This is a genomic window from Micromonospora sp. NBC_01412 (assembly GCF_045040215.1).
GTDB classification, from domain to species: domain Bacteria; phylum Actinomycetota; class Actinomycetes; order Mycobacteriales; family Micromonosporaceae; genus Micromonospora; species Micromonospora rubida.
Genome location: NZ_CP109528.1, coordinates 3,257,235 through 3,312,542, shown reverse-complemented (window position 1 = coordinate 3,312,542; position 55,308 = coordinate 3,257,235). Strand labels below are relative to the sequence as shown.

At 74.0% G+C, this 55,308-nt stretch carries 60 protein-coding genes, 3 tRNA genes and 1 riboswitch (2 of these 64 running past the window's edge); of the genes, 38 read left to right on the top strand and 25 right to left on the bottom strand.

Annotated elements, in window-relative coordinates; all coding sequences use genetic code 11:
• Positions 1-114 carry the final stretch of a TetR/AcrR family transcriptional regulator gene (locus OG617_RS15235; protein WP_405102342.1) on the top strand. It extends 519 nt beyond the left edge of the window, so only the last 114 of its 633 coding nucleotides appear in the window; its start codon lies beyond the left edge, outside the window; its stop codon occupies positions 112-114.
• 110 nt (positions 115-224) lie between these two features.
• On the opposite strand, the gene OG617_RS15230 is transcribed toward OG617_RS15235, so the two are convergent.
• A complete protein-coding gene (locus tag OG617_RS15230) occupies positions 225-761 on the bottom strand; it encodes a hypothetical protein (protein WP_405102340.1) in 537 nt (178 codons plus the stop codon).
• A gap of 200 nt (positions 762-961) precedes the next feature.
• Here OG617_RS15230 and OG617_RS15225 point away from each other — a divergent pair, with 200 nt between their 5' ends.
• From OG617_RS15225 to OG617_RS15215, 3 genes are all read left to right on the top strand, one after another.
• Positions 962-1,222 carry a hypothetical protein gene (locus OG617_RS15225; protein ID WP_405102338.1) on the top strand — a complete coding sequence of 87 codons (261 nt, stop codon included), beginning with the start codon at positions 962-964 and terminating at the stop codon, positions 1,220-1,222.
• A 135-nt stretch (positions 1,223-1,357) separates the two neighbouring features.
• Positions 1,358-3,310, top strand: a complete 1,953-nt coding sequence (locus tag OG617_RS15220; RefSeq protein ID WP_405102336.1) for a protein kinase domain-containing protein — start codon at positions 1,358-1,360, stop codon at positions 3,308-3,310.
• Between the two features lie 16 nt (positions 3,311-3,326).
• Positions 3,327-3,929 carry an FHA domain-containing protein gene (locus tag OG617_RS15215; protein ID WP_405102334.1) on the top strand — a complete coding sequence of 201 codons (603 nt, stop codon included), beginning with the start codon at positions 3,327-3,329 and terminating at the stop codon, positions 3,927-3,929.
• A 68-nt stretch (positions 3,930-3,997) separates the two neighbouring features.
• On the opposite strand, the gene OG617_RS15210 is transcribed toward OG617_RS15215, so the two are convergent.
• Positions 3,998-4,849 (bottom strand): SAM-dependent methyltransferase, encoded by an 852-nt coding sequence (locus tag OG617_RS15210; protein ID WP_405102332.1) that lies wholly within the window; start codon positions 4,847-4,849, stop codon positions 3,998-4,000.
• Positions 4,850-5,013: 164 nt separating this feature from the next.
• On the opposite strand from OG617_RS15210, the gene OG617_RS15205 reads away from it, so the two are divergent.
• Entirely contained in the window at positions 5,014-5,493 is a 480-nt protein-coding gene (locus OG617_RS15205; RefSeq protein WP_405102330.1) for a hypothetical protein, read from the top strand.
• 126 nt (positions 5,494-5,619) lie between these two features.
• A complete protein-coding gene (locus OG617_RS15200) occupies positions 5,620-6,246 on the top strand; it encodes a phosphatase PAP2 family protein (protein WP_405102328.1) in 627 nt (208 codons plus the stop codon).
• A 14-nt stretch (positions 6,247-6,260) separates the two neighbouring features.
• Here OG617_RS15200 and OG617_RS15195 read toward each other — a convergent pair whose 3' ends face one another.
• On the bottom strand, positions 6,261-6,971 hold the full coding sequence (locus OG617_RS15195) for a prepilin peptidase (RefSeq protein ID WP_405103730.1): 711 nt from the start codon (positions 6,969-6,971) through the stop codon (positions 6,261-6,263).
• Between the two features lie 821 nt (positions 6,972-7,792).
• Between OG617_RS15195 and OG617_RS15190 the strand changes: the two genes are divergently transcribed.
• The 12 genes from OG617_RS15190 to OG617_RS15135 all read left to right on the top strand — a co-directional run bounded on the left by OG617_RS15190 (position 7,793) and on the right by OG617_RS15135 (position 17,384).
• Positions 7,793-8,332 carry a hypothetical protein gene (locus tag OG617_RS15190; RefSeq protein ID WP_405103728.1) on the top strand — a complete coding sequence of 180 codons (540 nt, stop codon included), beginning with the start codon at positions 7,793-7,795 and terminating at the stop codon, positions 8,330-8,332.
• On the top strand, positions 8,326-9,324 hold the full coding sequence (locus OG617_RS15185) for a hypothetical protein (RefSeq protein WP_405102326.1): 999 nt from the start codon (positions 8,326-8,328) through the stop codon (positions 9,322-9,324). Before OG617_RS15190 ends, OG617_RS15185 begins: the two co-directional genes overlap by 7 nt.
• Entirely contained in the window at positions 9,321-9,977 is a 657-nt protein-coding gene (locus OG617_RS15180; RefSeq protein ID WP_405102324.1) for an SAF domain-containing protein, read from the top strand. Before OG617_RS15185 ends, OG617_RS15180 begins: the two co-directional genes overlap by 4 nt.
• A 2-nt stretch (positions 9,978-9,979) precedes the next feature.
• Positions 9,980-10,780: a ParA family protein gene (locus OG617_RS15175; protein WP_405102322.1), complete on the top strand. Its 801-nt coding sequence runs from the start codon at positions 9,980-9,982 to the stop codon at positions 10,778-10,780.
• Complete coding sequence (locus tag OG617_RS15170) at positions 10,770-12,350, top strand: CpaF family protein (protein WP_405102320.1); 1,581 nt, start codon at positions 10,770-10,772, stop codon at positions 12,348-12,350. Before OG617_RS15175 ends, OG617_RS15170 begins: the two co-directional genes overlap by 11 nt.
• Complete coding sequence (locus OG617_RS15165; RefSeq protein WP_405102318.1) at positions 12,299-13,255, top strand: type II secretion system F family protein; 957 nt, start codon at positions 12,299-12,301, stop codon at positions 13,253-13,255. The genes OG617_RS15170 and OG617_RS15165 overlap by 52 nt, the downstream gene beginning before the upstream one ends.
• Positions 13,256-13,295: 40 nt before the next feature.
• The gene (locus OG617_RS15160; protein WP_405103726.1) at positions 13,296-14,165 is read left to right on the top strand and encodes a type II secretion system F family protein; all 870 of its coding nucleotides are present in this window, start codon (positions 13,296-13,298) and stop codon (positions 14,163-14,165) included.
• Between the two features lie 29 nt (positions 14,166-14,194).
• On the top strand, positions 14,195-14,410 hold the full coding sequence (locus tag OG617_RS15155) for a hypothetical protein (RefSeq protein WP_405102316.1): 216 nt from the start codon (positions 14,195-14,197) through the stop codon (positions 14,408-14,410).
• A 158-nt stretch (positions 14,411-14,568) separates the two neighbouring features.
• Positions 14,569-14,979: a TadE/TadG family type IV pilus assembly protein gene (locus tag OG617_RS15150; RefSeq protein WP_405103724.1), complete on the top strand. Its 411-nt coding sequence runs from the start codon at positions 14,569-14,571 to the stop codon at positions 14,977-14,979.
• A 62-nt stretch (positions 14,980-15,041) separates the two neighbouring features.
• The gene (locus OG617_RS15145; protein WP_405103722.1) at positions 15,042-15,650 is read left to right on the top strand and encodes a TadE family protein; all 609 of its coding nucleotides are present in this window, start codon (positions 15,042-15,044) and stop codon (positions 15,648-15,650) included.
• 161 nt (positions 15,651-15,811) lie between these two features.
• Entirely contained in the window at positions 15,812-16,183 is a 372-nt protein-coding gene (locus OG617_RS15140; protein ID WP_405103720.1) for a hypothetical protein, read from the top strand.
• A 16-nt stretch (positions 16,184-16,199) separates the two neighbouring features.
• Positions 16,200-17,384, top strand: a complete 1,185-nt coding sequence (locus tag OG617_RS15135) for a LysM peptidoglycan-binding domain-containing protein (RefSeq protein WP_405102314.1) — start codon at positions 16,200-16,202, stop codon at positions 17,382-17,384.
• A gap of 88 nt (positions 17,385-17,472) precedes the next feature.
• Here OG617_RS15135 and OG617_RS15130 read toward each other — a convergent pair whose 3' ends face one another.
• The 3 genes from OG617_RS15130 to bluB all read right to left on the bottom strand — a co-directional run bounded on the left by OG617_RS15130 (position 17,473) and on the right by bluB (position 19,563).
• Positions 17,473-18,324: a Rieske 2Fe-2S domain-containing protein gene (locus OG617_RS15130; protein WP_405103718.1), complete on the bottom strand. Its 852-nt coding sequence runs from the start codon at positions 18,322-18,324 to the stop codon at positions 17,473-17,475.
• Between the two features lie 181 nt (positions 18,325-18,505).
• Positions 18,506-18,850, bottom strand: a complete 345-nt coding sequence (locus OG617_RS15125; protein WP_405102312.1) for a hypothetical protein — start codon at positions 18,848-18,850, stop codon at positions 18,506-18,508.
• Positions 18,851-18,918: 68 nt separating this feature from the next.
• Complete coding sequence (gene bluB / locus OG617_RS15120) at positions 18,919-19,563, bottom strand: 5,6-dimethylbenzimidazole synthase (protein ID WP_405102310.1); 645 nt, start codon at positions 19,561-19,563, stop codon at positions 18,919-18,921.
• Between the two features lie 36 nt (positions 19,564-19,599).
• A riboswitch (cobalamin riboswitch) is annotated at positions 19,600-19,799 on the bottom strand.
• A 125-nt stretch (positions 19,800-19,924) separates the two neighbouring features.
• Between bluB and OG617_RS15115 the strand changes: the two genes are divergently transcribed.
• Positions 19,925-20,692: a crotonase/enoyl-CoA hydratase family protein gene (locus OG617_RS15115; protein ID WP_405102308.1), complete on the top strand. Its 768-nt coding sequence runs from the start codon at positions 19,925-19,927 to the stop codon at positions 20,690-20,692.
• 46 nt (positions 20,693-20,738) lie between these two features.
• Here OG617_RS15115 and OG617_RS15110 read toward each other — a convergent pair whose 3' ends face one another.
• Positions 20,739-22,193 carry a dihydrolipoyl dehydrogenase family protein gene (locus tag OG617_RS15110; RefSeq protein ID WP_405102306.1) on the bottom strand — a complete coding sequence of 485 codons (1,455 nt, stop codon included), beginning with the start codon at positions 22,191-22,193 and terminating at the stop codon, positions 20,739-20,741.
• 91 nt (positions 22,194-22,284) lie between these two features.
• Between OG617_RS15110 and OG617_RS15105 the strand changes: the two genes are divergently transcribed.
• Positions 22,285-23,349 (top strand): serine hydrolase domain-containing protein, encoded by a 1,065-nt coding sequence (locus OG617_RS15105; RefSeq protein WP_405102304.1) that lies wholly within the window; start codon positions 22,285-22,287, stop codon positions 23,347-23,349.
• 13 nt (positions 23,350-23,362) lie between these two features.
• Here the strand turns inward: OG617_RS15105 and OG617_RS15100 are convergent, their stop codons facing one another.
• Positions 23,363-24,286: a phytoene/squalene synthase family protein gene (locus OG617_RS15100; RefSeq protein ID WP_405102302.1), complete on the bottom strand. Its 924-nt coding sequence runs from the start codon at positions 24,284-24,286 to the stop codon at positions 23,363-23,365.
• Between the two features lie 65 nt (positions 24,287-24,351).
• Between OG617_RS15100 and OG617_RS15095 the strand changes: the two genes are divergently transcribed.
• From OG617_RS15095 to OG617_RS15055, 9 genes are all read left to right on the top strand, one after another.
• Positions 24,352-25,506, top strand: a complete 1,155-nt coding sequence (locus tag OG617_RS15095; protein ID WP_405102300.1) for a polyprenyl synthetase family protein — start codon at positions 24,352-24,354, stop codon at positions 25,504-25,506.
• A 28-nt stretch (positions 25,507-25,534) separates the two neighbouring features.
• A complete protein-coding gene (crtI, locus tag OG617_RS15090) occupies positions 25,535-27,016 on the top strand; it encodes a phytoene desaturase family protein (protein WP_405102298.1) in 1,482 nt (493 codons plus the stop codon).
• A 28-nt stretch (positions 27,017-27,044) separates the two neighbouring features.
• Positions 27,045-27,665, top strand: coding sequence for an isopentenyl-diphosphate Delta-isomerase (idi, locus tag OG617_RS15085; RefSeq protein ID WP_405102296.1), 621 nt, complete (start codon positions 27,045-27,047; stop codon positions 27,663-27,665).
• Entirely contained in the window at positions 27,655-28,614 is a 960-nt protein-coding gene (locus OG617_RS15080) for a MerR family transcriptional regulator (RefSeq protein ID WP_405102294.1), read from the top strand. Before idi ends, OG617_RS15080 begins: the two co-directional genes overlap by 11 nt.
• Positions 28,615-28,684: 70 nt before the next feature.
• Complete coding sequence (locus OG617_RS15075; protein WP_405102292.1) at positions 28,685-29,482, top strand: polysaccharide deacetylase family protein; 798 nt, start codon at positions 28,685-28,687, stop codon at positions 29,480-29,482.
• Between the two features lie 154 nt (positions 29,483-29,636).
• Positions 29,637-29,709: transfer RNA gene (locus OG617_RS15070), tRNA-Glu, on the top strand.
• Between the two features lie 31 nt (positions 29,710-29,740).
• Positions 29,741-29,814: transfer RNA gene (locus OG617_RS15065), tRNA-Asp, on the top strand.
• Between the two features lie 104 nt (positions 29,815-29,918).
• Positions 29,919-29,992 (top strand) — tRNA-Phe (locus tag OG617_RS15060).
• A 366-nt stretch (positions 29,993-30,358) separates the two neighbouring features.
• Positions 30,359-30,871 (top strand): SRPBCC family protein, encoded by a 513-nt coding sequence (locus OG617_RS15055; RefSeq protein ID WP_405102290.1) that lies wholly within the window; start codon positions 30,359-30,361, stop codon positions 30,869-30,871.
• A gap of 106 nt (positions 30,872-30,977) precedes the next feature.
• Here the strand turns inward: OG617_RS15055 and OG617_RS15050 are convergent, their stop codons facing one another.
• Positions 30,978-31,679 (bottom strand): DUF2786 domain-containing protein, encoded by a 702-nt coding sequence (locus OG617_RS15050; protein WP_405102288.1) that lies wholly within the window; start codon positions 31,677-31,679, stop codon positions 30,978-30,980.
• 124 nt (positions 31,680-31,803) lie between these two features.
• Here OG617_RS15050 and OG617_RS15045 point away from each other — a divergent pair, with 124 nt between their 5' ends.
• Complete coding sequence (locus tag OG617_RS15045) at positions 31,804-32,250, top strand: hypothetical protein (protein ID WP_405102286.1); 447 nt, start codon at positions 31,804-31,806, stop codon at positions 32,248-32,250.
• A gap of 44 nt (positions 32,251-32,294) precedes the next feature.
• Here the strand turns inward: OG617_RS15045 and OG617_RS15040 are convergent, their stop codons facing one another.
• Positions 32,295-32,684, bottom strand: a complete 390-nt coding sequence (locus OG617_RS15040; RefSeq protein ID WP_396676478.1) for a hypothetical protein — start codon at positions 32,682-32,684, stop codon at positions 32,295-32,297.
• 169 nt (positions 32,685-32,853) lie between these two features.
• Here OG617_RS15040 and OG617_RS15035 point away from each other — a divergent pair, with 169 nt between their 5' ends.
• On the top strand, positions 32,854-34,197 hold the full coding sequence (locus tag OG617_RS15035) for an ABC transporter substrate-binding protein (protein WP_405102284.1): 1,344 nt from the start codon (positions 32,854-32,856) through the stop codon (positions 34,195-34,197).
• A gap of 83 nt (positions 34,198-34,280) precedes the next feature.
• On the opposite strand, the gene OG617_RS15030 is transcribed toward OG617_RS15035, so the two are convergent.
• On the bottom strand, positions 34,281-35,024 hold the full coding sequence (locus OG617_RS15030; protein ID WP_405102282.1) for an enoyl-CoA hydratase/isomerase family protein: 744 nt from the start codon (positions 35,022-35,024) through the stop codon (positions 34,281-34,283).
• On the bottom strand, positions 35,021-35,875 hold the full coding sequence (locus tag OG617_RS15025; RefSeq protein WP_405102280.1) for a 3-hydroxyacyl-CoA dehydrogenase family protein: 855 nt from the start codon (positions 35,873-35,875) through the stop codon (positions 35,021-35,023). The genes OG617_RS15030 and OG617_RS15025 overlap by 4 nt, the downstream gene beginning before the upstream one ends.
• Before the next feature lie 162 nt (positions 35,876-36,037).
• Here OG617_RS15025 and OG617_RS15020 point away from each other — a divergent pair, with 162 nt between their 5' ends.
• The gene (locus OG617_RS15020) at positions 36,038-36,325 is read left to right on the top strand and encodes a hypothetical protein (protein ID WP_161688904.1); all 288 of its coding nucleotides are present in this window, start codon (positions 36,038-36,040) and stop codon (positions 36,323-36,325) included.
• A 78-nt stretch (positions 36,326-36,403) separates the two neighbouring features.
• Here the strand turns inward: OG617_RS15020 and OG617_RS15015 are convergent, their stop codons facing one another.
• Positions 36,404-37,183 carry a class I SAM-dependent methyltransferase gene (locus OG617_RS15015; protein WP_405102278.1) on the bottom strand — a complete coding sequence of 260 codons (780 nt, stop codon included), beginning with the start codon at positions 37,181-37,183 and terminating at the stop codon, positions 36,404-36,406.
• Positions 37,184-37,236: 53 nt separating this feature from the next.
• Between OG617_RS15015 and OG617_RS15010 the strand changes: the two genes are divergently transcribed.
• Entirely contained in the window at positions 37,237-37,617 is a 381-nt protein-coding gene (locus OG617_RS15010; RefSeq protein WP_405102276.1) for a PPOX class F420-dependent oxidoreductase, read from the top strand.
• Between the two features lie 81 nt (positions 37,618-37,698).
• Here OG617_RS15010 and OG617_RS15005 read toward each other — a convergent pair whose 3' ends face one another.
• Entirely contained in the window at positions 37,699-37,908 is a 210-nt protein-coding gene (locus tag OG617_RS15005; protein WP_007073996.1) for a BldC family transcriptional regulator, read from the bottom strand.
• A 285-nt stretch (positions 37,909-38,193) separates the two neighbouring features.
• Positions 38,194-39,033 (bottom strand): hypothetical protein, encoded by an 840-nt coding sequence (locus OG617_RS15000; protein ID WP_405102274.1) that lies wholly within the window; start codon positions 39,031-39,033, stop codon positions 38,194-38,196.
• 219 nt (positions 39,034-39,252) lie between these two features.
• Here OG617_RS15000 and OG617_RS14995 point away from each other — a divergent pair, with 219 nt between their 5' ends.
• Positions 39,253-40,335, top strand: coding sequence for a Glu/Leu/Phe/Val dehydrogenase (locus OG617_RS14995; protein ID WP_405102272.1), 1,083 nt, complete (start codon positions 39,253-39,255; stop codon positions 40,333-40,335).
• Positions 40,336-40,648: 313 nt separating this feature from the next.
• On the top strand, positions 40,649-40,864 hold the full coding sequence (locus tag OG617_RS14990) for a DUF3073 domain-containing protein (RefSeq protein WP_405102270.1): 216 nt from the start codon (positions 40,649-40,651) through the stop codon (positions 40,862-40,864).
• A gap of 147 nt (positions 40,865-41,011) precedes the next feature.
• On the opposite strand, the gene amcA is transcribed toward OG617_RS14990, so the two are convergent.
• The 5 genes from amcA to OG617_RS14965 all read right to left on the bottom strand — a co-directional run bounded on the left by amcA (position 41,012) and on the right by OG617_RS14965 (position 45,706).
• The gene (gene amcA / locus OG617_RS14985) at positions 41,012-41,248 is read right to left on the bottom strand and encodes a multiple cyclophane-containing RiPP AmcA (protein ID WP_405102268.1); all 237 of its coding nucleotides are present in this window, start codon (positions 41,246-41,248) and stop codon (positions 41,012-41,014) included.
• Positions 41,217-42,323, bottom strand: coding sequence for a cyclophane-forming radical SAM peptide maturase AmcB (gene amcB, locus OG617_RS14980; RefSeq protein ID WP_405103716.1), 1,107 nt, complete (start codon positions 42,321-42,323; stop codon positions 41,217-41,219). Before amcB ends, amcA begins: the two co-directional genes overlap by 32 nt.
• Before the next feature lie 129 nt (positions 42,324-42,452).
• A complete protein-coding gene (purM, locus tag OG617_RS14975) occupies positions 42,453-43,607 on the bottom strand; it encodes a phosphoribosylformylglycinamidine cyclo-ligase (RefSeq protein ID WP_405102266.1) in 1,155 nt (384 codons plus the stop codon).
• Between the two features lie 64 nt (positions 43,608-43,671).
• Entirely contained in the window at positions 43,672-45,210 is a 1,539-nt protein-coding gene (purF, locus tag OG617_RS14970) for an amidophosphoribosyltransferase (protein ID WP_405102264.1), read from the bottom strand.
• A gap of 160 nt (positions 45,211-45,370) precedes the next feature.
• The gene (locus tag OG617_RS14965) at positions 45,371-45,706 is read right to left on the bottom strand and encodes a sterol carrier family protein (RefSeq protein ID WP_405103714.1); all 336 of its coding nucleotides are present in this window, start codon (positions 45,704-45,706) and stop codon (positions 45,371-45,373) included.
• A gap of 131 nt (positions 45,707-45,837) precedes the next feature.
• Here OG617_RS14965 and OG617_RS14960 point away from each other — a divergent pair, with 131 nt between their 5' ends.
• A complete protein-coding gene (locus tag OG617_RS14960) occupies positions 45,838-48,105 on the top strand; it encodes a carboxypeptidase-like regulatory domain-containing protein (protein WP_405102262.1) in 2,268 nt (755 codons plus the stop codon).
• A gap of 122 nt (positions 48,106-48,227) precedes the next feature.
• Here the strand turns inward: OG617_RS14960 and OG617_RS14955 are convergent, their stop codons facing one another.
• From OG617_RS14955 to purS, 4 genes are all read right to left on the bottom strand, one after another.
• Entirely contained in the window at positions 48,228-48,983 is a 756-nt protein-coding gene (locus OG617_RS14955; RefSeq protein ID WP_405102260.1) for a 2-phosphosulfolactate phosphatase, read from the bottom strand.
• 4 nt (positions 48,984-48,987) lie between these two features.
• On the bottom strand, positions 48,988-51,813 hold the full coding sequence (purL, locus tag OG617_RS14950; protein ID WP_405102258.1) for a phosphoribosylformylglycinamidine synthase subunit PurL: 2,826 nt from the start codon (positions 51,811-51,813) through the stop codon (positions 48,988-48,990).
• 64 nt (positions 51,814-51,877) lie between these two features.
• Positions 51,878-52,561: a phosphoribosylformylglycinamidine synthase subunit PurQ gene (gene purQ / locus OG617_RS14945; RefSeq protein ID WP_396676492.1), complete on the bottom strand. Its 684-nt coding sequence runs from the start codon at positions 52,559-52,561 to the stop codon at positions 51,878-51,880.
• Entirely contained in the window at positions 52,558-52,821 is a 264-nt protein-coding gene (purS, locus tag OG617_RS14940; RefSeq protein ID WP_387017176.1) for a phosphoribosylformylglycinamidine synthase subunit PurS, read from the bottom strand. Before purS ends, purQ begins: the two co-directional genes overlap by 4 nt.
• A gap of 367 nt (positions 52,822-53,188) precedes the next feature.
• Here purS and OG617_RS14935 point away from each other — a divergent pair, with 367 nt between their 5' ends.
• Together OG617_RS14935 and OG617_RS14930 are read left to right on the top strand one after the other, a co-directional pair.
• Positions 53,189-53,872 (top strand): S1 family peptidase, encoded by a 684-nt coding sequence (locus OG617_RS14935; protein ID WP_405102256.1) that lies wholly within the window; start codon positions 53,189-53,191, stop codon positions 53,870-53,872.
• 63 nt (positions 53,873-53,935) lie between these two features.
• A complete protein-coding gene (locus OG617_RS14930) occupies positions 53,936-54,502 on the top strand; it encodes a YbjQ family protein (protein WP_405102254.1) in 567 nt (188 codons plus the stop codon).
• A 122-nt stretch (positions 54,503-54,624) separates the two neighbouring features.
• Here the strand turns inward: OG617_RS14930 and purB are convergent, their stop codons facing one another.
• On the bottom strand, positions 54,625-55,308 hold the final stretch of the coding sequence (gene purB, locus OG617_RS14925; protein WP_405102252.1) for an adenylosuccinate lyase. It continues 741 nt past the right edge of the window; the window shows 684 of its 1,425 coding nt (coding positions 742-1,425); the start codon falls outside the window, past its right edge; it ends in the stop codon at positions 54,625-54,627.

The following is a 55,308-nucleotide window of genomic DNA, read 5'->3' as shown; positions in this document are numbered from 1 at the left end:
GGGCCACTCGACGAGGCATACGCCGACGCGCTCGTCGAGGCCACCCTGCGGGCCTTCGCCCCCGCCCACAATGTCGACCCAGGCCCGTCCCGCCCCCCGCAAGCCGATCGCTGACGGGTCGCCCCTGCCTACCGTTACCCGCCTGCCGGCTGAAGCCGCCGGGCAGCCCGTTCCGGCCGGGGTTCCTCCGCGACCGGCGGCCGCCGGGGCACCACGCAGCCGCGTCAGCTCCCGCCCGTCGAATCGAAGAGGGAGTCCGGCGGGCCGGCGGTGAGCGGCCCGGCGCGGTGCTCCGGCGGTGGGAGCTGCCGCGCCGGCTGGCGGGAGTGCAGCCGCGCGCCGGCCTCGCCGCGCCGCGCGGTGACCGGGACGGTGACCATCCGGACCGGTTCCGGTGGTTCGACGAAGCCACGGGCACCCCACCGGACCCAGATCGGCACCCGCCCGGCGTCGGCCTCGGCGAGGAGCTTCTCGACCGTACGGCGCCGGTCGGTGTGGTCGACCTCGATCACCACGGGCGGCGCGGCGGGCCGGGCACAGGCGACGTCGATGACGGATCGCTGCCCGGACATCGGCGGCGGAAGCGGCACCACGCTGGCCGCCCGCCGGTAGACGCGCCAGCCCTGCGCCGTGCCCCAGTCGGCGATCACGTCGATGAGCAGTTCGGTGACCTGCTCGGTGGTGAGGTCCACGAAGGTCAGGGCGGCGAGTCGGCCGGACATCGACGCGGCCACCCGTGCTCCGTCGTCTGGATCGGTCATGCCAGCCGGTTCACTCCTGCCCGTCCGTGGCCCGCAGCGGCAGGCCGATCATGTCGATCCGACCCGCGGTGGCCCATCCACCCAGTTTGCCGGGTCGCCGAGCCTCCCAGGAATTCGGGGCGAGGTTGGAACCCCTGGGCTGGAGATCGATGGACGACTATTATCCGAGCATCCATCCCGCTCGATCGAGAGGCCCTGAGTTGAAGAAGTTCGTGCGGAACGCCGTCCTCGCCACCCTGCTGACCGTCGCCGGCACCACGGCGGTCGTGGCCAGCCCGGCCATGGCCCTGCCGTACCCCAACGACAACGAGAGCATCACCTTCATCTACTACTCCGACGCCAGCAAGACCGTGGAGGTCGGAATGTACGTGTACGGCAACTGCCTGGAGGACTTCGAGTACGGCGTCCGTACCCGCTACTCCACCTGGCACCGGACGACCTGCCCGCCGAACCTGCCGTAGCGGTCGGATGGGGCTCGGCATCGACCGGGCCCCACCCGATTGGCCGTCTCCCGGCGCCCGGCACGGCCGGGCGACAGGTGACCGGCCGGTAGCGGACGACAATCCTGGCGCATCCCTCGGTCATAATGAGCCGCCATGGTCCACACAGAGCAGTCGGCGCCCCGCCGCCCCGGGGAGGCCGACGTAGTCCCGGGGCTCGACCTCGGCGTAGCCGGCTGCACGGACGCGGTGGAGATCGGTCGCGGCGGCTTCGGCGTGGTCTACCGCGCCTGGCAGCCCGACTTCTCCCGCTGGGTGGCGGTCAAGATCCTCGCCGCCGACTGGCACGGCCCGTCCCGGGCCCGCTTCGAGCGCGAGCTCAGGGTGCTGGGGCGGCTCTCCGACCATCCGCACATCGTCACCCTGCACCAGGCCGGTCGGACGGCGGCCGGCAACCCGTACCTGCTGATGGCGTACGAGGAGGGTGGCTCGCTGACCGACCGGCTGGCCGCCGGCCAGGCGGGCGACGCACCCGACGCGGCGTCGGCGGCGCAGCGATGGCCAGCGGCGGTGGCCGGCGGGATCACGGTGGCGGGGGCGCTGGAGACCGCGCACCGGGCCGGAGTGCTGCACCGCGACGTGAAGCCGGAGAACATCCTGATCTCCCGGTACGGCGAGCCGAAGCTGGCCGACTTCGGGCTGGCCCGGTCCCGGGCGGCGGAACCCGTCCCCGGGCGGCGCCGGGTGACCACGAGCGTGCTGCACGCCGCGCCGGAGATCCTGCGCGGCGAGCCGGCCTCGGTCGCCTCGGACGTGTACGCGCTGGCATCGTCGGTGCTGCACTGGATCCGGGGCACGCCCGCCTTCGCCGAGGCACCGTCGGACGAGGCGGAGCCGTTGGCGCGGCTGCTCCGGCGGGTCGCCGCCGACCCGGTGCCCGACCTGCGGCCGGCCGGCGTACCCGATGCGGTGTGCGTGGTGCTGGAGCGGGCGATGGCGAAGGACCCGGCGCTGCGCCATCCGACGGCGGTGGCGTTCGCCGAGGACCTCCAGCGGGCACAGCGCGCCGCCGGCCAGCCGGTCACCCCGCTCGTGCCCGGCGGCGGGGACGACGGGGTCGCCGGCCCGCGCCCGGACGACACCCCGGCCGCCGATGGCGACCAGGCGCCGCCCCGGCCCCGGTTCTCGCTCAGCGCGCGCCGCCGGGCGGCCCTCGACCTGGACCTCACCGCCACCATGCAGGGCCGACAGCCGCCCGGGGCGCCCCGGCGCGCGCTGGCCGGTGCCGCCGGGTTGCTGGTCGCGCTGGTGTCGGTGCTGGCCACCGGCGGGTCGGCGGCCCGACCCGACCCGGCTCCCGTCGAGGTGCCGGTGGAGCTGACCTTCGGTGACCAGGAAGTCAACGTGGATTCCGCCGAGCAGACGGTGACCGTGCGCAACCCGGGCGACCGGGCGGTGCGGGTGACGCGGGTGGCGCCGACCGGGGCGGACGGCGGGGACCTCCGGGTCACCGTCGAGGGATGCACGGCCCGGCCGCTGGCGCCCGGGCGGGCGTGCGAGGCGCGGCTGGTCTTCGTCCCCCGCGAGCCGGGGCCGCGCCGGCCGGTGCTGGCGCTGACCGTGGCCGGGTGGCCGGACCCGGTGACCGTCCGGGTGGTCGGGACCGGCCACCCGCGCCGGGCGAGCCGGGACGACGCGCCCCCGGGCCGCTGCTACGACGACGCCTACCAGGTGGGCACGTCGGCGTACGGGTACGCCGGCGGCCTACGCGCGATCTCGGTGAAGCAGTACTGGTCGCCTGCCTGCCGGGCGGCGATGGCATACGTCTGGGTGTGGAAGCAGTACCGGGACAACGCGGCGACCGACGGCGGCACCTGGGACGTCGACCTCGCGGTCCGCCCCGGGACCGGGGCGGCCGGACCGCCGGGGGCACCCGACGCGCTCGGGCCGGTCGGGGTGCGGCAGCGGGCGACGGGGCAGCCGTTCGAGCTGTGGACCGAGCCGCTCCCGGTGGACGGCGAGGGCTGCACCACGGCGACCGCCACCGTGACGAGCGTGCGGACCGGGGTGCCGACCAGCGCGACGACCGAGCCGTACTGCGGCGACTGACCGTTCGGAGGCGCGGGTGGCGGAGGGGTACTTCGAGGTGTACGGCCCGGGCGGCGTCCGGCTGGTGCCGCTGACCGCCGACGCGCTGACCATCGGGCGGGCGAAGACCAACGAGCTGCCCATCGACAGCAGGCTTGTATCCCGCCTGCACGCCCTGGTCGAGCGCTACCCGTCCGGCTGGTCGATCCGGGACCTGGGCAGCACCAACGGCACCACGGTCAACGGCAGCCCGGTGCGTCAGGCGCAGACCCTGCGGGACGGGGACCGGGTGGAGATCGGCCCGGCCCGGCTGCTCTTCCACGCCCCGTCGGAGCACCCCGGCACCCGGACCCTGCACGTCGAGCCGCCGCCCGCGCCGCCCGCCCTGACCCCACGCGAGCAGGAGGTGCTCGCGATGCTCTGCCGCCCGTACGTCTCCGGCGGCCAGCCGTTCCCCGAGCCGCCCTCGGTGCGCGCGATCGCGACCGCCCTGCACGTCACGGAGAGCGCGGTGAAGAAGCACCTCTCCCGGCTGTACGACAAGTTCGACCTGACCTCCAACGAGGACCGGCGTCGGTCGCGGCTGGCCAGCGAGGCGGTGCGCCGCGGCTCGACCGGCCAGCAGTCGGCCACGCCCTGACCCGCCGCACCTGACCCGCCGCCGCCGACGCGCCACCATCGACGTGCCGCGTCCCGGCTCGTGGGGCTTCAGCGGCGGACGCCCACCCCGCCGTAGCCGTGCGACACCCCGTCCTGCGGCTCGCCGTCGGGCCGCCAGTCGGCCAGCCAGGCCAGGCCCGGCTCGACCAGGTCGTACCCGTCGAAGAAGCGGAGGATGTCGGCGCGGCTGCGGGGCACCAGCGGTGCGGTGCTCCGCTGATAGACGGCCCGGCCCCGCTGCGCGGGCAGCGGCGGGGCGCCGTCGAACGTCAGGTGGGACAGCAGGAGCTGGCTGCCGGGGGCGGTGGCGTCGCGCAGCCGGGCAACCGCCGCGTACGGGTCCTCGGCGTCCGGCACGAAGTGCAGCACCGCCACCAGCAGCACGGCGACCGGGCGGCTGAAGTCGATCGACGCGGTCACGTCGGGGTGGGTCAGCAGCTCGTCCGGCCGGCGCAGGTCGCCCCGGACCACGACCGTGCGGGTCGCGTCGCCGAGCAGCCGCCGGGCGTACGCGACGGCGACCTCGTCGTAGTCGACGTAGACGACCCGCGAGTCGGGGGCCACCGACTGCACGACCTCGTGCACGTTGCCCTGGGTGGGCAGCCCAGCGCCGATGTCGAGGAACTGCCGCACGCCCCGCTCGGCGGCGTACCTGACGGCGCGACGCAGGAACGCGCGGTTGGTCTGGGCGGCGACGCCGGTGTCCGGGAAGATCTCCAGCACCTGCCGGGCGGCGGTCCGGTCGGCGGCGAAGTTGTGGCAGCCACCCAGGTAGTAGTCGTACATCCGGGCGACGTTCGGCCGGTTCTCGGCGCCCGCCCCGCCCGCCCCGGTCGCCCCGGCGTTGGTGGCGTCGTTCTCTCCCGCGCCGGGTGCGGTCGGTGCCGGCTCGCTGGTCACGGTGTCCCTCCACTGGGCGGCTCGGTTCGCGTCCTGAATGTCTAGCACCCCGTACGACCGCCATCGACCCCGCGTGTCGTTGATCCGGTTGTGTCCGTCGTCCGCCCGTGGCGACGGTGGGGCTGCGGCGCCGGGTCGGCGCCGCCAGGTCGAGGAGGTACGCGATGACCCGTCAGCGAGAGACCGTCGAGGTCGACCCCGTGCTGTTCCGCGCCGTGTACGACTCACCGGCCTCGCTGCCCGGCCGGCACCGCTGGGTGACGCCGGAACACGACGTCCGCCGGATCGAGAAGCTGCTCGGGATGCCGGCGCGCAGCATCGGGGCGCCGCTGTGGGTCAGCGGCGACAAGCCGGACTGCCCGAAGTGCGGTCGGCGGATGACCTGGCTCGACATCGTCTCGTCGGCGCTGCACGGCGTACACGACCCGGCGATGATCGCCCGGGTGATCCTCGGCGACCGCAGGTACGTCAACACGGAGGTGCCGGACGCGATCGCCGGCGTGCACTGCGCCGACTGCCGGACGCCCATCGACGGGCTGCGCAGCTTCAAGTGCCACAACTGGGCGTACGCGTTCGAGGCCCTGGAGGAGGTCGTCGAGCGGATGTCGGGCGGCGTGCCCCGGCCGGTGCCCGGCCAGTTGTGAGCTGCCCCGGGCCCGCGTCGACCTTGGTCGGGGCGGCCCCCTGACGTTCGTCCGCTGCGAGGGTCGGGCTCGGCCTCCTACCATGTGATCAGGTGAACGGAAGATGAACACTTGGTAGGTTGAGGCATGATTGAGGGCTTCTTGTCGGATGTTCCGCAGTTCAGCGTCGACTGGTACCGCGACATCGTCGACTTCGCGGACGGCACGCCCGCGCCGGTGCAGTGGTTCGCCGGGCACTTCACCGAATGGTCGATCATCCTGCTCGGGCTCCTGTTCGTGGCGGCGGCCCTGCCGAGGCTGGGTGCCGGGCCGCGCAGCCTCGCACTCGCCGTGGCCGCGCCGGTCGCGGTCGTCCTCGCGTACGGCGGCAGCGAGTTGCTCAAGACCGTGGTGGACGAGGAACGCCCCTGCCGCACCCCGGCCGACCTGGTGATCGTCGCCGGGCACTGCCCACCCGTGGGCGACTGGTCCTTCCCGAGCAACCACTCGACGATCGCCGGCGCGCTGGCCGCCGCGGTCCTGTTGCTCTCCCCCCGACTCGCCTGGTACGCGGTCCCGCTGGCCGCGCTGGCCACGTTCTCCCGCACCTTCGTCGGCGTGCACTACCCGCACGACGTGGTCGCCGGCCTGCTCCTCGGTGCGCTGGTGGTCACCGTCGGCACCCCGCTGCTGGCCCGGCCGGTCGCGGAGGTGCTGCGCCGCCGGGAACGCCGGGCCGAAAGGCCGGTGGCCGACGCCACCCGGGGCCACTGACGGAAGGACCCTGGTCAGCGGGCGAGGAGCAGGGTGACGACCGTGCCGAGCACCAGGAACGGACCGAAGGGCAGGTGGCTGGACCAGCGGACCCGGCGGGCCAGCAGCAGCGCCAGGCTGGTCAGCGCGGAAAACGCGAACGTGACCAGCACCCCGAGCACCAGGACCGGCCAGCCGTACCAGCCGAGCAGCGCGCCCGCCCCGAGCGCCAGCTTGGCGTCGCCGAGGCCGAAACCGCGTCGCCCGAACACCACGGTGGTGGCGGCGAAGCAGAGCGCCAGGCCGGCCCCGGCCGCCGCCGCCCGCAGCCAGGGGGCCGGCCCGGCGGCGGCCAGCGCGGCCACCCCGAGCAGCGCCTGGACCCCGATGGCTGCCGGCCAGGTGAGCCGGTCGGGCAGCCGGTGCACAGCCGCGTCGACGAAGACCAGCGGCACCGCCCAGCCGAGCCACCAGGCCAGGGCCGCCCGCTCGCCCGGCGACCCGCCCACCGACACGAGCACCGCCAGCGCCGCGAGCACGGCGACCTCGACCGTGCCGGGCGGCGCGCCGACCCGGGACCGGCAGGTCGGGCAGCGGGCCGCCGGCCCGAGCGCCGGCCAGGGCCGGTCGAGCGCGAGCGGCGTGCCGCAGGGCGGGCAGGCTGTCCGGTCCGGCTCCCCTGGCGGTACGGCGTACCGGGCGACCGCGAGACGGAGCACCGGGGCGACGGCCAGGACCGCCGCCAGTCGGGCCCACGGCCGCCCTCGCGGCCGGGCGGGAGTCCCCGGCTCGGCCGTGGCCGGCGGCACGAACGGAACCGGCCCGGGCTCGACCGACCCGGGCTCAACCAGCTCGGGCTCAACCAGCTCGGGCTCGACCGGCCCGGGCAGGATCGGCTCGACGGGTGCCGCGAGCGGCCGGGGCGGGGGGTCAGCGGGCATGGCCGGCTCCCGGGCCGGCCGGGTCGCCCAGTCGAGCAGGACACGGTGAGTCACCTTCAGGTCGCCCTCGTGTAGCGGATGACGCCGAATCCGACCCGGCCACACCCCGCCACGGCCCAGCCGATCTGCCCGGTCGGCGGGGCGGCCGGACGGGCGCGGGGGACGTCCCGACCGGCGGGCATTTCGGACCCACCCTCCCGGAGCGGGCCGGTTGACCGGCCGAAAGGACAACGCGCCCCGCACGCACAGCCGATGTGACGGCCGTCACGGTGCCACCGGAGGGCGACCCCGACCCGCGAGGTCCGGCCTCGCATGCGCCATCCACCACCATCACCCACCCGTCACCGAGAGTGTTCACATGAATTGCCTCTGTTGCATCGGCAGGCGTCAGCTTATGCTCGCCCCTTGAGTACGACGCAACCTCGCAAGCGGCGTCGGAGGCAACACGAGGACATCGATCAACGGCTTCTCAAAGATCAGCACAGGCGAATACTGCGGTGACGCAACAGGGCCCGGATGACATCATCCGACCGCGTTGCCGCACGCCCGGGGGCGGTCGGCACGCCGCCCGGCCGGGTCGCCAGCAAGGAGGCGCGGCGTTGCGAGCACAGCACCCCGGCCGATGGATGATCTTCCTGGTCGCGGCCCTGGCAGCCGGCCCGGTCGCCGCCTGCGGCACGGAACCCGAGGCCACGACGCAGCCCCTGTCGGCACCACCGAAGACGACCCCGGCCCATTCGGCGGCCGAGGAACGGGCGGCCCGAGAATCGGCGCTCACCGCCTATTCCGGATATCTCGCGGCGTCCCGGACGGCGAGCCGGCGCAGCGATCCGTTCCACCCGGAATTGACCAGGTTCCTGGCAGATCCATTGCTGACCCGGGTCCGACTGGCAATTCGCGACGCGAAGGAGCACGGTGCCATGCGTACCGGAACGCTCGTTTCCGATCCCACCGTCACCTCCGTGAGCCTGGACGGCGTCCCAGCCACGGTGGAGATCCAGGACTGTGTGGACGCCACCGGCTACCGGCTGGTCTACACGAAGACGAAGAAGGTGGTGCCCGGCTCGGGCGGCGGGCGGCACCTGGCCACCGCGACGGCCACCCGGTATGCGGACGGCCGCTGGCTGATCAGCTCCGGCACCGCCCACGAGGACCAGCCGTGCTGACCCGGGACGGACGGGGCGGCGCGGCCCCGGGCCGGCCCGGCGCGGTGGCGCTGCGTCCACAGCCCGCCCACCGCTGGCTCCGCGATCCGCGGCCCGGACGCCTGCTCGCCGGGATCGGCCTGGCCCTCGTGCTCGCGGTCGCGGCGGCCCCGCCCACCGCCACCGTGGCGGCGGCCCGGGGTGACGGGGTGGAATGCCCCATCGGCCAGAACGACTGCAACATCTGGGACGACGACCCGGGCACCCCGGGCGGCGGCGGGAACCCCGGTGGCGGGGGCGGCAACGACGGGCCGGCCGGCAAGTGCCAGTGGGGCGGCAAGGTCATCGCCTGCTACGACGCCATCCTCGGCTGGTTCAACAACGGCGACGGCTGCTACTACAAGCTGAGGGAGCCGCAGCCGCCGGACACCCCCGAGGGCAAGCAGTGGTACCAGCTCACCTGCAACGGCGGGGACATCGGCAGCTGGCGTATGGAGCTGTTGGACGCCCCGCCGCCCGGCTATGGCACCCCGCCCGACCCGGAGGAGCTGGCCCGCCGCGCGCTCGCCTCGATCTCGCTGCTCCCGCCCCGGGCGGCGGTCGCCCCGCGCAAGAGCAAGGGCCCCGGCCTGGTCGGCCTGCCGGTGTGGATGTGGGCCAGCCCGGGGGAAAACTACTTCGGCCCGCTGACCGCCTCGGCCTCCGACCGGGGGCTGACGGTGACCATCACCGCCACCGTAAAACGGACCGTCTGGGACATGGACAACGGCAAGCAGGTCGAGTGCGACGGCCCCGGCACCCCGTACGCGGCGGACGGCCCGCAGGCCGGCGGCCCCTCCCCCGACTGCGGCTACCACAGCGGCTACACCAGGGCCGACAAGTACCAGGTCAGCGCCACCACCTTCTGGAACGTGCACTGGGTCGGCGGTGGCCAGAGCGGCGACATCCCCCAGACCCGGACCAGCGGCACGGTCCAGATCGAGATCGACGAGCTTCAGGTGGTGACCAGGTGAGTCTGGCGACGCGCAGCGGCACGGGGCCGGTGGACGCCCCCATCGCCCCGCCCAAGGTGCTCCGGCAACGCCGGGTCCGCCCCGGCCTGCTCGGCCTCGCGGTGCTGCTGATCGCCCTCGGCGGCCTCGGCGCGGCGTTCGCGGTCACCTCCGTCCGGGCCACCGGCAGCTACCTCGCGGTGGCCCGTCCGGTGGAGGTGGGCCGGACGCTCAGCGCCGACGACCTGGTCACCGTGCAGGTGGCCGGCGGGCAGGGGCTGCGGCCGGTGCCGGCGGGGCGGCTCAACGAGGTGGTCGGCAAGCGGGCGGCCGTCGCGCTGGCCCCGGGCACCCTGCTCACCCCCGCCCAGCTCACCGACGACCCGCTGCTCGGCCCCGGCCAGCAGCAGATCTCCCTCGACCTCGCCCCGGGCCAGGTGCCGGCGAAGCGGCTGCACCCCGGCGACCGGGTGCTGCTGGTCAGCACTCCGAACCGCAACGCCAACGGGCAGAGCGCCGGCAGCACCCGGTTCGAGGCAACCGTGATCGACACGGCCACGCCGAGCAGCAGCAGCGTCGTGGTCTACGTGGCGCTCACCGCCCGGGACGTGCCGGCCATCGTGGCGCTGGCCGCCCAGGACCGGATCGCGGTCGTGCTGACCGGGGCGGCCTGACCATGGCGATCATCGCTCTGGTCTCGGCCAAGGGCTCGCCGGGCGTCACCACGACCGCGCTGGCCTGCGCCCTGACCTGGCACCGGCGGCTGGTGCTCGCCGAGTGCGACCCGTCCGGCGGGTCGGTCCTCGCCGGCTACCTCGGCGGGGCGCTGGACGGCCCCCGGGGCATCGGCGAGCTGGCCGTCGGGGAGTTACGCGACGGGAGCCTGGAGTCCGCGTTCTGGTCCCAGCTCGTCGACCTCGACGCGCCCCGCCGGGAGCGGCTGCTGCTGCCCGGCGTTGTTGACCCGGCACAGGCCGGCAGCGTCACCCCGCTCTGGCACCGGTTCGCCGACTTCTTCCTCGACCTGGAGCGCGGCCAACCCCCGTACGACGTGCTCGTCGACTGCGGGCGGCTCCAGGTGGCCGGCCCGCCGTGGCCGATCCTGCGCGCCGCCGCGGTGGTCCTGCTGGTCACCCGGGCGAAGCTGCCCGACCTCTCCGCCACCCGGTCCATGATCCGGGCAATCGAGCGGGACTTCACCGAGCACCGGGTGCCACCCGGCACGCTGCGGCTGCTGCCGATCGGCGACGGTCACGGGCGCGGCGAGATCAGCAAGGCGCTGCGGCTGCCGGTGATCGCGCGGCTGCCGGAGGACCCGCGTACCGCGGAGGTGCTCACCCTCGGCGGCACCGTGCGGGCCGGCCGGCCGCTGATGCGCGCGGCCGGCGCCCTGGAGGTGCCGATCCGGGCGCTGCTGGACCGCCGCCGGGCCCGGCTGGCCTGGCCGGCCGTCCAAGGGGTGCCGGATGCGGTTTGAGCCGGTGTCGCACGACCCTCGGGTCCCGCAGCAGCCGGGCGCGACCTCCATCGCCCCGCCGCTGCCGCCGGCCCCGAACGGGCGACACCAGCAGCCGGTCCCGCCGGTGGGCACCGCCCCGCCGCCGCCCGTCGCGCCGTCTGCGCCCCCGACCGTACCGCCGGCGGCGCCCCGGCCCCGGGTCGACTTCGCCGTGGTCCGGGAGCTGCGCCGGGAGCTGAGCGAACGGCTCACGCTGTGGCAGCGCGGCCGGGAGTTCGACGCCGACGCCGAGGACGTCGAGCGGGCCCGGCTCGCCGTCTCGGTCGTCGCCGAGTACGCCGACGCGGTCCGCCGGGCCGGCACCCCGATGCCCGCCGGGGAGGAGCGGCTGCTGCTCGACCAGGTGACCGCCGAGCTGGTCGGCCTCGGGCGGCTCCAGACGCTGCTGGTCGACGACACCATCGAGGAGGTGCACATCCTCGGCTGCGACCAGGTGCGCATCACCCGGCACGGCGGCGGCGTCGACTGGGCCGACCCGATCGCCGACAGCGACGACGAGCTGGTGGAGATCCTCCAGGCGGCGGCTCGCCGGGCCGGGGCGACCGAGCGGTCCCTGTCCACCTCTAAGCCCACCCTGGACCTGCAACTGCCCGACGGCAGCCGGCTGGCCGCCGTGTTCCTGGTCAGCCACCGTCCGTACGCGGTGATCCGCAAGCACAACACCCTCGAGGTGAGCCTCGACGACATCGCCGGCAGCCGGGGCGACCTGGACGAGATGATCGACCCGCTGCTGCGCGACTTCCTGCGGGCGTCCATGCGGGCCGGGCTGAACATCATGGTCGCCGGGCTGGCCGGGGCGGGGAAGACCACCGTCATCCGGGCGCTGATGGACGAGATCCCGGCCGACGAGCCGTACGTGCTGCTGGAGGAGAGCCGGGAGCTGCTGCCCGCCCGCCGGGGGCACAAGCACCGGGCGGTGATGAGCTTCGAGGCCCGGGAGGGTCACGGCGAGCGCGGGCTGGACGGCCGCCCCGCCGGTGAGGTGAGCATCGCCGACCTGATCCCGGTGTCGCTGCGAATGGGCGTGCTGCGGATCATCGTCGGCGAGGTGCGGTCCCGGGAGATCGTGCCGATGCTCCAGGCGATGACCACCAGCCGCGGATCGATGTGCACCATCCACGCCCGCAGCCCGGGCGGGGTGGGCGAGCGGATCGTCGAGCTGGCGCTGGCGCACGGCCGGGAGATGACCGTCGACCAGGCTCGCCGGATGGCCGGCAACGCCCTCGACCTGATCGTCTACGTCACCGTCGAGGACGAGACCGCGATCGGTGGCCGCAAGTACCGCTTCGTCTCCCACGTGGAGGAGGTGATCGGGGTCGGCGAGAGCAGCCGGATCACCACCACCAGCGTCTTCGGCCCAGGGCCGGACGGCCGGGCCATCCCCCGTCACCTGCCCGAACGCGTCCGCGACCAGCTCCTGCGGGTGGGCTACGACGCCCGGCTGCTGGGCCGGTGGATCGAGGCCGGGGCCGGGGCGTGGCAGCGTCCCCGGCACACCAGGCTCGGCGTCAGGCCGGTGACCCGGTGACCCCGAACATCGAGCTGATCGCCGTGGTGTCCGGCGCGGCGTGCGTGGCCGGCCTGGTGCTGGCGGTGGTGGCGCTGGTCGGCACCACCCGTCCCGCCGGCCCGGCTCCGGGCGCGGGCCCGAGTGGCGGGCTGCGCCGGCTCTGGCTCGGCTCCGGCACCACCGCCCGGGCGCGGCGCAACCATCAGATGCTGCTCGGCGGCGCGGTGCTCGCCGGCGCGCTGGCGTTCCTGCTCACCGGGCTGCCGATGGTCGGCCTGCTGGTCGCCGTGGCGGTGCCCGGCGCGCCGTGGCTGTTCGCGGTCGGCCGCGCCGAGCAGCGGGCCATCGCCCGGATCGAGGCGGTCGGCGAGTGGACCCGCCGGCTCAAGGACGTCTCGTCCACGGGGCAGGGCCTCCAGCAGGCCATCCTCGGCACCATCGCCACCGCGCCCGAGGAGATCGCGGAGGAGGTCCGGCTGCTCGCCGCCCGGCTCCAGGCCGGCTGGCAGGCCCGCATGGCCCTGCTCGCGTTCGCCGACGAGATCGGGGACCCGGTCTGTGACCAGGTGGTGGCGGCGCTGATCCTGCACCTGACCGACCGGGGCGAGCGGCTCGGCGACGTGCTGGGCTCCATCGCGAGCGCGGCCGGCGCCGAGGTGTCCACCCGCCGGGAGATCGAGGCCAAGCGCACCCAGCCGCGGTTCGCGGTCCGGTTCCTCACCGGGATGACCCTGCTGACCCTGGCGTACGGCCTGGTCAACACCGAATACGTCCGCCCGTACGGCACCCCGACGGGTCAGCTCGTGATGGCCGTGCTCGGCGGGGCGTTCATCGGGTTGCTGGCCTGGGTTCGGGCGATGAGCCAGCCGCCCCGGCCGGCGCGGTTCCTGCCCGCCCCCGACCCGACGGAGGCGATCGCGTGAGCGCGAGGAGCGAGTCTGCGAGCGAAAGGAGACGCCGGTGATCCTCAACTGGCAGCTCACCGTCGCCGTCTGCGGCGGCGCGGCGGTGGGGCTCGGGGTCTTCCTGGTGGTCCGGGAGGCGCTGCCGGCCGCCCCGGCGCTCGGCCCCGCGCTGCGCCGGCTGCACCAGCCGCCGGGCATCGGCCGGGCCGCCGCGAGCGGTGGGCAGCGCCTCGACTGGGTCGGCGGGCTGGCCCGCTGGCTGCGTCCGCCGCACCGGCAACTCGCCCTGATCGACCGCACCCCGGAGCAGTACGCCCTGTCCCTGCTGCTCTCCGCGCTGGTCGGCCTAGCCACCCCGACCCTGGCCGGTGCGGTGCTCTTCCTCGGCGGGGTGTCCGTGCCGGTGATCGTACCGCTGCTGGGGAGCCTGGGGATGGCGCTGGTCGCCGCCCTGTTGGCGCACCGCAGCGTGCTGACCCGTGCGGACGCCGCCCGGGACGAGTTCCGCCAGGCGGTCTGCACCTACCTGGACCTGGTGGCGTTGCAGCTCTCCGCCGCGCACGGCCCGGTGCAGGCCCTGGAGCGGGCCGCGGCAGTCTGCGACGGCTGGGTCTTCGACCGGATCCGGGAGTCGCTGCGGATCGCCCAGATGCAGATGCACTCGCCCTGGGACGAGCTGCGCGAGTTGGCCGACAAGATCGGCATCCCGGAGCTGGGCGACGTCGGGGCGATCATGCGCTCCTCGGGCAGCGAGGGGGCGCAGGTGCACGAGACGCTGCGCAGCCGGGCCGACTCGCTGCGCGACCAGATCCGCACCGACAACCTGGCCCGCGCCGAGGGGGTCACCAGCCGGCTGGACATCCCCGGCTCGCTGCTGGTCTTCGTGCTGCTCGGCTTCGCCGTCTACCCGTTCCTCGCCCGGTTGTGAAACCCCTCCCCAGTTAGAAGGAGCACGCCATGCACCTCATCGCCTACCTGCACATCGCGTTGACGACAAGGCTGACCGAGCTGCGCCGCGACGGCGAGCGCGGCGACAGCCCGGTACCGACCGCCGTGATCATCTTCGGCCTGGTCGCCGTCGCCATGGCGGTCACCGGCCTCGCCCTGGCCAAGGCCAACAACTGGATGAGCGCCATCCCGGACAACACCGCCCCGCAGGCGCCGAGGCCGTGACGAGCCGCCCCGCGCGCGCGGACCGGAGCCGGTCGACACCCGCCGACCGGCCCACCGGCCTGCGCGCACCGGGGCGGGCGCGCGACGGCGTACGGCGGCCACCCGGCGGACGGGCGCACGACGGCGCACGACGGCCGCCCGGGGAGGCGTCCCGGGGGCTGCTGGCCGGGGCCCGGCGGAGACTCGTCGACGGCGGGGCCGACCGGGGCGCCAACCCGGTGGAGCTGGCCGTCGTGATGCCGGCGATCCTGGTGCTGCTATTCGCCTCGATCCAGGCCGCCGCCTGGTTCGTCGCCCGGGCCACCGCGCTGAACGCCGCCCAGAGCGCGGTCAACGCCCAGCGCGTCCTCCAAGCCCCCGACGGGGCCGGGGAACGGCGGGCGGCCGACTTCCTCACCTCGGCCGGTGACTGGCTGGTCGGCTGGGACTCGCCGGGGCCCGACTGCGTGACGGCCGCCACCGAGGTGACCTGCACGGTGACCGGCACCGCCCTGTCGGTCGTCCCCTGGGTGAGCTTCCCGGTGCGACAGACCGCCCACGGCACGGTCGAACGGTGGACGACGGGATGAGCGACGTGCGGAGACATGCCGTGCCGGCCGACGACTGGCGCCGGTTTCGGGTCGCCCGGCTCCTGCGGCACGCGTGGGACGCGGCCCCCGGCCGACGCCGCCCCGGCGTCGATCCGGACGCTGCCCACCGCCCGAGGCGGGACGAGGGTGGTCCGCCGGCCACCCGCTCACGACGGGGCGGACGCGGTGCGGTCGCCGCCCGCCAACCGCGACGGGACGATCGCGGTTCGGTCGCCGTCGAGGTGGCCGTGCTCGCCCCGGCGTTCCTCGCGCTGCTCGTGCTGGCCGGCGTGGCCGGGCGTACGGCGATCGCACAGGAGGCGATCGAGTCGGCGGCGCACGATGCCGCCCGGGCCGCCTCCATCTCCCGGGACGCCGCCACCGCCCGGCAGCAGGCCCGGGCCGCTGCGAGCAACCAGCTCGACTGGCAGCGGGCGAACTGCGCCGGCCAGCCGACACTCACCTTCAGCGGCTCGGTGGGCGGCGATGCGGTCAGCTTCGACGAGGCCTTCGCCAGCGATCCCGGCAAGCCCGCCGCCGTCACTGTGCGGGTGGCCTGCACGGTGTCCTTCGCCGACATCGACCTGTCGCTGCTGCCGGCGATGCCGACCAACCGGACGGTCTCGGCCGCCTTCACCTCCCCGCTGGACCGCTACCGGAGCCGGTCGTGACCGCCCGCCCGCCCGCGCGGCACCCGCGTACCGGATCCGGGCGGCAGCGCCACGGTGGTGGCACCGGCACGGCGCACCGGGGGGCGGTCGGCGGCCGGGGCCACGTCGCCCGCCGGCTCCGCGGCGACGACGGCCGGGTCAGTCTGTTCCTCGCGGCGGGGATGATCGGCGTCCTCGCGATCATCGGGCTGGCCTTCGACGGGGCCGGTCAGCTGCGGTCCATGCAGCGGGCCGACAACCTGGCCGCGGAGGCGGCCCGGACCGGCGGCCAGTCCATCGACCGGGCCAAGGCCATCGAGGGTGGGCCCAAGGTGATCGACCAGGTGGCCGCCAGGGCCGCGGTGAGCAGCTACCTCGCCGCGACGGAGGTGACCGCCTCCTCCGTCGAGTTCCCGGTCGTCGGCGGGGAGACCCTCGTCCGGGTACGCGTCACGGTCACCTACGACCGGTACATGCTCGGCTTCTTCGGCTTCGGCAACACCGTCACCGTCTCCGGTGAGGCCACCGCGCGGGCCCTCACCGAGGACCCGTAGGAAGGGAAGGAACGCCATGGCCGCACCGGGTCGCTCCGCCGCACGGCGGACCGGACAGGTCCTCACCGGGTTCGGCGCGCTGGTCGTGCTGATCGCGGTGCTGGTCGGGGGGCCGGTGGCGCTGATCGCGTTCGCCGGCAACCCGCTCCCCGACCACGTACCCGCCCTCGCCGAGATCGGCGCCACGCTGACCAGCCGGGACGACGGCCAGCTCTTCCTGCGGGCGCTGGCCCTGGTCGGCTGGTTCGGCTGGGCCACCTTCGCCTTCTCGGTGCTCGTGGAGCTGGGCGCGCAGTCGCTGCGCCGGCAGGCACCCCGGCTGCCCGGCATGAGCCGGCAGCAGCGGGCCGCGGCGGCGCTGGTCGGGTCGGTGGCCCTGATCATTGCGGCGAGCCCGGCCGCGGCCAGCGCGGCGACGGTGCTGGCCGGCCCGTACCCGACGGCGGCGCAGCCGGCCGTCGCCGCGGCGGCCCCGGCGGCGCGGCCGGTCAGCGCGACGCTCCCGGTCGGCGCGCGGACGGCGCCGCCGGTCGTGGTCACCACGACGGCCCAGCTCCCCGAGCCGGTGGAGCCGGCGGTGTACCGGGTGGCGAAGGGCGACTACCTGGGCGAGATTTCCGAGCGCTACCTCGACGACTTCGACCGGTACCGGGACGTGGCGAAGCTGAACCGGCTGCACGACCCCGACCGGATCCGCCCGGGGCAGCTCATCAGGCTGCCCGACGGCGCGGGCGACGCCGGGGCCCGTACGCACGCCACCGGCCGGCTGGTGGCCCGGCCCACGGCCCCCACCCCCGGCGGCGCGGTCACTCCCCCGCCGGCAGCCCCGGCCACCCCGCCGGCCGCCGCCGAAGCGCCCGCGACCCCGGCGACCCCGGCGACGCCGCCGGCCGCGACGCCGCGGGCCACCCGCCCGGCACCCGCACCGTCGACCACCCAGCCGTCGGCCGAGTCCACCCGCAGCACCCAGCAGGTGGGCCAGCCGCCCTCCGGGTCGCAGCCGGCGCTGGCCGCCGGGGCGTCCCGGGCGAGCGAGGAGGACCAGTTGAACCGCCCGCTCGCGGTCTCGGCGGTGCTCGCCGTGGCCAGCATCGTCGGGGCGCAGATCGGCGCGGTCCTCGGGCTGCGCCGCCGCCCGGGCATCGCCCGGGCCGCCGCCGGCGCGCGGTCCCTGGTCTCCGGCCGGCACCGCCGGAACTGACGCCGGCCGCCCCGTCGCCGGGTCCGGCCCACAGCGGAGTGCCGCGCCCGACCCGGCGGGAGCGGCGGCGCGACCGGCGCGGGAAGCTTCAGGGCAGCCGGGCCTGCAACACCCCGTCGATCACTCGGGTCGGCAGGATCTGCTGGTCGTTCCCGGACGGCCCGTGCATGACCTCGCCGCCGTTGAGCCGGAACGTGCTGCCGTGCCATGGGCAGACCACGCAGGCGTGCCCGCCGATCTCGGTGACCTCGCCCTCGCCGAGCGGGCCGCCCTGGTGCGGGCAGCGCTCCAGCATCACGGTGACCTCGTCGCCGTGCCGGTAGAGGATCACCGAGACGTCGTCCATCTCGCGGGTGACCAGCCTCCGCTGCGGCAGCCCGGCCAGGTCCGCCAGCGGGTGCCAACCGTCGCTGATCCGGTGCAGCTCGGGCACGCTCTGGTTGACCTGGGCCCCCTGCTTGTACGCCAGGTGCCCCCCGATGTACGCCCCCGCGCTCGCCGCGGTCAGCCCGAGGTACGCCAGCGCCCGCCCGGTCCCGTGCCGCCCACGCAGCCGGGCGGCCAGCGAGCCCGCGTACAGGGCCAGGCCGACGGTGGTGGAGGCGGCGTGCACCAGGCCGATCCGGCGCTGGTCCCGGGCGAGGGCCGCCCAGTCGTTCAGCCCGGCGACCGCCGCCGGGAGGGCGCCGACGGTGCCCAGCCCGACCAGTGTGGTGGCCGCCCGACGCTGGCCGGGCATGAGGTCGAGCACGGCGGCGCTGATCCAGGCGCCCACCGGCACCTGCACGAGCGCCGGGTGCAGCGGATGCCCGAGGAAGACGCCGTGCAGCAGGTCGCGCACCCGCTGCGGGCGGATGGTGGCCTGGACGGCGCGCTGCAGCCGGTCCCCGACCCCGTCCAGCGCCGAATTCTGTTCGATTCTCGTCAAGAGTGCCCGCATCCCGTCCGACTTCCCGGCAGGAGCGGGCGCAAACCGGTCGACGGTGACGAGCCCGTCGCCGTACGTGTCGACCGGCAGTCCGGGGACGCGGCCGGCACCGCCGTATCCGCACGTCACCAGTCCGGGGTGCCGGCGGTGGGGTCCCGCGCCGCCGACCGGCCGGCGGCGCGGGACCCGGCCGCTATTGCCAAGGGCCGCTGCGGCAGGTGAACCTACCGGTGTCGCTGTACTGGGTCACGCTGCCGTCGAAGTAGCTGTAGTTGACCCGCACCGGCAGGCCGATGTTGGAGAAGGGGCAGCCAGCGAAGAGGGTCGGTCCGGCGGTCGTGAAGGTCCCGACGCTGCCGGAGTACCAGGTGACCGTCCAGGTCGTCGTGCCGGTGCTGGTGGCGTCGCAGTAGAACTGCGACGCGCCGGACTCGCAGAAGGGCGCGGGGGCGCTGGCCAGGGCCGGGGTGGCGACGGCGACGGTCAGGCCGAGGGTGGTGAGGACGGAGGCGAGCAGGACCCTGACGGTGGCACGCATGAAGATCCTCCCGAACGTAGCGGGTTGAGAACTGAGAGTGATGGTCACGCTATCTCAGTAATCGAGGTTCATGAATCAACCGTTCGCCGGTCGGTTGCCGCCCAACGGTCGTGGTGCACCGCCTCGGCGAGGGGGCGCTTCCGCCGCCAGCCGTGTCGTTCCAGGTCCGGCACGGTCGCCAGGTGGGTGACCGGTCCGAGGCAGAGCCACGCCACCGGCCGGATGCCGTCCGGGATGCCGAGCAGCCCGGCCAGGAACGGCTCCCGGTAGAAGGAGACCCAGCCGACGCCGAGCCCCTCGGCGGTGGCGGCGAGCCACAGGTTCTGGATGGCCAGGCAGACCGAGTAGAGCCCGGCGTCGGCGATGGCGTGCCGCCCGAGGACGGCCGGGCCACCCCGCGCCGGGTCGTAGGTGACCACGATCGACAGGGTCGACTCCAGCACTCCGTCGATCTTGATCCGGGCGAACCGCTCGGCCGCCTCGCCGTCGAGGGTGGCGGCGAACGTGTCCCGTTCGACCTGGACGTGCTCGTGGAACCGGCTGCGGGTCCCGGCGTCCCGGACCAGGACGAAGTCCCACGGCTGCGAGTAGCCGACGCTGGGCGCGGCGTGCGCCGCGTCGAGGATCCGGTGCAGGGTGTCCGCCGGCACCGGCTCCCCGGTGAACTCGGCCCGGACGTCCCGGCGGCGGTGGATGGTGTCGTAGATGTCCACAGGCAGGCTCCCGCTGCGCTCGGCCCACCGTTGGGAGGTGGGCACCCGACGCGAGGCCGGTCTTCGGACTCCCGGATCGACGCCCAACCGTCCGCCTTCCCAGCCGTGCGGCCAGTGGCTGCGCGTGACGCGCGTGGACGGCGGCTCCCCGGTCACCGCGGCGGGCCCGTGCCGGATTCCCACCGGCTTCCCGATTCTCCCCGCAGGCGCGGGGCACCTCACATGATCGTGCCGTCGCCGATGCTAACGCCCCGCCCGTGTGCCGTCGGGACGGACGGGCCGCTACGGTCGATGTCGGGGCGGACGCCACCAGCCGAAGGGTGCGGCCGAGGGCCGAGCCGCCCGACCGGGAGGGACGCCGATGGGGGTACGGGTCGAACGCGCCGGGGCCGTGACCACGGTGATCCTGGACCGGCCGGCGGCCCGCAACGCCGTGGACGGGCCGACCGCCCGGGCCCTGGCCGACGCGTTCCGCGCCTTCGAGGCCGACCCGGAGGCGGCGGTGGCCGTGCTCTGGGGGGCGGGCGGGACGTTCTGCGCCGGGGCGGACCTGAAGGCGATCGGCACCCCCAGCGGCAACCGGGTCGAGCCCGACGGCGACGGCCCGATGGGCCCGACGCGGATGCGGCTGTCCAAGCCGGTGATCGCGGCGATCTCCGGGTACGCCGTGGCCGGCGGGCTGGAGCTGGCCCTCTGGTGCGACCTGCGGGTGGCCGAGTCCGACGTGGTGCTCGGGGTCTTCTGCCGGCGCTGGGGGGTGCCGCTGGTCGACGGGGGGACCTTCCGGCTGCCCAGGCTGATCGGCGAGAGCCGGGCGATGGACCTGATCCTCACCGGCCGACCGGTGCCGGCCGAGGAGGCGTACGCGATGGGTCTGGTGAACCGGCTGGCCGCGCCGGGTGAGGCCCGGGCGGAGGCCGAGCGGCTGGCCGCCGGGATCGCCCGCCACCCGCAGACCTGCCTGCGCAACGACCGGGCGGCGGTGCTGGCCGGGGCCAACCTGACCGAGCCGGAGGCCCTCGCGGTCGAGCTGGCCCACGGCGCGGAGTCGCTGGCGGCCGACGCGGCGGCGGGCGCGGCCCGCTTCGCCGCGGGCGCCGGCCGGCACGGCGCGCCCGCGTCTCCCTGACCGCCCGTACCGCACCGGCACGACCCGCGCGCGTCGGACGTCGGCACTACCTCAGGTTGCGCAGGGCGTCCTCGATGGCGCGGTGGAACGTCGGGTACGCGTAGATCATGTTCCGGAGCTGGGGCAGCGGGACCGCCGCGTGCATCGCCACCACCAGGCCCGACAGCACCTCCCCGCCGGCCGGGCCGACCGAGGTCGCGCCGACCAGCACGCCCCGGTCGGCGTCGGCGACCAGCTTGATCAGTCCGTCGGCCCGGTGGATCCAGCCCCGGGTGGACGAGCCGAGCTGGCTCACGCCGACCTGCACGTTGATGCCCCGCTCGCGGGCCTGCCGCTCGGTCAGCCCGACCGCGCCCACCTCGGGGTCGGTGAAGGTGACCCGGGGCAGCGCCCGGTAGTCGGCGTGCGGCACGCCGCCGGCGATCCCGGCCCCCGCCGTGCTCGCCGCTCCGCCGCCAGCGCTGGCGGTGCCGCTGGCGTCCGGGCCGGATCGTGCCCGCCGGACGTGGTCGAGCATGTCGGCCACCACGATGGCCGCCTGGTACATGGCGATGTGGGTGAACGCGCCCTCGCCGGTCAGGTCGCCGACCGCCCAGAGGCCCTCGGCGGCGCGCATCCGGTCGTCGACGGCGAGGTACCGCTGGGACGGGTCGACCCCGACACCGTCCAGCCCCAGCTCGCCGAGGTGCGCCCGCCGGCCCGTCACCACCAGCAGCCTCTCGGCGGTGAACTCGACGCCGCCGGCCGCGACCAGCGTGAACGCCTGCCCGTCGTGGTCGACCCGCTCGGCCTTCACCCCGGTGGAGATCCGCACCCCGTCCGCGCGCAGCGCGGCGGCAGCCACCTCGGACGCCTCGGGCTCCTCGACGGCGAGCACCCGGTCCGCCGCCTCCACCACCGTCACCGCCACCCCGAACCGGGCGAAGACCTGGGCCAGCTCCAGCCCGATCGCGCCGCCGCCGAGCACGAGCAGCGACCCGGGCAACTCCTCGACCTCGACGGCCTGGTGGTTCGTCCAGTACGGCGTGTCGGCGAGCCCGGCGATCGGCGGCACGGAGGGCCGGGTGCCGGTGCCGAGCACGATCCCGTGCCGGGCCTGGAAGACCTGGTCGCCGACGCGTACCCGGCCGGGGCCGTCGAGCCGGCCGCTGCCACGCACGAACCGGCCGCCCTTGCCGGTGAACCGTTCCACGGCGACCCGGTCGTCCCAGGTGTCGGTGGCCTCCGCACGGATCCGCTTCGCCACCGGCGCCCAGTCCGGCTGGACCTGGGCCGCGCCAGCGAACTCGTTGACCCGCCGGGCCTCGGCGACCGCGTTCGCCGCCCGGATCATCATCTTGCTCGGGATGCACCCCCAGTACGGGCACTCCCCGCCGACCAGGCTCCGCTCGACGCCGACGACGTCGAGGCCCGCCTCGGCGAGCCGCCCGGCGACCTCCTCGCCGCCGACGCCGAGCCCGACCACGACCACGTCCACCAGTTCCGGTTCCGGTTCCGCCATGCCGCCAGCATTCCGCACGGCGCGACCGGCGACCATCGCACCGCACCGTGTCGCCGTGCCGGCGCCCGCGCGTTTCCCCTACCGTGGCCGGATGCGCCCACACTTCGGCCCAGTCCGGGACTGCTTCCACGACCTGTTCTCCGCCGGCCGGGAGACGGGGGCCGGCCTCGCCGTCTGGTACGACGGCCGGCCGGTCGTCGACCTCGTCGCCGGTGCCAGCCGGCCGGATCGGCAGTGGGCGCCGGACACCCTGGTCAACGTCTACTCGGTCGGCAAGCCGCTGGCCGCGCTGTGCCTGCTGGCGCTCGTCGACCGGGGCCGGCTCGACCTCGACGACCCGGTCGCCGACCACTGGCCGGGGTTCCGTGCCCCGGCCACCGTCCGGCAGGTGCTCAGCCACACCGCCGGGCTGCCGGCGTTCCCGGTGCCCCGGCCGGCCGGGGCGGTCGCCGACTGGGACCTGCTCTGCGCCGACCTGGCCGCCGCCGAGCCGGAGTGGGAGCCGGGGACGGTCTCGGGCGAGCACGCCTGGACGTACGGGCACCTGGTGGGCGAGCTGGTGCGGCGGGTGGACGGGCGGCCGGTGGGCCGGTTCCTGGCCGAGGAGATCGCCGGACCGTGGCGGCTCGACCTGGCCTTCGGCCTGGGCGCGGCGGACCAGCGGCGGTGCGCCGAGCTGTCGTACGCCGATCCGGGCTGGCCGGCCCGGGCGCTGGGCGAGCCGGGGTCGCTGTGGGCGCGGGCGCTGGGCAACCCGGCGGGCGGGCTGGACCTGGCGGTGCTGAACAGCCCGCTGTGGCGGGGCGCGGAGGTGCCGGCGGTGAACCTGCACGGCACCGCAGCCGGCCTGGCCCGCCTCTACGCCGGCCTGCTGGCGGGCGGCGTACTGGACGGGGTGCGCCTGTTCGGGCCGGACCTGGTCACCGAGGCGACCCGGACACAGTACGACGGCCCGGACCTGGTCCTGGGCCGCCGGGCCTGCTGGACGCTGGGCATGCAGCGGGAGCCGGACGGGAGCTGGGGCATGGGCGGGATCGGCGGCAGCGCCGCCTGGGCCGACCCGGAACGGGGCTACACGTTCGCGTACGCCACCGCCAGGCTCGCCGAACACGACCGGGTCGAAGAGCTGGTGGAGGCGCTGCACTCCTGCCTGTGACGAGGCACCGGGATCAGGCCACGCCACCCGCCAGGCCCGGCCCGGGGACCACGACCGAGGTGCCGGCCGGGGTGAGCAGGGCCCGCCCGGCGACGGCCATCCGCCGCCGCCGGGGCACCAGCGCCCGCCGGGTGAACACGTCGTAGTCCTGGGCGGCCACCTCGTCGAGGATGCCGCCGTAGAGCACGTATGCGGTACGCATGCAGGCCTGAGAGGCGGGCGAGAGCAGGGTGACGCCCGGGGCGGCGGCCTCGTAGTGGGCTTGGGCGCGGGTCACCTCGTACTCGATCAGCTCGCGGATCTTCGGGCTGGCGCGGCGGCGCGCGGCGGCGGCGCGCAGGTCCTCGCGGGTGACGTCGAACTTGACCAGGTCCTCGTCCGGCAGGTACGTCCGGCCGCGCGCCAGGTCCTCGGCCACGTCCCGGATGAAGTTGGTGAGCTGGAAGGCGAGGCCGAGCTGGCGGGCGGGCTCCCGGGCGGCGGCGGGGTCGGAGCTGCCGAGGATCGGCAGCATCATGGTGCCGATGACGGCGGCCGAGCCTTCCATGTAGTCGAGCAGGTCGTCGTAGGTCGGGTACGCGGTGACCGTCAGGTCCATCGCCATGCTGCGCAGAAACGACGCGAAGTCGGCTCGGTCGAGGTCGAACACGGCGATGGTGTGCAGCACGGCGGACAGCAGTGGGTCGCCGACCGGGGCGCCATGCAGCCCGGCCAGGAATCGGGCCGACCAGTCGTCGAGCCGGGCGGCCCGCTCGGCGGGCGGCAGGTCCTCGGTGCGGTCGACGATCTCGTCGGCGTACCGGGCGAATCCGTACAGGGCGTGCACGTGTCGCCGTTTCCAGGCGGGAAGCAGTTGGGTGGCCAGATAGTAGGTGCGGCCATGACGTTTGTGCAGCTCACGGCAGCGGCCATAGGCGGCGGTGAGGTCGACGTCCACCAGCCCTCCTCGAATATCGACGCAGGAATCGACGCAACTCGCAACCCTAGGATACGCTCGCCCACATGGCCAACGACGCAGTTGCGGGTGACACGCTCCGCGTCGCACCGGCACAGCCGGAGGCGACGGACGATCCGGTCCACGGCGTGCTGGCCGCGTTCACCAACGACCTGGTCCAGGGAGTGGACGACACGCTCGCGGCGTTCCTGGCCGCCGAGGTCGCCTCGCTCACCGAGATCGACGCGGCGATGGGCGGCTTCGCCTCGACCGCGCGCGACTGCGTGCTGGCCGGCGGCAAGCGGGTCCGCCCGACCTTCGCGTACTGGGGGTGGCGGGGCGGCGCGGGCGGCGACGAACCGCTCCAGCCGGTGCTGCCGGCCCTGGCTGCCCTGGAACTGCTGCACACGTTCGCGCTCGTGCACGACGACGTGATGGACGCCTCCGACACCCGGCGCGGCCGGCCGACCGCACACCGGGCCGCCGCCGCCCGGCACGTCGCCGCCGCGCACGTCGGCGACCCCGACCGGTTCGGCGAGGCGGTGGCCGTGCTCATCGGCGACCTCTGCATGGTCTGGGCCGACCGGCTGATGTCCCGTGCAGCCGTGCCGCCGGCGCGGCTGCTCGACGTCCGGCGCTGCTACGACCGGATGCGGGTCGAGACGATCGCCGGGCAGTACCTCGACGTCCTGGGCGAGAACGACGCGGCGAACTGGTCGGTGGACCGGGCGTTGCGGGTGGCCCGGTACAAGACGGCCGGCTACACCGTCCAGTGGCCGCTGCTCTTCGGCGCCTGCCTGGCCGGCGCCGGCACCGACGCGCCGCTGACCGCCGCGTACACCCGCTACGGCCTGGCCGTCGGCGAGGCGTTCCAGCTCCGCGACGACCTGCTCGGGATCTACGGCGACCCAGTGGCCACCGGCAAGCCGGCCGGCGACGACCTGCGCACCGGCAAGCCGACCGCGCTGCTGATGCTGGCCCGGCAGCTCGCCACCCCGGCGCAACGTCAGGCGCTGGACCGGGCCGGCGCGGTCACCGGAGCCCGGGAGGTGGCCGGGCTGGCCGAGCTGGTCACCGACACCGGGGCGGTCGCCCGGGTGGAGCGGATGATCTCCGACCGGGTCGGCGAGGCGCTGGCCGCGCTGGACACCGCGTCGATCGACGGGGCCGCGCGCACCGCGCTGACGGGCCTCGCCACCGCCGCCGCGCACCGGCGGGCATGATGAGCGACATTTCGAAGGAGGTGGTCACGTGCGGACCGTGACGGGACGTACGGATCAGGTGGTGGTCGTCGGCGCCGGGCTCGGCGGGCTGGCCTGCGCGCTGCACCTGGCCGGCGGCGGTCGGCAGGTGACGGTGGTCGAGCGGGAGCCGGTGCCGGGCGGCCGGGCCGGGCGGCTCGGCGTCGACGGGTACGAGTTCGACACCGGCCCGACCGTGCTCACCATGCCCGAACTGATCGACGAGGCGCTCGGCGCGGTCGGCGAGGAGCTGAGCGACTGGGTCGAGCTGATGCCGCTGGACCCGGCGTACCGCGCGTACTACCCGGACGGCTCGACGCTGGACGTGATCACCGACACCACCCGGATGGCGGCCGAGATCGCCTCCGTCTGCGGCCCCAGGGAGGCCGACGGGTACCTGCGCTTCGTCGACTACGCCCGGGAGCTGTGGCGGCTGGAGCGGGCGGACTTCATCGAGCGCAACCTCGACGCCCCCACCGACCTGCTCACCGGCAACCTGCTGAAGCTGCTGGCCAACGGCGCGTTCCGCCGGCTCCAAACGAAGATCGGCCAGTTCTTCCGGGACCCGCGCACCCAACGGATCTTCTCCTTCCAGGCGATGTACGCCGGGCTCGCCCCGCACGACGCGCTGGCCATCTACGCGGTCATCGCGTACCTCGACTCGGTGGCCGGGGTCTACTTCCCACGCGGCGGCATCCACGCGGTCTCCCGGGGGATGGCCGGCGCGGCGGAGAAGCACGGCGTGCAGATCCGGTACGGCACCACGGTGACCCGGGTGGAGACCGCGAACGGGCGGGCGACCGGCGTGCTCACCACGGACGGCGAGTTCATCCCGGCCGACGTGGTGGTGCTCAACCCCGACCTGCCGGTCGCCTACCGGGACCTGCTCCCCCCGGCCCGGCAGCGCCGGCTCACCTACTCGCCGTCCTGCGTGGTGCTGCACGTCGGCTCGCGGCAGGGCTATGAGAAAATCGCCCACCACAACATCCACTTCGGACGGTCCTGGAAGGGCACGTTCGACGAGGTGATCCGGCGAGGGGAGCTGATGACCGACCCGTCGCTGCTGGTCACCAACCCCAGCCGCACCGACCCGTCGGTCGCCCCCGCCGGCCGCCACACCTACTACGTGCTCGCCCCGGTGCCCAACCTCGACCGGGCCCCGTTCGACTGGCGCGGTGACCTGACCCGCCGCTACACCGACCAGCTCGTCGGGACGCTGGAGGAGCGCGGGTACGTCGGCTTCGGCGACGGCGTCGAGGTGCTGCGCGCGGTCACCCCGGCCGAGTGGGCCGAACAGGGCATGGCGGCCGGCACCCCGTTCGCGTCGGCGCACAGCCTCTTCCAGACCGGCCCGTTCCGCCCGTCGAACCTGCACCGGACGCTCGACAACGTGGTTTTCGTCGGCTCCGGCACCCAGCCGGGCGTCGGCGTGCCGATGGTCCTGATCTCCGGCAAGCTGGCCGCCGCCCGCATCACAGGCGGTGTCCGGTGAGCGCGAGCGCGTACGAAGGGGCGGTCCGGTGAGCGGCCGGGAGGGCCACCTGGTCGAGCTGGTCGACGACGGTGGCCGGGCGCACGGCGAGGCATCGGTGTCCGCCGCCCACCAGCCGCCGGGCCGGCTGCACCGGGCCTTCTCGGTGCTGCTGGTCGACCCGGACGGCCGGGTGCTGCTGCAACGCCGGGCCGCCGCCAAGACCCGGTTCCCGCTGCGCTGGGCCAACTCGTGCTGCGGCCACCCGGCGCCGGGCGAGTCGCTGGTCGAGGCCGCCAACCGGCGGCTGGGCGAGGAGCTGGGCGCCGGGCCCGTCGACCTCACCGAGGTCGGGGTGTACGTCTACTACGCGGAGGACCCCGCCACCGGGCGGGTCGAGTTCGAGTACGACCACGTGCTGCGCGCCGACGTGCCGGCCGACGCGCCACTGCGTCCCGACCCGGACGAGGTGGCCGAGCTGCGCTGGGTCGACCCGGCGACGCTGGAGACCGACCTGGACGTCGACCCCCGCGCGTACGCGCCCTGGCTGGGCGGGGTGGTGAACCGCCTGCTGCGTCCCTCCGGGCCGGCCGCGGGCGCCCCCGGTCCCAGCGCGGCCCCGGCCGGCCTTCCGGCGGACGACGCGTCGGAGCGGTCGGGTGGCCGATGAGGCGCTGAGCGCGGGGGCCGTGGCACGCCGACTGGGCGTCGCGGTCACCACGCTGCGCACCTGGCACCAGCGCTACGGACTCGGCCCCAGCCAGCACGTGCCGGGCCACCACCGGCGGTACACGGCGGCCGACCTGGCGCGCCTGGAGACCATGCGCAAGCTGACCGCGGAGGGGGTCACCCCGGCCGAGGCGGCCCGGTGGGCCCGGCAGGCGCCGACACCGGGGCCGGCCGGCGAGGTGCCCCCCGGCGCCCTCGCCGAGGTCCGCCCCGTCGGAGTCCGCGACGGCGGTGGCCAGGCCATCCCGGTCGGCCGGGCCGGCCCGGCGGCCCGTGGGCTGGCCCGGGCCGCCATGCGGCTGGACTCGGTGGCGATCGGCGAGGCGATCGCCCGTTCCCTGGCCGCCGACGGCGTCGTCGCCACCTGGGACGAACTGCTGCGGCCGGTGCTCGTCGGCATCGGCGAGCGGCACGCCGCCACGGCCGGGCTGATCGAGGTGGAACACCTGGTGTCCCGGTGCGTCTCCGAGGCGTTCGCCACTGTCCCACGGGCCGGGACGGTCACCGGCCCGGCCCGGATCCTGCTCTCCTGCGCCGACGAGGAGCAGCACACCCTGCCCTTGGAGGCGCTGGCCGCCGCGCTGGCCGAGGCCGGCATGGCGTACCGGATGCTCGGCGCCCGGGTGCCGGCGGCAGCCCTGGTCGAGGCGGTCAACCGCACCGGTCCGGCCGCCGTGGTGGTCTGGTCGCACACCCGGGCCACCGCCGACCCGGCCCAGCTCACCGTGCTGCTGGCCAGCCCGCGCCGACCGCTGCTGGTGCTGGCCGCCGGCCCGGGCTGGTGGGCCGACTCCCTGCCGGCCGGCGTGGTCCGCCCGGTCGACCTCGCCGAGGCGGTCTCGCTCGCCCTCGCGGTACGCGACTCCCTGGGCCGGCCGACAGGAGACTGACCGAACTGCCGTTTTCACGTTCCGTCCACTAGCGTCGAGTGGCCCACGTACCCGGCCCCTCGGAGTGACGATGAGTGCACGCACCGCCTTGGCGGTCGGCATCAGCCTGATCCTGTTCCTCGCCGGCTGCGGCGAGCGGACGCCCGGCCGCTCCCCGCAGGCCGCCCCCTCACCGGCGGCCTCGACATCGCCGAAACAGACACCGCAGCCGAAGCCGAGCGCCTCGACCAAGCCGACCCAGGCCGTCCCGCCGCGGTTGCGCCCGCAGCCCACCACGCTCCCGCCCGGGCTGCGCCGGACCACCGGCGGGCGGGCGGTCGCGTTGACGTTCGACGACGGGCCCGATCCGGTCTGGACGCCGAAGATTCTGGACCAGTTGCGCCGGGCCGGGGCGAAGGCCACCTTCTGCGTGATCGGCACCCGGGCCCGGGCGTACCCCGAGCTGGTCGTGCGGATCGTCCGGGAGGGCCACCAACTGTGCAACCACAGTTGGCGGCACGACCTGGACCTCGGCCGGCGGCCGGTCGCCGAGATCCGGGCCGACCTGGTACGCACCAACCGCGCCATCCAGGCGGCGGTGCCGGGCGCCAAGGTGCCGTTCTACCGCCAGCCGGGCGGGAAGTGGACCCCGGAGGTCGTGGCGACGGGCCGGCAGCTCGGCATGCGACCGCTGCACTGGAGCGTCGATCCGCAGGACTGGGCCAAGCCCTCCGCCCCGACGATCACCCGTCGGGTGGCCGGTGCCGTCCGGCCCGGCGCGATCGTGCTGATGCACGACGGCGGCGGGAACCGGGCCGCCACGATCTCCGCCTGCACCCACCTCATCGGCGACCTGAAGCGGCGCTACGGGCTGGTCCGACTCGGCTGAACCGGCCCTGACCTGCGGTTTTGCGGTCAGGCGTGCCCTCTGCCGTACCGATTTGTTTCGCGGGCCGCCCGTCACGTATGCTTTCCAAGCCTCCGGCGGGGCCGGATGGGAGCAAGTCCGCTTGAAGTTGCGAGTGTGCAATGATGGCGGGGCCGCCCTCATCGTCTAGCGGCCCAGGACGTCGCCCTTTCAAGGCGGTAGCACGGGTTCGAATCCCGTTGGGGGCACGACCGGCGCAAGCCGGAGCAACACCAGCCAGGTCCTGTGGAGCAGTTGGAGTGCTCGCCGCCCTGTCAAGGCGGAGGTCGCGGGTTCAAGTCCCGTCAGGACCGCAAGCGCTGATCGCCGCGCGTACCATGCGCGGCGTTCTGCGTATCGGAGCAGGTTCCCTGCCGGCGGTGATCCCGCCTCTTGGGTACCATGAGCCGAGCGGCACGGCCAGGTAGCTCAGTTGGTACGAGCGTCCGACTGAAAATCGGAAGGTCGGCGGTTCGACCCCGCCCCTGGCCACATAGCCTTTCGCCGGGCTACAGAGATCCCCACCAGCGGAAACGCAGGTGGGGATCTTGCTATGTGCACTCCCAGCGCATCGACCACCGCTGCCCGTGGTTGACCGCTCCTGGCCGATGCCATCCCCGCCTTCCCATGAAGAGGCTGACGGCTGCGAGCACCAGGCTTCCCCACCCACGGCCTGATCGTCGGCATCCAGGCCATCCCATCCGGCACCGGGCGCCCGTTTTGCCTGTTACGCCCGCGTATCCGGAGTTGGCGTGTCCGGGGTCAGATCGCCACTGTCCGCAATCCGGACGCGACTTGTCCGATTCCGGGCACGTGTGAAGCTGCACGCTGGGGCATCAGCCGGTATGGTCCGGGCCTATGGGACAGGAGATGACCGAGCCGGCAGACGTCCGGCAGGACGTCGCGCGGTACTCGCTGCGCAGCAGTCTCCTCGTCCCCGCCTCCGCCGAGCGGGCCTTCGCCGTGTTCACCGGCGCGCTCACCGACTGGTGGGTCCGGGAGTACACCTGGTCCGGCCCGGCGGCGCTGGCGGAGCTGGGCGTCGAGCCGCGCGCCGGAGGCATGCTCTACGAGATCGGCCCGTACGGCTTCCGGAGCGACTGGGGCCGGGTGCTCACCTGGGACCCGCCCCGGCGGCTGGTGTTCACCTGGCAGATCGGCCCGGACCGGGTGCCGGTTCCCGACCCGGCGCAGGCCAGCGAGGTGGAGGTGCTGTTCCTGCCGGAAGGGCCGGAGCGGACCCGGGTAGAGGTCGAGCACCGGCACTTCGACCGGCACGGCGAGGCCGCCGAGGGATACCGGCAGGCGCTCACCGCGGGCTGGCACGATTTGCTCTCCCGTTACCTGGCTTCGGTCATCACCCAACCCTGATCCGACGGCCGGCCCCTCCCGCACGCACTTTCAGAGAAAGAGCGCCTATGGGGCGGCGGATGGCCACGCTTTCACTGGAAGTGTGGGAAAGGGGTCGACCGAAGGGTCAGTGGGGGAGCTGCCGGGTTCGGGTGGGGGGTAGGCGCTGGCCGCCCAGGTCGGCGCTGCGGCCGGCTGCGGCACCCGAGCCGAAACCGGTGCCGGCGAGCCGGCGCGGCGCGGCGGTACGCAGCCGGGGGTAGGCCTCGGCCACCCGACGCTGGACCCGGTCCGAGCGGTCGGCCAGCACCAGCGCGACTGAGGGCCCGCCGGAGTCGGCGACCGCCCCGGCCTCCGCCGCGACCAGCCGCGTGCCGACCACCTGGGCGAAGCCGGCGAGCCAGGAGCGCCGGAACGCGGCCGGATGCTCCCCCACCGGGACGACCGCCCCGGCCAGCCCGTGCGCCGCCTGCACCAGCAGCGAGGTGAAGAGCAGGTCGACCCGCTCCAGGTCGCTGGCGAAGCCGAACAGGTGCATCGCGAAACCGCTGCCGTGCCGGCGACGGACGCAGCGGCAGCGCAGCGGGGCGGCGACGGCGGCGAGCAGGCCGGCCTTGTCCCGGGCGTACGGGGCGACGACCTCGACCACCCGGTCGCCGACCGGGTCGGTGGCCGGGTCGCGGGCCGCCAGCAGGGCCCGGTCCACGCCGTAGCGGGCGATCAACTCGGTGGCCTTGGCGGTGAACGCGGCCGACTCCTCCGGCGTGCAGGCCGGGTCCTCGGCCTTCGCCAGCAGCTTGCGCACCTTGGCGAGCATGACCTCCGACATGCCACCAGGGTTATCACACCGCCCCGGACACCGCCGGGCCAGCAGGGAGATTGATCGACCCGTATCATCGTTGCGCTTGGTCAGCCGTCCGGTACGGACGGTCAGTCAACACTTGGAGGCGCCCATGTCATCCCCGGTCGTCCGCCTGCTGGCCACGACGACGGCAGCGGTATCGCTGCTCGCCCTCGCGGCCCCCGCCCAGGCGGCCCCCGCGCCCGCGAGTCCCGGCGCGGAGGCACCCGCGGTGAACCTCGCCGGCACCTACGCCACCTGCTACGGCGGCGCGGTGCGCTCGTACTTCCAGACCGGGAGCTGGGGCGGGGAGGCCGGCACCTACCGGGCCACCAGCCGCTGCGCGGACGTCAACGTCCGCAACGCGAGCAGCTTCGGCACCCAGGCCTGCGTGGTGTTCGTCGACAAGACCAACAGCTGCAACTACTGGACCTACCTCCCGGCGAATTCCGGGTGGATCACGGTGGCCACCAACGTCCGGGACGGGGTGAACTTCCGGGTCCGCTTCTCCAACCTGCGCTACGAGTACGAGCCGCTGGTCGCGTACCACGCGTTCTGAGCGGCGGCGCCCCGGCGGCCGGCCACCGGGCCGGCTCCGGGGCGTCAGGCGACCCGGCTGCGCAGGGTGGCCACCGTCGAGCCGGCGAGGGTGAGCAGGCAGTCCGGCAGCAGGCCGTCGGCGGCCGCCGCGCCGAACAGCGCCTCGCCGGTGTCGGCGTCGGCGTTGGCGTACGCGCTGACGAAGCGGGCCACCCAGCGGGTGTCGTAGCCGGCCTCGTCGATGCCGGGGAAGTCCAGCGCCGCGCCGCCGGGAGCGGGCACGTCCCCGACCATCGTGGCCGCCAGGCACCAGGCCACCCCGTACGCCCCGGCGAGGCCGGCCCGATCGACCACCTCGTCGAAGGTGCCCACCACCGCGTCGCCGTCTCCGGCCAGGGCCGAGTGGAGCACGGCGGTCGCGTCGTCCAGCGTCTGCTGCGGTACGTCCGTCACCCGGCGCACTGTACGACGGGTGGTCAACCCGTGACCACCCGAGAGCACCGGCCCGATGACGCTACGTACGCCTGCGCGGCTAGCAGGCAATTGACCGGGCTCCACGGTCCCGCCGCCCAGCCCGGCACGCTAATGTGCGCAGCGGACCTTCGCCGGAGGAAGGACGACCATGCTCGTATCACACGGCTCGCGCGCCGCCGCCCTGGTGGCCTGCGGGGCGTTGCTCCTTGCCGGTGCCGCCTGCGGCACCGGCAAGTCCGAGGAGGCGACCACCACCCCACAGGTCCGCCTCTACGGCACCGACGGCAACATGATCAATGGGTACGCCGCTGAGCTGAAGGAGCGCGCCGATCTGATCGACGGCATGAAGGGCACGACCCCCCTCACGCCGCTGCCGGAAGCCTTCAAGAGCCGGCTCCGGTCCGTCTACCCGAAGCTCGGCGACTACCTCTACTCGGCCGAGGCGTACGACGCGGTGGTCATCACCGCGCTGGCCACGCAGCTCGCCGGCAGCACCAAGCCGGCGGAGATCGCCAAACAGATCGTCGGCGTCACCAACAACGGCCAGCGGTGCGAGAAGGCGGTGGACTGCCTGAAGCTGGCCCGCAACGGCCAGGACATCGAGTACCGGGGGGTGTCGCTCAACCGGGCCGGGTTCACCGACGCCGGGGAGCCGGCCACGGCCAGCTACGCCACCCTCACCTTCGGGGATCGCAAGATCGACGACGGCAAGACCGAGTTCGTCGGCGCCGGTGACGAGTCGGCCGCGAGCACCAAGAACCCGCCCCGGCCGTACCGGCAGCGCGGCGGGAAGGTCCCCTCGGCGCCACTGGTCCTCGGCGGCCTGCTGCCGCACACCGGCGACCTGGCCCTGGCGTACCCGCCGCTGGCTGCCGGGGCCGCCCTGGGGGTCAAGGATGTCAACGCCGCGGGCGGGGTGCTCGGCGAGCCGGTGGTCTGGCTCGACGGCGACGACGGCACCAACCCGGACGTCGCCAAGGCCACTGTGGCCAAGCACGTCCGGGACGGCGCACACGTCATCATCGGCGCCGGCGCCTCAGGCGTCTCCCGCGCCGTGCTGCCGGACGTGGTGGCCGCCGGCCGGGTGCTGTTCTCACCGTCCAACACGGACGCGGGGCTGACCTCGGTGGAGGACAAGGGCCTCTACTTCCGTACCGCCCCGCCGGACAGCCTCCAGGGGCGGGCGCTGGCGGACGTGATACTGCGCGACGGGCCACACAAGATCGTGGTGGTCGCCCGGAAGGACTCCTACGGCGAGGGCCTTCAGGAGAACGTCCGCGCCGAGCTGGAGCGGGCCGGCATCGGCAGCGACCGGGTGAAGCTGCTGACGTACGAGCCACCGGCGGACGCGAAGGCTCCGCCGCTGGACTTCACCGCCGGTGCCCGGGAAATCAAGGAGTACGGCGCGGATGCCGTGCTGGTCATCGGCTTCGCCGAGTCCGCGCAGGTGATCCGGGCGCTCGCCGACTCCGGGGTGCAGATCCAACACTGATCCGACGCCCGACGGCCGCCCCGGCAGACTCGCGGGGGCGGCCGTCGCGCATCCGCCGCACGGGGTCCGGCGGCGATGCGCCGTCAGTTGGGCCGGCGGCGTTCCAGGAACTCGGTCATCCGCCGCTGCTTCTCCTCGTCCTCGAAGAGCACGGCCTGACTGACCAGGTCGAGGTGCGGGTGGGCGGCCGGCGGCGCGTCCACGGCCAACTTGGTCAGCCGCAGCGCCAGGGCGGAGCCCTTGGCGATCTCGTCGAGCAGCCCGTGCGCGGTAGGCAGCAGCTCGGCGGGCTCGTCCACCACCCGGTTGACCAGCCCGATCCGCAGCGCCTCCGTGGCGTCCACCCGGCGGCCGGTGAACAGCAGTTCCTTGGCCCGGGCCTCGCCGACCAGCGCCGGGAGACGGTGGGTCGCGCCCGCACCGGCCAGGATGCCCAGCCGCACCTCCGGCTGGCCGAAGACGGCGCGCGCCGTGCACACCCGCAGGTCACACGCGTACGCCAGCTCGGCGCCACCGCCCAGCGCCGGGCCGTCGACGGCGGCGACGGTGGGCATCGGCAACGCCCGGATCCTGGCGAAGGCGGCGGAATTGATCGCGGCGAGCGCGTCCAGCCGGCCCCGCTCGCGGAGCTGGCCGATGTCCGCCCCGCCCGCGAAGATCCCCTCCGCGCCGCCGGTGAGCAGCAGCAGGCGGGGCCGCACCTCCAGCTCGGCGCAGACGGCGTGCAGCTCGCCGATCAGGTCGGCGTCGATCGCGTTGCGCTTCTCCGGCCGGTCCAGCGTCACCACCAGCCGGTCCGGCCGCTCGTCGATCCGCAGCCCGCTCACCGCTTCTCGCCTCCTTCCCAGCGGTAGAAGCCCTGCCCGGACTTCCTGCCCAGACTGCCGTCGGCGACCATCCGCTCCAGCAGCGGCGGCGGCGCGTACCGGTCCCCGTAGGCGGCCTGGAGGGTGCGGGCGATGTCCAGCCGGACGTCCAGCCCGACCATGTCGGTCAGCTCCAGCGGGCCCACCGGGTGCCGGTAGCCGAGCACCATCGCCTTGTCGATGTCGGCCGGGTCGGCCACCCCGTCGGCGACCATCCGGATCGCCTCCAGCCCGAGGGCCACCCCGAGCCGGGAGGTGGCGAAGCCGGGCATGTCGCGTACGACGACGGGGTCCTTGCCCAGCCGGCCGGCGAGCGCGACGGCCGCCGCGGTGGTCTCATCGGCGGTGTCCGGGCCGACCACGACCTCCAGCAGCGCCATGGCCCAGACGGGGTTGAAGAAGTGCAGCCCGACAAAGCGCTCCGGCCGGTCCAGCCCGGTGGCCAGCTCCGCGATGGAGATGCTGGAGGTGTTGCTGCCCAGCAGCGCGGGGCGTAGCCCGGCGGCGGCCCGCAGGACGGCGCGCTTGAGCTCCAGCCGCTCCGGCACGGCCTCCACGACCACATCGGGCTCGGGCACGACGGCGCCGAGGGAGGCGACCAGCGTCACCCGCCCCCGATGCGCCGCTGCCTCGTCCGCGGCGAGTTTCCCCCGCCGGACGGCCCGGTCCCACAGCTCGCCGAGCCGCGCCTCGGCGGCGGTCGCCCGGTCGGGGTCGACCTCGACCAGTTCGACGCGGTACCCCGCGCCAGCCGCCACGTAGGCGATGCCGAGGCCCATCGTGCCGGCCCCGACGACGACTAAACGACTCATGACGTCTCCTCGCTGCGCGCGGCGTCGTGCGGTGTCTCCGCCGCGCCGGGCCGCCCGCTCTGCTGGCTCATGGGTGCGACCCTATGCAGCACGGCACCGACGGCATGCGTGGGGGCATGCCGAACCGGGTACTGCGCCGTCAACCGAGGGAAGGACCGGAACATGAGCCAGGCACCGGAGAGTGTGGAAAACCCGGCGACGGTGGAGACCCGCGGGGACGAGCGGGTCGACCTGCTCCGCGCGGACACCAACAACGACGGCAAGACCGACGTCTGGGTCGTCGACACCGACGGCGACGGTCGGGCCGACCTGTTCCAGTTCGACACCGACGGCGACGGCAAGGTGGACATCACCATGGTCGACATCGACGAGGACGGGACCCCCGACGAGGTGGTCGACGGCGACGGCGGCCTCCCGCCGGAGCCGCTCCCCCCGACCGTCCAGGTCTGAGGGCGGAAGGGGTCCCTGCCGAGGCTGCCCGCCCGGCACGGGCCCCTTCCGGGTGTACCGGAGTCGACCGCGGACCGGTCAGCCGGCCAGCGTCAGGGTCGCCAGGTAGTACGGGGCGTCCCGGTCGTCCACGTCGGTCAGTCGCCACGGGGTGCCCCGGACCAGATCGGCCAGCTCGGCCACAGAGCAGACCAGGTAGTCGAACCACCCGGTGCCCAGTTCCCGGTACCGCAGCCGCAGCCGCAGCTGCCCGCCGAGCCGGCCGCGGCTCCGGTTCAGCTCGTGGTAGCCGGTGTGCACCGGGTCGGTGGTGCCGTACGGGTCGGTGCCGTGCGCGATGACCTGCGCGCCGGGCCTGGCGAGCGCGGCGAGCGCGGCGAGGAACGCCGACGCCCGGTCCCGCCCCTCGATCAGCCCGAGGTTGTTGCCGAGCAGCAGGAAGGTGTCGTAACGCCGGCCGTCGGCGACGTGCTCGTCGATTGTGCCGTGCACCAGGTCCCGCACCCCGCGCCGGCGGCACACCTTCAACGCACCGAGGGAGGTGTCCAGCCCGGTCACCGGCACTCCACGCTCCTGGAGCAGCAGCGCGATCCGGCCGGCGCCGACGCCGATGTCCAGCGTCTCGCCCCGGACCCGGTCCACCGCCCGGTGGTCGTACGGCTGCCACTCGGCGGGGCCGGCCAGGTAGTGGGCGGCGGGCGCGCCGTTGATCAGGCCGTCGTCCCGCTCGATGATCTCGATGACGGGCCGGGGCAGCCGCCCGCCGGCCATCGGCCGGGGGCCGATCCCGGTCTGCACGGCGAGCGCGTCCCGTAGCAACTCGCCGAATACGTCGCCGATCCTGGGTTCCCCGGTCACGGGGTTCACGCTAACCCCCTGGGCAGCGGGTCGCGCGGTCGTATTCTTGCGGCGTGACCACCTTGGACCGCCTCGCCGCGGAGAAGTACGTGCTGTTGACCACGTTCCGCAGGGACGGGCGGGCGGTGCCCACCCCCGTGTGGGCCGCCCGCGACGGTGACGCGCTGGCCGCCTGGACCGTCGCCGACTCGGGCAAGGTGAAGCGGATCCGGCGCAGCGGCGAGGTGACGGTGGCGCCGTGCGACCTGCGGGGCCGGCCGCACGGCGAGGCGGTGCCCGGTCACGCGACCATCTGCGGCCCGGCGGACACCCGCCGAATCCGCGAGCTGCTGAAGCAGAAGTACCGGCTGGTGGGGCGGCTGAGCCTGTTGGGCAGCCGGCTGCGGCGGGGCGAGCGGGGGACGGTTGGCATCCGGATCAGCCTGCCGGAGTGACCGCCCGGGCCGGACACGGGTCAGGGGTGGCGGACCGTCGTCCGCCACCCCTGACCTGTACGTCTGTAGAATTCCCGGCGGTCAGTCTCCCTGGCGCTGCTGGGGAATCTGCCCCTGCAGTAGAGCCCGAACCTCCGACTCGCGGTAGCGGCGGTGCCCCCCCAGGGTCCGGATGGCGCTGAGCTTGCCAGCCTTCGCCCACCGGGTCACCGTCTTCGGGTCGACACGGAACATCGACGCCACCTCGGCCGGTGTGAGCAGCGGCTCCGGTTCGTGCGTTCGCGATGCCATATCGGTCACTCCTCCACAGGTATAGACATCGGCCGGGGTCCCGCCGGCCGACGCGTCTCCCATGGTCCGGCTAGTCCCCGATGTCCGACATGGGCCGAACGGCCGAAGGTCCCTAGACGGACGGATGAACCATGCCCGATTTATACGACTAATATACGGCAGGAACCACCTTATTCGGACTCATAATCACTGGTCGTGATGCTCCAATTACGAGCACACTTCAGATCGGGAGCGCTCCCAAAGGGGATTTACGGCCGGCTGGGTGGGTATTTGCCCAGGTGGGAGCTAGTTGCAGCGCTCCAGCAGCTGGACCGCCCGCCAGCGGGCGACCAGCGTGTCGTAGGCCGTGGACGCCTCCTCGGCCTCCCCCTTGGAGAGCCCGGCGAGCCCGGTCGCGACGAGTGTCGGTGAGTCGTCAGCGGCGAGGGTCTCGTCGGAGAGCAACTGGACGAGGCCGCCGTAGTCCAGCTCCACCACCGAGTGTGGGTGGAACTCCTCCAGCCACCGGGCGGCCTCCTCGACCGCCTCGGTGATCGGCGCCTCGCCGACGGTCTTGCCCAGCACCGACAGCGCCCGGGACGACCGGCTCCGGGCCTTGGAGATCTCCGTCCGGTAGCGCAGCGCGCGTCGCCCCGGGTGGGCGACCAGGTGCCGCTCCTCGGCGTCGAACAGGACGAACCAGCGCAGCGGCACGCCCCAGGTGGCGATCTGCTCGTGCACCCGGGGGACGCCGTGCTCCAGCACCCGGGCCCCGCTGCGCCAGTCCTCCACCACCGCCTTGGCCTGGCCCGCGAGGACCGGCGGCACGAACGCGTCGGCCAGCACCGACGGCACGCCGTCCCGAGCGCTCAGTGCCGCCTCGGCCACCCGGATCCGCAGGTTCCACGGGCAGACCAGCAGGGTGTCGCCGGACTCCAGGACGTACGCCTCCTCGGGCAGGTCGGGCAGCCGGGTCCAGCCCGCGCCCAGCGCCTCGATGACCGTCGTACGCTGCCGCCCCGGCCCCTCCGACGGGGGCACCGCCCGCCCCTCGGACACGTAGCGCCGCCAGTACGACTGGCGGTCCCGGTCGAAGGCGGTCAGCGGCTCGTACACCCGCAGGTACGAAGCGAAGAGCGACGGCACTGCGCGATCCTCCCACGAGACGGAATCCGGACGCGGGCAGCGCCCCGAGCGCGCGCCCGACGTCCCCGCTCACCCGCCGGACGCCCGGACGTCGGACGGCGGACATGCTGGGACGACAGTACGGCGTCGGCCGACACTAGGCTCGACCCACCGGCACCATCCCGCCGGCGTGCCACAGGTTCCGTCCCACAAGGACGCACACCGACACAGGAGTCAGCCATGGGCGTATTCGCCAGCACCGACGGCCCGTCATCCACCGGCCACGAACAGGTCGTGTTCTGTCAGGACACGCATACCGGGCTCCGGGCGATCATCGGGATCTACTCCACCGCGCTGGGCCCCGCGCTCGGCGGCACCCGGTTCTACCCGTACGCCAGCGAGGAGGCGGCGCTGGCCGACGTGCTCGACCTGTCCCGCGGCATGGCGTACAAGAATGCCCTGGCCGGGCTGGACCTGGGCGGCGGCAAGGCGGTGATCTGGGGCGACCCGGCGCAGCTCAAGGGCGAGGCGCTGCTGCGCGCGTACGGCCGCTTCGTCGAGTCGCTGAACGGCCGCTACTACACCGCGTGCGACGTCGGCACCTACGTCGCCGACATGGATGTGATCGCCCGGGAGACCCGCTACGTCACCGGCCGCAGCGTGGAGCACGGCGGCGCGGGTGACTCGTCGGTGCTCACCGCGTGGGGCGTCTTCCAGGGCATGCGGGCCGCCGCCGAGCACGTCTGGGGCACCCCCACGCTGAACGGCCGGCGGGTCGGCGTGGCCGGGCTGGGCAAGGTCGGCAAGCACCTGACCCGGCACCTGCTCGACGACCACGCCGAGGTGGTGGCGACCGACGTCGACCCACGGGCGCGCGAGTGGGTCCGCGCCAACCACCCGCAGGTCGAGCTGGTCGACGACGCCGCCGCGCTGGTCGCCGCCGACATCGACGTGTACGCCCCCTGCGCGCTGGGCGGCGCACTGGACGACGAGACCGTGCCGGCGCTGCGGGCGAAGGTGGTCGCCGGGGCGGCCAACAACCAGCTCGCCCACCCGGGGATCGAGAAGCTGCTCGCCGACCGGGGCATCCTCTACGCCCCCGACTACGTGGTGAACGCCGGCGGCGTGATCCAGGTCGCGGACGAGATCGAGGGCTTCAACTTCGAACGGGCCAAGCTGCGGGCCACGAAGATCTACGACACCACCCGGCAGATCCTGCGGCTGGCCGACGAGGAGGGCGTCCCCCCGGCGGTGGCGGCGGACCGGCTCGCCGAGCGCCGGATGGCGGAGGTCGGCCGGCTGCGCAGCATCCACCTGAGCTGAGCGTCACGCCCGGCCCGGTACGGAAAACAAGCCGGGTCGGGCGCCTCGCACGGAGCGGGACGGACGGCGGCGTTAAGCTGGAAATCGGGGTGATTGCCGCCCATCTGTCCGGCGTCATGGGTGGTTCGGCATTCGACCCTTACCCCGGTACACTTGGTGACAGCCGGGTCACTGCGACGCGCAGGGCCGGCAGACGGTAACCCGAGGTGCCGAACAGCGGCATCCCCATGTACCGTAAGAGCCACGAGAGATGCCTGACGTCATCGGGGCCCGCCTTCGGGCTGCCCCGCATTCTGTGCGAGGGGGTCGAGCCATGGGGCGCGGCCGTGCTAAGGCCAAGCAGACGAAGGTGGCCCGGGAGTTGAAGTATCACTCCCCGAACACCGACCTCACCGCCTTGCAGCGCGAACTGGCGGGTGCTGGTAAGTCGGACCACGTCGTCGTCGATGACGACTACAACAAAGAGAATGTCGACGACGACGATCACCCGGACGAAGACCCGGACCCCTGGGTCCGTCCGACCCGCTGACCTCCGGGAACATCTGAGCACGCGGCAAGCCCCGCGTGCTCACGCATGTGCCCATCGGGATGCGGCGTACCCACCCGATGATCAGGGGCCTGCCGTGCCGGAGCCGATCCGGTCGCCGCGGCAGGTCCTTGATCTCGGACCCGCCCCTCAGCGGGGCCGGTTGTTCCAGTTGTAGAACGTCGGGATGTTCTCGAAGTGGTTCCAGGCGCAGACCGCGCCGGCACCCTCGTCTCCCGCCGCCTCCGAACGCAGCCGGCGCGCGTCCTCCGCCTCCTGGAGCAGGTCGGCCAGCCCGGCGGCGGTGTCCCGCACCCGGTCGGAGACCGGTTGCCCGGTGTCTCCCCCGACACGTTCAGCCTGCCGGTTTCCGATGGTCTCGGGCATGGTCCAACACTCCCTCCAGTAAGCGGATCTTGCTGTTGCGGCAGTGCTCGGTCTCCGTACCGTCGAAACGCCCCAGCTCGAAGTAACGGTTGGCGGCGTGTCCACCCCCGCAGAAGCCGAAGTACGGACAGGACGACCGGCACGCCTCCACGCCGGCCAGGAACTCACCCACCCAGGGGGTCCTCAGCTCCACCTCTGCCAGGATCTCGGCCAGCGGGGTGGTCAACACATTGCCGCTGCTGAAGTCGCCGTACCTGGCGTCGGTGAAGCCGGCCAGCTCCGGGGAGAGCACGGTCACCGACCCGTCGTGGCCGACCGTGGGGATCGGGTCGAGCCGCCGGGGCAGCAGGTCGTCGGCGGTGCCGTCGAGCACCGCAGCCGTGTACCGCAGCGACCACTCCACCTCGCGCAGGTGGATCCGGGGATCCCGGCGCCAGGCGGCCACCAGCTCGGCCCAGAACGCCCGCACCGGCGCCGCTTCGTGGGCGTTGCCGCGGGTGTTGACCCCCTCGGTCTCCTCGATGTTGACCCCCAGCACGTCGCAGCCGAGGCCGAGGAAGTAGTCGTACAGCTCGGCGGCCCGGCCCGGGGTCGGGTCGCTGACCACCGCCAGCGCCGAGAACGGCAGCCCATGCCGGCGCAGCGTCTCGATCCCGCGCACGATCCGGTCGTACGCGGGCCGGCCGGCCCGGGTGACCCGGTCGCCGTTGCGCCCGCGCGGCCCGTCCACGCTCACGCTGACCCGCACCCGGTGCGCGGTGAGAAACTCGCACCAGGCGTCGTCGATCAGGGTGGCGTTGGTCTGCACATGGTGTTCGACCTCCGGCCCGAACGGGGCGAGCAGCGCGGCCAGGTGTTCCCGCCCGGCCGCGAGGGGCTCCCCGCCGTGCCACACCACGGAGAACCGGCCGGCCGAAGCCCATGGGTTCACCGACGCGGCGACCGCCTCGGCCACCGCGACCGGCATCCGGCGGTCCGCCGCCCGGAACGGCAGATAGCAGTACGCGCAGTCCAGGTTGCAGAGAGTGGTCGGCTGCATCACGACGTACGACGGGATCGGGGAGAGTCCCCGCATCCCGCTCACCGGCCGTTCCCGAGCAGCCATCGCCCTCCTTCCTGGCCTGAAGGGTGTCCTTCAGGCTAGGCGGCGATGACCACTCGGGTGAACCCCTGATCAGGTACTCGGATGATCAGCGCTGTGTGATCAGCCCCGGGTGTGCTGGCCGACCATCTGCACCCTGCCGGTGCCCTCGATGATCTCGCCGGCCTGCCAGGCGTCGACGCCCCGGCCGGTCAGCGTGGCCAGGGCCCGGTCGGCGTCCTCGGCGGAGACGATCGCGAACATGCCGATGCCCATGTTGAAGGTCGCATCCATCTCGTGGTCCTCGATCCGGCCCTTGGACTGGATCAGGTCGAAGATCGGCTGCGGCTTCCAGGTGGAACGGTTGACCACCGCGTCGACATGCTCCGGCAGGATCCGGACCAGGTTGCCCGGGATGCCGCCGCCGGTGACGTGCGCGATCGAGCGCACCTCGGCCTCGGCGATCAGCTTGAGGCAGTCCTGGGCGTAGATCTTGGTCGGGGTGAGCAACTCCTCGCCGAGGGTGCGCTGCCGGCCGAAGTCGTCGATCACCACGTCCAGCCGCATCCGGCCGGCCCCCAGCAGCACGTGCCGGACCAGGGAGTACCCGTTGGAGTGCAGGCCAGAGGAGCGCATCGCGATGACCACATCGCCGATCTCGACCCGGTCCGGGCTGAGGATCTCGCTCTCCTCGACCACGCCGACGCCGGTGGCGGAGACGTCGTACTCATCCGGGCGCAGCACGCCCGGGTGCTCGGCGGTCTCGCCGCCCAACAGCGCGCAGCCGGCGTACCGGCAGCCGTCGGCGATGCCGGCGCCGATCTCGGCAACCTTGTCCGGGACGACCTCGCCGCAGGCGATGTAGTCGAGCAGGAACAGCGGCTCGGCGCCGCAGGCCACCAGGTCGTCGACGACCATCGCGACCAGGTCGATGCCGATCGTGTCGTGGATGTCGAGCTGCTGGGCGATCACCAGCTTGGTGCCGACGCCGTCGGTCGAGGACGCCAGGATCGGGTTCTTGTACTTCTTCGTGTCCAGCCGGAACAGGCCGGCGAAGCCGCCGAGGTCGCCCATGACCTCGGGCCGCCGGGTCTGCTTCACCTTGGACTTGAGCAGCTCGACCGCGCGGTCACCCGCCTCGATCGAGACGCCGGCGTCCGCGTACGAGACTGAGCGTTTGCGCGCCGGGCGGCCGGTGCCGGCCGTCCAGGGCTGGCGGTCGCCGCCGGCGCCGGTCGGGCTGCTTCCTGTGCCGCTGCGCTCGGACACGTGCGTCACGGTTCTCCCCTTTGTGGTTCTCGCGGGGTGCCGGAGCTGACCGGCGGGCCCGCGTCGGGCGGTGCTATGGGTGGTGTACGGTCGCGCCGCCCGGAGCGGCTACGAGCGGTGCGGCGGCGTGCTCCGGGGCGTCCGGGGCACCAGCGACTCGGCGTCCCACTCCTTCGAGCACGTGCTTGCCGATCAGGTTCCCGGCCGGCAACTCGATCGGGTACTCCCCGTCGAAGCAGGCCCGGCAGAGCCGGGTCTTCGGCTGCTCGGTCGCGGCGATCAGGCCCGGCAACGAGACGTACCCCAGCGTGTCGGCGCCGATGGAGCGCCGGATGCCCTCGTTGTCCAGCCCGTTGGCGAGCAGTTCGGCCCGGGTGGCGAAGTCGATGCCGTAGAAGCACGGCCAGTTGACCGGGGGGGAGGAGATCCGGACGTGAACCTCCAGGGCACCCGCCTCGCGCAGCATCCGCACGATCGCCCGCTGGGTGTTGCCACGCACGATCGAGTCGTCCACGACGACCAGCCGCTTGCCCCGCACGTTCTCCCGCAGCGGGTTGAGCTTCAGCCGGATGCCGAGCTGGCGCAGGGTCTGCGACGGCTGGATGAAGGTGCGCCCCACGTACGGGTTCTTCATCAGGCCGGCGCCGTAGGTGATCCCGGACTCCTCCGCGTAGCCGATCGCCGCGGGGGTGCCGGACTCCGGCACCGGGATCACCAGGTCGGCCTCGACCGGGTGCTCCTTGGCAAGCTGGCGGCCGATCTGCACCCGGGCGGCGTACACGTTCCGCCCGGCGATGGTGGCGTCCGGCCGGGCGATGTAGACGTATTCGAAGAGGCAGCCCTTCGGCTCCGGCGCGGCGAAGCGGCTGGACCGCAGGCCGTCCTCGTCGATGGCGATCAGCTCGCCCGGCTCCACCTCGCGGACCACGCTCGCCCCGACGATGTCCAGCGCGGCCGTCTCGCTGGCCACCACCCAGCCGCGCTCCAGCCGGCCGAGGACCAGCGGGCGCACGCCGTGCGGGTCGCGGGCCGCGTAGAGCGTCGACTCGTCCATGAAGACGAAGCTGAACGCGCCGCGGAGCTGGGGCAGCACCTCCAGCGCGGCGGCCTCGACCGAGAGGTCCGGCCGGCTGGCCAGCAGCATGGTCACCAGCGAGGTGTCGTTGGTCGAGCCGTCGGCGACCAGGCCCCGCTCGACGACCTCACGCTGGAGCTCGGCGGTGTTGACCAGGTTGCCGTTGTGCGCCAGCGCGATCGTGGTGCCCGCGCTGGTGGACCGGATGGTCGGCTGGGCGTTCTCCCACGTCGATCCACCCGTCGTCGAGTAGCGTGCGTGCCCGATCGCCAGGTGCCCGCGCAGGCTGGCCAGGGTGGGCTCGTCGAAGACCTGGGCCACCAGGCCGAGATCCTTGTAGACCACCACGCCGGAGCCGTCACTGACGGCGATCCCGGCGGCCTCCTGGCCCCGGTGCTGGAGTGCGTAGAGCCCGAGGTAGGTCAGGTTGGCGACCGCCTCCCCGGGTGCCCAGACGCCGAAGACGCCACACGCGTCCTGCGGGCCGGGTCGTTGAGGATCAAGGTCGTGGCTCAGCCGGCCGTCGCCTCGGGGCACTTACCGCTCCCTCATGCTGGGTCTGGACTGGCCGGGCGGGATCTCGGGGGCGGATCCGCGCTTACTCGGCCGGGACCACTGTCGTCGCCTCAGAGTGTACGCGAATGAGCGTCAATACAGAAAGTCACCGTCAGGCTCCGCTGCGTGACAGCCACGGGAGCTAGTCGTTCGGTCGGAGCGGGAGGTGCGCGGAGAGGTCGGCGCGGACGCCACTGACCCGTACGCGGCCCTCGGCGACCGCTTCCGCCCAGCTCAGGCGGCCCGTCGCCAGCTCCAGCCAGGTGGTCGGGTCCAGCTCGACGACGTTGGGCGGGGTGCCACGGGTGTGTCGGGGACCGGGAATGCACTGAACTGCGCCGTAAGGTGGGACACGCACCTCCACCGATCGGCCGGGGACTCGGTCCGCAAGGGTGGTCAACAGGGCACGAACCGCCTCCCGGAACACCGACCGTTCGGGCGTACGACCCTCGTCGAGGGCGGCGAGTGCGGCGGCCACGGCTGCGGACTTTGTGTGCGGAGAGGACACGACGGGACGATACGACCTGGCTCCGGCGCTTTCGACGCGGCCCTGGGTCGCGCCGATCCGGTCAGACAAGGCATAGTTGCCGACGGCGTATTCGTACCGTGATGATCCCCGGCCCGGCGCCCCGCCGGCCAGGGAAGTCAGACCGGAAGGCGGTGGACGTGTCAACACACCGACGTGCCTGGAAGCAGCGGGCCGGTGTGGTCGTGGCGCTGGTGGTCGGCGTCCTGCTCGCCGCCCCCGCCGCACCCGCCCTGGCAGCCGAGGTCGCGGTCTCGCCCGGCTCGATCAACCTGAACGCTGGCAGCGACGCCACCGTGACCGTCCAGGTCACCCCGCGCGACGGCGACGATATCGCCAGGATCAGCCTCAGCGGCCTGCCCTCCGGGGTGAGCTGCACGGGCGGCTGCGGCCCGTTCAGCTTCAACGGTCAGTCGCCGAAGACCCAGCTCCTGACGATCAAGGCGAGCGACAACGCACCCGACGCGGGCGGCGTCACCGTCACGGTCCGGGTGGAGCCCGACAAGTCCAGCGCCGGCACAGGGACCTTCCAGCTCAGCGTCAAGGCGAAGGCCGCGCCGGCGCCGACGCAGGAGCAGGTGCAGACCGTCAAGTCGGTCTCCGGCAAGGTGGTGGCCTCGGCCAACGGCGCGGCGGTGCCGAACGCCATCGTCATGCTCCAGGACAGCGGCGGCCACCACTACGAGACCACCAGCGACGGCAGCGGGAACTTCCGCTTCACCGGCAGCAAGGACCGGCCGATCACGCCGGGCCGGATCGGCATCGGCGCCGTCCAGGGCGAGATCCGTACCACCAAGTCCTTCGACGCGAGCGCCGGGCAGAGCGTGACCGGTCAGCGGATCAGCCTGGCGATCAAGGTCGAGGTGAGCCCGAGTCCCACCCCGTCGGCCACCGAGGAGCCGCTGCCCACCGACGAGCCGACCGAGGACGCCGCCGACGAGAGCCCTGCGGCCACCCCGGGGGCCGCGCAGAAGAACACCTCCACCGAGGAGGAGTCCGGCTTCGGATCCCTGCTGCTCATCCTGCTCGGCGGCCTGTTCGTGGCCATCGGCGTCGGCACCATCGTGCTGCTCTGGATGAAGCGCCGGGAGAACGGCGACGACACCGACGACGACGCCCCGGCCGGTGCCGCCGGGGCGGGCGCGGTGCCCGCCGCCCGGGGGGCGTACCACGGGGCGGACGACAAGACCCGGGTGGTCAACCGCGTCGGCGGCGGGCCGGACCCGACGATGATCGGCGGCACCTCGCTCAGCGACGCGCCGACGATGATGCACCAGCCGATCGTGGACGACGTCCCGCCGGACCCGTACGGTGCCCCGCCACCCACGTACGGCCCCGGTGGCCAGCAGGGCGGCTGGGGAGCCGGCGGCGGATACGGCGCCGAACCCCAGGGCGGCGGCTACGGCGCGGCCGGGGGCTACGGCAACGCGCCCGCCTCCGGGGCCGGCTACGGCAACGCGCCCGCCTCCGGGGCCGGGGGCTACGGCAACGCGCCCGCCCCCACCTCCACCGGCGGGTACGGCGCGCACGGCACCGACGCCCCGGCCTCCGGCGGCGGCTACGGCACCGCCCCCACCTCGACCGGCGGCGGGTACGGCTCCGGGAGCGGGTACGGCGGCACGCCCGGCGGGTACGGCACCGACGCCCCAGCGTCCGGCGGCGGCTACGGCAGCCGGGGCTACGGCGCACCGGCGGACGCGGCGGCCGAGGGCTACCCGGGCCAGGGCGGCGGTTACGGCGAGCGCTACGACGAGCCGACCGGCCGGTACACCGGCGAGGCCACCGGCTCGTACACCCCTCCGGCGGACCCGTACCCGACCAGCACCTACCAGGCCGACCAAGGCCACAGCTACGGCCAGCCGGAGTCGCCTCCGCAGTACGGCCGCGGCGGCGAACCCACCGGCGGCGGGTACGGCCAGCAGGGCGGCTACGACGCCGGTCAGCAGGGCGGCGGCTACGACCAGCGCGGCGGCTACGGCGGCGAGAGCTACGGCCAGCAGGGCGGCTACGGCCAGGCTGGCGGGTACGACCAGCAGCAGGGCGGCGGCTACGGCCAGGAGCCCCCGCAACAGCGTGGCGGCTACGGCCAGCAGCCCTCGCAGCAGGGCGGGGGGTACAGCCAGCAGCCCCCGCAACAGGGCGGGGGCTACGGCCAGCAGCCCCCGCAACAGGGCGGGGGCTACGGCCAGCAGCCCTCACCGCAGGGCCACGGATACGACCAGCCGGCCGGCTACGACCAGCGGCAGGGCGGCGGCTATTACGGCGACCAGGCCCAGCCGGATCAGGCCCGACCCGACGGCCCGCCGCAGCAGGACCGGGGCGGGCGCCGGCTGGACTGGCTGGACGACTGACCCTCGCGGGTCGACCGCCCGCACCGCGACGCAGAGAGCGGCTGCCCCGTCGGGCAGCCGCTCTCGCCCGTCGGGGCCAGGGGATGACGTAGAAGGACCGGCCGAGGGGCGGGCGAGCCGGCTCAGGCGGCCGAGAAGACGCCCTGGCGCAGCACCGGGACGACGTCCGAGACGCCGACCTGGACCGCGACCTCCACGTCGCCGGCGAAGCCGCCCTCGACGAGCTCCCGGCCGGAGACGCAGCCACGCACGGCGGCCGGCACGTCCGGGGTGCTGGCCAGCGCGGCGAGGGTCATCGCGGCCTCCACCGACAGCCCGCCGGGCACCCCGGAGAGGGAGTCGAGCACGCACCCCGCCCCGAGCTGGTCCTCCACCGAGGGCCGCAGGGCGCCGTCGGGCCAACGCTCGCCGGAGGCGATCACGCCGATAGGGGCGTCGACCGAGCCGTACCCCCGCTCGCACAGCCAGCGCCCGACGGCGCGGGCGTTGCGCAGACAGGCGGCGACCACCGGAAGCCCGGTGGCGCTGGCGGCGGCGCTGATCGCCGAGCCGTTCGGCGACGGCAGCACCAGGTCGGCGACGACCGGCGCGGTACGCAGCGCCGCCGGGGAGAGCGACCACGGATGCTCCGGGGTCATCTGCCGGCGGCCCACGGCGGCGACCGCGCCAACCCGGCGCGCGTACTCCGCCGCCTGCTCGCCCCAGGGGAACGGGTGCACCCGCATCCCCCGGGCGACCGCAACCTCCACGGTGGTGGTGAACGAGAGCACATCCACCACCACCAGGACGGCGCAGACGCGGCCGAGCTCCGCCGCGCCGGTCAGCCCCCAGTCGAACCGGGCGCCGGAGCCGGGTTGGGCGAAGACGGCCGCGGCCATCGCCTCAGCGCTGATCGGGCGCGGCGGACCGGTCGGCGCCACCGGCGTCGGGTTCGGTCGCCCCGGAGGGACCGGTGGCGCGCTCCGCGCCGTCGGCCCGCTCGGGCCCGCCGTCGACCGGCTGCCCGGACACCCCGCCCGGAGCCTCGGCAGCCGCCGTCATGTCGGCGGCCGTCCGGTCGGCCAGGGCGGACCCGGTGTGCTCCGGAGCCACCCGATCGGCCGGTGCGGCGACGGGGGCCGCCGCCTCCCGGTCACCCTCGACGGTGTCGACCGCCTTCGTCGGGGCCGAGGCGGCCTCCGTCGCCGCCGGAGCGGTGTCCCGCCCGGCCGGGGCGGCCTCCGTCGGCTCCGGCCCGCCGAAGAGCCGGGGCAGCGTGGCGCCGTGTACGGCGCGCAGCTCGTCCAGGCCGATCCGGAACTGGCCGCGCAGCTCAAGGGCGCCGCCGGCCTGGTCGGTGACCCCGATGATCTCCCACGGGACCCCGCGCTCGGCGCAGAGGGCCGTGAACGCCTTCTCGTGGCCGCGCGGCACCGAGACCAGGACCCGCCCGGCGGACTCGCTGAACAGGAAGACGAACGGCATCGAGCCGCCGGCGAAGTGCTCCGGCACCGCGATCTGCGCGCCGACCCCGCGGCGCAGGCAGGACTCGACCAGGCTCTGCGCGAGGCCACCATCGGACAGATCGTGCGCCGAGCTGAGGTGCCCGACCCGGGCGGCCTCGGCCAGCAGCTCGGCGAGCTGCCGCTCGCGGGACAGGTCGACCTGCGGCGGGATGCCGCCGAGGTGCTCGTGGGTCACCCAGGCCCACTCCGAGCCGGAGAGCTCCACGTGCGTCTCGCCGAGCAGGAAGAGCTGGTCGTGATCGCCGCCGGTGCGCGGGACGAAGCCCATCGACACGCGCTCGGCCACGTCGTCCAGCACGCCGAGCACGCCGACCACCGGGGTCGGGTGGATCGCCGCCGCGCCGGTCTGGTTGTAGAAGCTGACGTTGCCGCCGGTCACCGGGATGCCCAGCTCCAGGCAGCCGTCCGCCAGGCCGCGCACGGCCTCGGCGAACTGCCACATCACGCCCGGGTCCTCCGGCGAGCCGAAGTTGAGGCAGTTGGTCACGGCGATCGGCTTCGCGCCGGTCACCGCCACGTTCCGGTACGCCTCGGCCAGCGCCAGCTTCGTGCCGTGGTACGGGTCGAGCCGGGCATACCGGCCGTTGCCGTCCAGCGACAGGGCGACGCCCAGGCCGGTGCGCTCGTCGATCCGGATCACGCCGGAGTCCTCCGGCTGGGCGAGCACGGTGTTGCCCAGCACATACCGGTCGTACTGCTCGGTGACCCAGGTCTTGTCGGCCAGGTTCGGCGACGCGATCATGCGCAGCACGGTCTCGCGCAGCGCCTCCGGGGTCGACGGGCGGGGCAGCGTCTCGGCCCGGTCGGCCTGGAGCAGGATCAGGTCGGCCGGCTCGCGCATCGGGCGGGCGTAGACCGGCCCGTCGTCGACCAGCGAGCCCGGCGGGACGTCCACCACGAGCTGGTCGCGCCAGGTGATCACCAGCCGGCCCGGCTGGCCGTCCGGGGACGGCGCCGTGACCTCGCCGATCGCGGTGGCCCAGACGCCCCACTTCTCGGCGATCTTGAGCACCGCCTCCAGCTTGTCCGGGGCGACGACCAGCAGCATCCGCTCCTGGGACTCGCTGGCCAGGATCTCCTGCGGCTCCATCGAGGCCTCGCGCAGCGGGACCCGCTCCAGCCAGACCCGCATGCCGGTGCCGGCGGAGGCGGCGGTCTCGGTGAGCGCGCAGGTCAGCCCCGCGCCGCCGAGGTCCTGGATGCCGACGACCAGCTCGGCGTCGTACAGCTCCAGGCAGGCCTCGATGAGCAGCTTCTCCATGAACGGGTCGCCGACCTGCACGGACGGGCGGCGCTTCTCGCTGCCCTCGTCGAAGGTAGCGCTGGCCAGCACCGACACGCCGCCGATGCCGTCCCGGCCGGTCCGAGCGCCCATCAGCACCACGACGTTGCCGGGGCCGGCGGCCTCCTTCTTCTGCAACCGGTCGACCGGAAGCACGCCGAGGCAGAGCGCGTTGACCAGGGGGTTGCCCTGGTAGCAGGGGTCGAAGACGACCTCGCCGCCAATGTTGGGCAGGCCGAGGCAGTTGCCGTAGCCGGCGACGCCGGCCACCACGCCGGGCAGCACCCGGGCGGTGTCGGGGTGGTCGGCCGCGCCGAAGCGCAGCGGGTCCATCACGGCGACCGGGCGGGCGCCCATGGCGAGGATGTCCCGGACGATGCCGCCGACGCCGGTCGCCGCGCCCTGGTACGGCTCGACGAAGCTCGGGTGGTTGTGCGACTCGACCTTGAAGGTCACGGCCAGCTCGTCGGAGACCTGGACCACGCCGGCGTTCTCGCCGATGCCGGCGAGCAGCCGGTCGCTCGGCGGGGCCTTCTCGCCGAACTGGCGCAGGTGCACCTTGCTCGACTTGTAGGAGCAGTGCTCGCTCCACATGATCGAGTACATGGCCAGCTCGGCCTGGGTGGGGCGGCGGCCGAGGATGTGCCGGATCCGGTGGTACTCGTCGTCGCGCAGGCCCAGTTCGGCGTACGGCTGGAGCTCGCCGGGGGTGTCCGCGGCACGCGGCACGGTGTCCGGGCCGTGCGCCCAGTCGCCGGCCGGCGCGGACCGGGCCTGGTCGGGGTGGCGGACCACCTCGACGGGCCGGGCCGGGGCGACCGGGCCGGGCTGCGGCGCCACGGAAGCCGTGAACGGCTCCGCCGGGACGGCCGGGAAGCCGCCCGGGTTCTCCCGTACCGCCGGGTCCGGATGGGTGGTCATGACCTCTCCTCGCTGCGCTCGCCGCCGCAGGGGCGGTTGAGCCGACCGATGGTGCCGCGCACTGTCACGCCGGGGCCCCCACCAGGTGCTTGAGCACCGAGGTGAAGAAGCCGAGGCCGTCCAGGGAGGGGCCGGTGAGCGCCTCCACCGCGTGCTCGGGGTGCGGCATGATGCCGACCACGTTGCCGGCCGGGTTGGTGATCGCGGCGATGTCGCGCTGCGACCCGTTGGGGTTGCCGCGAACGTAGCGGGCGACGACCCGTCCCTCGGCCTCGAGCTGGTCGAGCGTCGCGGCGTCGGCGACGTAGCAGCCCTCGCCGTTCTTGACCGGGATCAGCACCTCCTGGCCCGGCTGGAACGTGTTCGTCCACGCCGTGCCGACGGCCTCGATCCGCAGGGCCTGGTCCCGGTTACGGAAGTGCAGGTGCTGGTTGCGGGTGAGCGCGCCGGGCAGCAGGTGGGCCTCGCAGAGGATCTGAAAGCCGTTGCAGATGCCGAGCACGGGCAGGCCGCCCCGGGCGGCGTCCACCAGGGTCTCCATCACCGGGGCGAACCGGGCGATGGCCCCGCAGCGCAGGTAGTCGCCGTAGGAGAAGCCGCCGGGGAGGACGACGGCGTCCACCCCGCGCAGGTCCGCCTCGCCGTGCCAGAGCCGGACCGGCTCGGCTCCGGCGATCCGGACGGCCCGGGCAGCATCCCCGTCGTCGAGCGAACCGGGGAACGTCACCACACCGACCCGCGCGGTCACGGGCGTGCGCCCACGGTCTCGTCGGCCTCGACCACGCGGACGGTGAAGTCCTCGATGACCGGGTTGGCGAGCAGTTTGTCAGCAATCTCCCGGGCCCGGTCCAGGTCCGGTTCACCGGTGAACTCGATCTCGATCCGCCTGCCGATCCGGACAGAGGCGACGTCGCTGACGCCGAGCCGGGGCAGCGCGTTTGCGACGGCCTGGCCCTGAGGATCGAGGATCTCGGGCTTGAGCATGACGTCGACGACGACGCGAGGCACTGGGCACTCCTGACTGTGTACGCAGTTGGGTGCCGACCCACAACGGGCGAGCGCAGCCAGCCTACCTGGCAGATACCGCCTCAGCCGCACCGGCCGGGGGCAGTTCAGGCAGTGATCAACATAACGGCGGAGCGCTGGGCCGCACGATGTCCGGTCATGCGTGAAACGTTCCGGAGCAGGCCGTTCGCCACGCCACGGAGAGCCAAATTGTTACATCGCTCAGCCTCGATAGCACTCTTGCCGCAAGACGCGCCAACCCCTACTATCCATCGACAAAGCTCAATGCTGAGCCGGCGGGTGACCCGTGACCCCCACCGGCGTGACCGACCCGGCGATCCCGGGTCCGAGAGGCAAGGAGTACGTCCCGATGCGTATCCGTTCCCTGCTCGCCGTGGTCGGCACCGCCCTGGTCGGCGTCCTGGGCGCCGCCAGTGGCGCAGTCGCCGCCCCAGCCGGCCCCCAGCCGATCATCGGCGGCGGCACCGTCTCCTCCGCCCCGTGGGCGGCCGCCGTGTTCAGCAACGGCTCGTTCACCTGCTCCGGCAGCGTCATCGCCGCGCAGTGGGTGCTCACCGCCCGGCACTGCGTCAGCGGCACCATGTCCGTGCGGGTCGGCAGCGTCTACTACGCCTCGGGCGGCACCACCCGCACCGTGAGCGCCTCGTACACCCGCTCCGACCTGGCCCTGCTGCGGCTGTCCAGCACGGTCAGCACGTCCACCGTCACGCTGGCCAGCGCCAACCCGCCGGTCGGCTCCACCAACACGATCTACGGCTGGGGCATGACCTGCTACAGCGGCTGCTCCGCCTCCAGCCAGCTCAAGACCGCCAGCGTCCAGGTGACCAGCACCAGCGCGACCGACGCGTACGGCGGGCAGGCGATCCGGAGCACCCGGATCAACGGCAACGCGTGGCGGGGCGACTCGGGCGGCCCGCAGTTCTACAGCGGCCGGCAGGTCGGCGTGGCCTCCACCGCCGACGGGTCGAGCATCCAGAACTACGGCAGTGTCGCGTACAACAGGGCCTGGATCACCTCGGTGGCCGGTGTCTGACGGTCACCCTTCCCGGCACCCCGTCTGGGGCATGTCGGGTGATTGACACCGCGGGCGGCGCGGATGGTCGGCGGAGCGCCGGCCGTCCGCGCCGACCCGTTTTGCAGCATCCGGTCAGCTGACCACGGCCGACGAACCGCCCCCCGGCCGGTGCGACAGCATCGAACCGTGCTGGTCGTGACGACGGATCAACTGCCCGGCTACGAAGTCCGCCAGATCCTCGGCGAAGTGGTGTCCTCGATGGCCAGGACGCGCAACCCGTACCGCGAGGGGGTGAAGAACCTCCGCGGCGGCGCGTACGACCCGATGGCGCCGGACAACCTGACCCGCTGGCGGACGGACTCGGTCGCCCGCCTCGGCGAGGAGGCCCGCCGCCTCGGCGCGAACGCCGTGATCGGCATGCGCTTCGACAGCCGGGACTGCGGCGAGATGTGGATGGAGATCTGTGCGTACGGCACGGCGGTGATCGTGGCCCCCAAGACCCCGGACATCATGCCCCCGGACCAGCCCATGATCGCGGCCGAGACGGCCAACGACCCGGCGATCACCGGGTCCCCCGGCGGCATCGCCGAACCGGCCAGCGCCCCCAACCTCAGCTCCGCCGCCGAAACCCCCACCCGCAACTCCTAACCCACCCCACCCGGGCCCACCCCACCCGGGCCCACCCCGGTGATCAAGAGGTTTACGTCAATCTGGAGATCAACTCTGACGCAAACCTCTTGATCACCGGGGCGAGGGGGGTGGCGGTGGGGTTAGAGGATGGGGGGTGGGGAGTAGGTGGCGGCGGTGGGGTGGGTGGTGACGATCTTGGCGATGCGGGTGGTTACCGCGTTGACCTGGGCCTCGGCGGCGCCGACGAAGGCGGTGCGGTCGGCGACCAGGTCGTCGATGTCGGCGCGGGACAGGCCCAGTCGCTCGTCACCGGCCAGGCGGTCGAAGAGGTCGTTCTCGGTGGCGCCCCGCTCGCGCATGGCCAACGCCACGGCGACCGCGTGCTCCTTGATCGCCTCGTGCGCGGCCTCCCGGCCGACGCCCCGCCGGACCGCCCCGACCAGGATCTTCGTGCTGGCCAGGAAGGGCAGGAAGCGCTCCAGCTCCCGGTTGATCACCGCCGGGTACGCCCCGAACTCGTCGAGCACGGTAAGGAACGTCTGGAACAGCCCGTCGGCGGCGAAGAACGCGTCCGGCAGGGCGACCCGGCGGACCACCGAGCAGGAGACGTCCCCCTCGTTCCACTGGTCGCCGGCCAGCTCGCCGATCATCGACAGGTACCCCCGGATGATCACCGCGAAGCCGTTCACCCGCTCGCTGGACCGGGTGTTCATCTTGTGCGGCATCGCGCTGGAGCCCACCTGGCCCGGCTTGAAGCCCTCGGTGACCAGTTCCTGGCCGACCATCAGCCGGATCGTGGTGGCCAGCGACGAAGGCGCGGCGGC

Coding starts and splice junctions, on each gene's coding strand:
- OG617_RS15230 (WP_405102340.1), bottom strand. CDS start 761: ATGACCGATCCAGACGACGGAGCACGGGTGGCCGCGTCGATGTCCGGC.
- OG617_RS15220 (WP_405102336.1), top strand. CDS start 1,358: ATGGTCCACACAGAGCAGTCGGCGCCCCGCCGCCCCGGGGAGGCCGAC.
- OG617_RS15205 (WP_405102330.1), top strand. CDS start 5,014: ATGACCCGTCAGCGAGAGACCGTCGAGGTCGACCCCGTGCTGTTCCGC.
- OG617_RS15200 (WP_405102328.1), top strand. CDS start 5,620: ATGATTGAGGGCTTCTTGTCGGATGTTCCGCAGTTCAGCGTCGACTGG.
- OG617_RS15190 (WP_405103728.1), top strand. CDS start 7,793: ATGATCTTCCTGGTCGCGGCCCTGGCAGCCGGCCCGGTCGCCGCCTGC.
- OG617_RS15175 (WP_405102322.1), top strand. CDS start 9,980: ATGGCGATCATCGCTCTGGTCTCGGCCAAGGGCTCGCCGGGCGTCACC.
- OG617_RS15170 (WP_405102320.1), top strand. CDS start 10,770: ATGCGGTTTGAGCCGGTGTCGCACGACCCTCGGGTCCCGCAGCAGCCG.
- OG617_RS15155 (WP_405102316.1), top strand. CDS start 14,195: ATGCACCTCATCGCCTACCTGCACATCGCGTTGACGACAAGGCTGACC.
- OG617_RS15140 (WP_405103720.1), top strand. CDS start 15,812: ATGATCGGCGTCCTCGCGATCATCGGGCTGGCCTTCGACGGGGCCGGT.
- OG617_RS15135 (WP_405102314.1), top strand. CDS start 16,200: ATGGCCGCACCGGGTCGCTCCGCCGCACGGCGGACCGGACAGGTCCTC.
- OG617_RS15130 (WP_405103718.1), bottom strand. CDS start 18,324: ATGCGGGCACTCTTGACGAGAATCGAACAGAATTCGGCGCTGGACGGG.
- OG617_RS15125 (WP_405102312.1), bottom strand. CDS start 18,850: ATGCGTGCCACCGTCAGGGTCCTGCTCGCCTCCGTCCTCACCACCCTC.
- OG617_RS15115 (WP_405102308.1), top strand. CDS start 19,925: ATGGGGGTACGGGTCGAACGCGCCGGGGCCGTGACCACGGTGATCCTG.
- OG617_RS15110 (WP_405102306.1), bottom strand. CDS start 22,193: ATGGCGGAACCGGAACCGGAACTGGTGGACGTGGTCGTGGTCGGGCTC.
- OG617_RS15105 (WP_405102304.1), top strand. CDS start 22,285: ATGCGCCCACACTTCGGCCCAGTCCGGGACTGCTTCCACGACCTGTTC.
- OG617_RS15095 (WP_405102300.1), top strand. CDS start 24,352: ATGGCCAACGACGCAGTTGCGGGTGACACGCTCCGCGTCGCACCGGCA.
- OG617_RS15075 (WP_405102292.1), top strand. CDS start 28,685: ATGAGTGCACGCACCGCCTTGGCGGTCGGCATCAGCCTGATCCTGTTC.
- OG617_RS15055 (WP_405102290.1), top strand. CDS start 30,359: ATGGGACAGGAGATGACCGAGCCGGCAGACGTCCGGCAGGACGTCGCG.
- OG617_RS15050 (WP_405102288.1), bottom strand. CDS start 31,679: ATGTCGGAGGTCATGCTCGCCAAGGTGCGCAAGCTGCTGGCGAAGGCC.
- OG617_RS15045 (WP_405102286.1), top strand. CDS start 31,804: ATGTCATCCCCGGTCGTCCGCCTGCTGGCCACGACGACGGCAGCGGTA.
- OG617_RS15035 (WP_405102284.1), top strand. CDS start 32,854: ATGCTCGTATCACACGGCTCGCGCGCCGCCGCCCTGGTGGCCTGCGGG.
- OG617_RS15025 (WP_405102280.1), bottom strand. CDS start 35,875: ATGAGTCGTTTAGTCGTCGTCGGGGCCGGCACGATGGGCCTCGGCATC.
- OG617_RS15020 (WP_161688904.1), top strand. CDS start 36,038: ATGAGCCAGGCACCGGAGAGTGTGGAAAACCCGGCGACGGTGGAGACC.
- OG617_RS15005 (WP_007073996.1), bottom strand. CDS start 37,908: ATGGCATCGCGAACGCACGAACCGGAGCCGCTGCTCACACCGGCCGAG.
- OG617_RS14995 (WP_405102272.1), top strand. CDS start 39,253: ATGGGCGTATTCGCCAGCACCGACGGCCCGTCATCCACCGGCCACGAA.
- OG617_RS14990 (WP_405102270.1), top strand. CDS start 40,649: ATGGGGCGCGGCCGTGCTAAGGCCAAGCAGACGAAGGTGGCCCGGGAG.
- amcA (WP_405102268.1), bottom strand. CDS start 41,248: ATGCCCGAGACCATCGGAAACCGGCAGGCTGAACGTGTCGGGGGAGAC.
- amcB (WP_405103716.1), bottom strand. CDS start 42,323: ATGCGGGGACTCTCCCCGATCCCGTCGTACGTCGTGATGCAGCCGACC.
- OG617_RS14960 (WP_405102262.1), top strand. CDS start 45,838: ATGATCCCCGGCCCGGCGCCCCGCCGGCCAGGGAAGTCAGACCGGAAG.
- OG617_RS14955 (WP_405102260.1), bottom strand. CDS start 48,983: ATGGCCGCGGCCGTCTTCGCCCAACCCGGCTCCGGCGCCCGGTTCGAC.
- purL (WP_405102258.1), bottom strand. CDS start 51,813: ATGACCACCCATCCGGACCCGGCGGTACGGGAGAACCCGGGCGGCTTC.
- OG617_RS14935 (WP_405102256.1), top strand. CDS start 53,189: ATGCGTATCCGTTCCCTGCTCGCCGTGGTCGGCACCGCCCTGGTCGGC.
- OG617_RS14930 (WP_405102254.1), top strand. CDS start 53,936: ATGGTCGGCGGAGCGCCGGCCGTCCGCGCCGACCCGTTTTGCAGCATC.